Source organism: Cellvibrio sp. PSBB023, from assembly GCF_002007605.1.
In the GTDB taxonomy this organism is placed as follows: Bacteria; Pseudomonadota; Gammaproteobacteria; order Pseudomonadales; family Cellvibrionaceae; genus Cellvibrio.
The window spans coordinates 2,249,188-2,306,858 of sequence record NZ_CP019799.1; the positions used below are offsets into that span (position 1 = coordinate 2,249,188).

A 57,671-nucleotide genomic window follows, 5' to 3' on the forward strand; every position below is an offset into this window, starting at 1 on the left:
ACTGGAGCTGGCACAAGCCAAACAAAATGGCGAGCTCGCCAACGAATCCTTGGGGTTTGATGTGGAAGCGCTGACATTGCAACTTAAAAGCCAACAACTTTTGGTAGATGCCTTGCAACGGCGTGTACATGAATTAACGATTAAATCGCCTGTTGCAGGAATGGTTGGTAATGTTCAGGTCATTAACCGGCAGGCAGTGGCTGCAAATCAAGCGTTAATTACCGTTGTAGATTTGAGCGCTTTTGAAGTGGAAGCGGTAGTGCCAGAAGGATTTGCGGACGATATAGCACCACTGATGGATTCAGAAATTACCCTGGGTGGTTCCGCTTATCCGGGTGTAGTCACCGCCATATCACCCGAGGTTGTTAACGGTGGTGTTAGCGCTCGTATTCGCTTCGCAGATGTATTGCCTGAAAACCTTCGCCAGAGCCAGCGCTTAACCGCGAAAATCTTTTTGGAAAACAAGCCAAACACCTTGATTGTTAATCGCGGCTCCTTCTTTGATGGTTTTCGTGGGCATGTCTACAAACTGCAACACAATAAAGCGCTGCGTGTCCCCGTAGTACTCGGAAGCTCGAGCCTGAAACATATTGAAATTGTGGATGGCCTACAGGAAGGCGACAGCATTATTATTTCTGCACTCACCACTAACGCAACTGAAGAACAAATTCTAATAACAGATTAATTTCTGGAGACTACCAATGTTAAAAATGCAATCCGTAAAAAAAATATACCGAACCGACATGATTGAAACCCATGCGCTACGGGATTTTAATCTGGAAGTTAAGGAAGGGGAGTTTGTCGCAGTTACCGGCCCTTCGGGTTCTGGCAAAACAACCTTTCTCAACATCGCAGGCTTATTGGAAACCTTTGAAGAGGGACAATACCTGTTGGATGGAAACGATGTCAGCCGATTAAATGACAATATAAGATCAAAATTACGCAACGAAAAAATTGGATTCATATTCCAAGGCTTTAATCTTATTCCCGACCTTAATATTTTTGACAATATTGATGTTCCCTTACGTTATCGTGGATTTTCCGCCGCGGAACGGAAAAAGCGTATTACTAATGCGCTGGAAATGGTGGGACTCACCTCGCGTGCACGCCACCTGCCATCGCAATTATCGGGCGGCCAACAGCAGCGCATCGCTATTGCCCGCGCATTAGCTGGCGAGCCAAAATTTTTATTGGCGGATGAGCCAACAGGGAATCTCGACTCACTCATGGCACGACAAGTAATGGATATGCTAGAAGACATCAATAAAAATGGAATGACTATTGTGATGGTGACGCACGATCCGAATTTGGCACGGCGTGCGCATCGCAACATACAAATTGTGGATGGGAAAGTCACTGATTTTAAAATCTATGAATCCCATGTTAATCCAGATAGCGAAACTCGTTTAGCTGCTACAACGATTTAGCAGGGAGCCAACGAAGATGTGGAAATACTATTTACGATTATCGTTGCAAAGCCTGCGTAAAACACCAATCTTGTCGCTACTGATGGTACTTGCGATAGCAACGGGTATCGCCGCGAATCTCACTATTCTGACCATGCATTCAGTGGTATCGGGCAACCCCTTGGCGCATAAAAATGAACGACTTTTTGCAGTACAGCTTAATACCTGGAACCCTGAGCAAGAGTATTCCACTCATAACAACATACCTCCGCAATTGACCTACAAGGATGCCAAGGCAATTTATGACTCAGATATCGCGAACGAAGTGGTTGCCATGCGCAAAACCAACGTCATTATCAAGCGTCAAGAGTCCGCAGAAGCACCATCGGCTTACTATACACGCATGACCACACGCGATTTTTTTACTATGTTTGATGTGAGGTTTATTTACGGTGGCCCTTGGTCCAACGAAGTGGACAACAACCCGGAGCGCGTGGTGGTACTGAGTGAAGGTTTGAATAATAAGTTTTTTGATGGGGCCGATAGCTCAGGTCAAACGATTGAGTTGGATGGCGAACTATTCCGGGTGGTGGGAGTAGTTAGCGAAAAATGGCAATTGGTGCCCAACGTTTATGATTTAAACAATATGCCCTTTGAAGCTGCGCCAGATGTTTATATTCCATTTTTTCTGGTTACACAAAGGACATACCAAAACTGGGGCAACATCCAGGGCTGGTTTGATGAAAACGTCAAAACAAATGAAGACTTCTTACGTAGTGAAAAAATATGGATACAGACTTGGGTGAGCCTGAACTCGACAGAGAAATATCAAGAGTTCTCGCAATTTTTAGAGAACTACATAGCCACGCAAAAGGAGCAAGGTCGGTTCAAAAGGTTACCGGCCTACAAACTCAACACGCCCGAGGAATGGTTAAAAATTTACAAGGTGGTTTCAACTGATAATAAACAATTATTGATGTTGTCATTCGTATTTCTCATGATCTGCTTGGTAAATAGTACTGTATTAATGCTTGCAAAGTTTCTTCGTAAAGCTCCTGAAGCTGGCATTCGGCGTGCACTTGGGGCAAGCCGGAGCTCAATATTCTTTCAACACCTGATGGAAGCATTCGTGATTGGCGCTGCGGGTGCAATACTCGGTTTGCTCTTCTCACTAGCAGGGCTGGCCAGCGTGCGGGAACTCTATAGCAGCTATGAGAGCGTCGCTGTCTTTAATGGTATAACCGTACTGTCCGCCGTACTGCTCGCATTGGCTGCAACGCTGTTGAGTGGTTTCTTGCCTGCATGGCGTATTAGCCACGCAACGCCTGCCAAATATTTAAAAACCCAATAGCGCAATCAGGATGGTTTTATGTTAGATATAATTCCGATAATCAAAAGTTTGTGGCGTAACAAAACCGGCCCACTGCTTATCATTCTTCAACTTTCACTCACGGTTGCTGTTATCAGCAATGCACTCTTTATAGTTCATGACAGAATAGAAAAAATTGAAAGGCCTACAGGTATTGCTGAAGAGGAGATTTTCATAATCTGGGCAAGGCGAACTTCACCAGAGGGCGACATACAAGAAATCATCGACAAAGACATAGAGGTTATTCGCGCTACCCCCAGTGTTATCAATGCCACGTCGATATCGAGTATACCTTTATCCGGTTCAGGCACTTCATCGGCGTTACGCAAAAGCCTTGAGCTTGGAAATACGGACTTCAACTCCGCGATTTATGCAATAACCCAACATGGAATAGAAGCGCTGGGCATAACCCTTATTGAAGGGCGCAGCTTTAACGATAACGACGTTCAGTTCTTTACGCGCGAGAACCCGCCGGATCATAGTGTCACTATTATCACTCGTGACCTTGCTGAGAAAATATTTCCTGAAGAGTCTGCGATTGGAAAAACGATCTTTATGGGGAGTTTACCACTGACTGTAGTGGGGGTTGTTGAGCGAATGATGGCTCCTTGGCCCGAGTCCGAACTTGCGTATGATGCCGCCATGATTCCAGTTAATGTAAAAGAAGATTCAACTCATTATGTGGTGCGAGCATTGAAAGGTGATAGGGATGCAACAATGCATGCACTTGTTGAAAAACTACGCGCTATCGATAGCACACGCCTAATCGGTGAGGAAAGATCTATGGTGCAAATAAAGCGCAATTCCTACTCAGGTGATTATGCGATGATTAAAATTCTGTCTTTCGTTATATTCCTGCTAACCTTTGTGAATGCATTAGGTATTGTTGGCCTGACCACATTCTGGGTCAACCAACGTCGCAAGCAAATTGGTATACGGCGAGCGCTTGGTTCTACCAAAGCCGGTGTCATTCGCTATTTCATGATGGAAAATATCCTGCTCGTAATATTCGCGGCGGCTGTTGGCACGATCATCGCTTATGTCAACAGCAGCTACATGGTACGCACGCAAAGCGCGAGCCCTCTTCCCATAGAGTATGTGCTAATAACTGTAGTTTTTTTACTGCTGGTTACACTTCTGGCAGCCTATTCACCTGTTCGAAGGGCTGCGCAGATTTCGCCTGTTGAAGCAGTTTCAAACGTTTAATGTCTGTGAAATTTATGCTAAAAGAATCCACTCAAAAAGTGTTGATTGTTGATGACAACCCCGCTGTCGGAAAAGCGCTTCACTTGCTGCTTGAGGTGCATGGTATTGCTGCTGAAATTGCGCTGACACCACAAGCGGCAACCAAGCGCCTGGAAGAGGATGGCAGCATTGCTCTGGTGGTACAGGATATGAATTTCTCCGAAGACACCACCTCGGGCCAGGAAGGTAAAGCACTGTTCTACAAACTCAGACAGGTACGGCCCGACATCCCCATTATTTTAATTACCGCATGGACGCAACTCGAAATCGCCATTGAATTGGTTAAGAATGGCGCTGCAGATTATGTCGCCAAACCCTGGGATGACATTAAATTAGTGACGACCATTAAAAATTTATTAGAGCTGGAGGATTTACAACAGCAACAACGATTGCAAGCGCAAACTTTACTCGCAGAAAAAGCGCGCTTATTGGAAACAGCGAATCTTTGTGGGCTTATTTACCAAAGCGCATCGATGCATTCCTTAGTCAACCTTACGATAAAAATCGCTCGTTCGGATGTACCTGTTCTGATTACAGGCCCCAATGGTTCAGGCAAAGAGAAAGTAGCGAAAATTATTCAGGCAAATTCGCGCGTTAATACCGGGCCATTTGTGTGCGTGAATGTCGGTGCATTGCCACAAGAGTTAATTGAAGCCGAACTGTTTGGTGCTGAAGCAGGTGCTTATACCGGCATAAGCAAAAAGCGTATAGGTCGCTTCGAGGCAGCCGACGGTGGCACCCTATTTCTCGATGAATTGGGCAATCTGTCAGCGAGCGGCCAAGCAAAATTATTGCGAGTTTTACAATCAGGCGAGTTTGAGCGGTTGGGCTCAAGTGAAACCCGTCGTTGCAATGTGCGAGTGATCAGTGCTACCAACACCAACCTTGAACGCGCCATTAAAAGTGGTGAGTTTCGCGAAGACTTGTTTTATCGCCTGAATGTGTTTGAGTTAAAACTGCCTCCACTGGAAGAGCGCAAGGAAGATATATTACCGCTTATACACCATTTTCTTCGCGGAAAAGCGCAGTTGGAAGCTTCCATTTTACATACCTTGCAGTCTTACCCTTGGCCGGGAAATGTGCGCGAACTGGAGAATGCTTGCCAGCGCGCCCTTATATTAAATGAGGGAGGAAAACTTCAGCTCAAAGACTTTGGTTTACCTATAGATGAAACCATTATCCAGAGTTCCAAACCTCTTATCACAGAACCCTCGCGAGAAGTGATTGAGATGGTACTCAAACAAAACCAGGGTGTTGTTGCGCAAGCAGCACGGCAACTAGGATTTTCACGGCAAGCGCTCTACCGTCGATTGGAAAAATATAAGATTGAATACAACCAATAGAAAATTTTCCCTTGAAGGAAAGCTCTGCGCCATAGCTGCGCTATCGGTCACCCTTGGTCTGGTGATTCTGGTTTTATGCTCAATGTTAATTGATGAATTATTGGCAGCGCTGATTATTGCTTTACCCATCGCGCTAACAACCTCAATCTGGCTAGTACGAGCCCTGATAAAAAACCAACAGATCAAAATTGACGCCATCCAAAATGGCATGCTGAACTTAATGGATAACGACTTCAGCGTAAGCATTGCCAACAAAGGGAACGACGAACTGAGCGAAACTATCGCCATTTTTAACCAGCTATCTGAAAAATTGCGCAATGAACGTCAACACATTTATCAGCGTGAACTACTTTTGGATATGGTTATTCAAAACTCCAACATGGGTGTTGTACTTATCGATCAGGAAGATAAGATTATTTACTCAAATAGCTTTGCAAAGGACGTTCTCAATACGGGCAAACCGATTAATGGCTTGCACTTTCCCGATGCGATAGCAACAACCGGTCCCTCACTGAAAGAAGTCCTGTCCAATAGAAAAGACGGCTTGTTTAAAGTGAAGGATAATTCGGGCGATGAGCTTTATCACATCACTACCGGACGCTTTATTCTCAACGCTCGCAAACATGAGGTGCTGTTGATCAAGCGAATGACGCTTGAGCTTCATCGCCAGGAAGCGACGATATGGAAAAAGGTAATTCGTACTATTACTCATGAGCTCAATAACTCCTTAGCACCTATCTCTTCCATGGCACATTCTGGAAAGCTACTGGTTGAACAGGAGAAATACGATCCGCTCGGCATGGTTTTTGAAACCATCGCTGAACGCGCCCAGCATCTTAAACTCTTTATCGATGGTTATGCGCGCATTGCCAAATTACCAAAGCCTGAAAAAAAAATCGTTGCTTGGCAGGAGTTTATAACAAAGCTCTCCATCGCCCAGGCATTTTGTTTTGAGGGAGATATTCCAACCAGTCCAGGATATTTTGACCCAGTGCAGATCCAGCAAGTGATTACCAATTTGCTAAAAAATGCTCAGGAGTCCGGTTCAGCCACTGATCAAATATATTTGACCCTGGAGCAAAACAGCCAGTGCAGTGTGCTGCAAGTTTTGGATAGAGGCGCAGGCATGTCTACCAATACAATGGAAAATGCCTTGCTGCCTTTTTACACCACCAAACAATCGGGCAGCGGAATAGGCCTGTCCCTGTGCCGTGAAATAGTGGATGCCCACGGCGGTCATATTTCGTTGGAAAACCGGAGCGGCGGCGGGGTTTGTGTGAAAATCATACTGCCGAACACACCTGGACAGCACCACGACACCACCTCATATTAAAAAATAGAGAACTAATAATGCCTCACCAAAACAGCAGTCATTACAGCGCAATAAACTTTGATGTAAAGAACCTCATGCCCCGCAGACTACATCGCCTTTTCCTGTCCTTGGCTGTGCTGTTAACGGGGCTCAGTGTTTTAAGTGCCGCAGCGCAGGAGGAACCGCGAGTACGCGCGCGAGATTTAGGTGTCGCACCGGGCATCTTCAGTCCTGGCACTAACAACGCGATCACCGACGTCGCCGGTGTACGTGTCGGCCAAGTGACACTACGAAAAGGCGACAAGGTTCGCACCGGTGTCACGGCGATCCTGCCGCACCCTGGCAATGCCTATCGTTCACGGGTGCCCGCTGCGCTGCATGTAGGCAATGGCTTCGGCAAATTCATCGGCACCACCCAGATCAACGAGCTGGGCGAACTGGAGAGCCCGATTTTGTTGACCTGCACGCTGTGCGTGTGGAAGGCAGCAGATGCCATGGTTGAGTGGATGCTGGCGCAGCCGGATATGCAGGAAGTGCGCTCGCTGAATGTGGTCGTGGGCGAGACTAATGACGGCAGACTCAATGACATCCGCGCACGCCCGATTACCACTGCGGCAGTGCGCACTGCATTGGAAAATGCGAAGGGCGGGCCGGTTCAGGAAGGCAGTGTTGGTGCTGGCACCGGCACTACAGCATTCGGCTGGAAAGCAGGTATAGGTACATCGTCGCGCAAACTGCCCGAGAGTTTAGGTGGATTTACGGTGGGCGTGCTGGTGCAGGCCAACTTCGGCGGCGTGTTGCAGGTGGCAGGTGCGCCCGTGGGACGTGAGCTGGATCGCTATGCATTCCAAAACGCAGTCGCTGCGCGAGAGAACACCCGTGGATTAGCCGATGATCGCGGCGATGATCGCGGCGATGGCTCAATCATTATTGTGATTGCCACCGATGCCCCCTTATCGGATCGCAATCTGCAGCGCCTCGCCTCACGCGGCATGATGGGATTGGGGCGCACTGGCAGTTCTGCATCCAATGGCAGCGGCGATTACATACTCGCATTTTCGACTGCCGAGTCGGTGCGACGCCAGTTTGATGCGGCGCGGCTGCAAACTACCGAATTGGCGAACGAGCAGATGAGCGCTGTGTTCCAAGCCAGCGTGGATGCAGTGGAAGAGTCGATCTACAACGCCTTGTTTATGGCGACCACGGAAAGTGGCAATGGTCAAACGGTGGAGGCTATTCCACTGGATCAAGTGCGGAAGATTTTACGGGAGCATGGAGTAGAAGTACCGGCACCATAGGAAGCGCAGATGCTCCTATATCTGCAACACCGAAAATCAAAGGACAACATTCGATGTGGAAAATATTTACTCTTTTTTTAACACTGTTTTGTACTGCCTGTAGCAGTACAAAAGTCCATGTTTACACATCGGGAATTGATCAGCACACCCAACAACAACTGCTTCAATCGTTAAACACCGCAGGCTTCAAGGCCCATCAACAGACAACCCCAATGCAGCCTCTCAAAGAAGGGGCTTATATCATTTACACACCAGGCTCCCGTTCAACGCAGATCAACCGAGAGATTGAACAGATTTTAAAATCATTAAATTTACCGGCACCTGAATCACACCTGTTTAGTTTGGGCGAAGGAATTAGCGCGCACCGATATACCAAAGGAAATATCGGCCTTTATGTGATCGCAAATACAACACAACCAACAGATAGCTTAAAAAAATTACTGGAAGAAAGCAGTATCTTGGATTGGGAGCTTGGTTCGATCAGCTGCACCCAAAATTACATTCTGGACATAATGGGTGATGGTAAAATTTATATAAGCACTCTGGATGATGGAAAAGAAATCGCCTCACTCAACTGGAAAATCAAAAACAGACAGCTAGTGTTAACCAAATTATTTAAACACTATGTTTATGACATCTCTGAAGAAAAGAAAACCATAACGCCGACTCAACAATATCCAGAACCCTTCGGATGCAAATACCGCAGCAACTTTGACACCGTCATTCACGTTAAAAATAGCAGCGATTCTTAATGATTCATCAGGGTGTTGCCATGCGCACAAGAGCATGTAGGTTGGTGCTGAGCGCAGCGATGCCCAACATGACCATCTTGCTTAAGAGCGCCCACCCAAAATCCGCGATGGCAAAAACAAGAGCGCGCGCAAAAAGGCAAACACCGCATCAAAGGCGATACCGAGAATCCGGAACGGGATTGAGATCAGCCAGACAATTGGCCACAACACCAAGGCGAGCAGCGCCAAGGGCCAGCAGATCACCCATAACAATAACCAGCAGATAAACGTCAACATACCCAATCCCCCTGTTGTATACACTGCTTTAGCTTAGATGCAGATTACCGCAAACTGGATTCAACATTGTTTTGAAGCGGGAGTTTTATTTACCAGGTGATTGGGATAGAGTCGTCAAAAACCATTAAAAAGTGACCTTCCCACCTTCACTCCCCCGGGTACCCTATGAAATATAGCCATCTTCCACTCTTCGTAGTTGCACTAAGCCTCATCGCCTGTAGCAGCCAACCCAAACCGCCGGAAAACAGTGCCGATGCAGAATTGGCAGATACGTTGGAGTCTGTGTTTGGTGAGCGCAAACAACCGAATATGGCGATGGTGGAAAAACACCCCTTGGGTACACCAGAAAACCCGGTGCGGGTGGCAATGCCGATTGGGCAGCGCGATTACCTGGCCCGGTTGGTGTGCGATAACGGCGAACAGGTCTCTGCATTTGCGCGCAGTGGCAGCGCAGGCATTGGCCCCTACGGTTCGATGATAGATGCCTACACCGTGATTTGTGACACCTACCAAGGTGCGGTTGAACACACAGTCTTTTTGGATATGTACCACGCCGACTACGAGGAAACGCGCCCGGCGCAGGGATTTAAAGCGCTGCTGCCACACAAAAAATAAATAACTGCATCACGCCTGTTTTTTAGCAAGCAAAGAGAAATCGATATGGATATAGCTGTTACACAAGACGACAGTCACTCAACGCGCTACAACGAATTATTTAACCTCTATCAACACAGTTTATTTCGTGATTTATGGGCACAAGCCACCCAATGGTGGGGCGATGGGCCTTGGCCCAGTGCGGCATTGGAATTATTGCGGGCACGCACCCTGAGCCAATTGGGAAATGATCGTCACTGTAATGCACTCTTGTGGCGGCTCTGGCGCAAGCACCCGCAATTACCCGGGCTGGCACCATTCATAGCCTCACTTTATTTGCGATCGCGCGGGCCATTGGTGGCATTGCGTATGCTGCCGCTCATTGAAGACCGCGCCCAACCCAACGACAAAGATCGCGCCGATATGCGCGGCGAAAAAGCCGAAATACTGGCACGCTTTCGCGATTTTTCAGCGGCCGACGAATACCTGGGTGACATTGAAAAAAATGGTGATGACTGGCAATTATTATCTGTTGCTGAAGTGAAATACTTGCAGGACGATTACACCGCCGCACTGGCCGTGATTGATAAAGTGTTGGCGCGCACGCCTCACTATCGCGCTGCACTCTTGTTCAAAGCGAATGTACTGCAATTGCAACAAGACCTCACCCAGGCAATTGCAATACTTGCCGACTTTTGGCCCACCACCCAATCATTTTGGGCAGGGCGATTGCTCTGCAGTTTATATATTGAAAGCCAGCAATATGCACAGGCCCATGAATGTCTGATCCGGCTGAAAACCTTGCCCGTTTTTTCCAGCAAAGATGCCGATCGTACATTGCGCGCACTACAAGCGGATTTACTCTGCGCAGAACAGCGCTATGAAGAAGCCCTCGATTACATTGAACAAAAACATTTTTTTGGCAAATCCATTGTCGATGCCATAACTCGCACCACTGACAGCCGCACACGCAAAGTCGTTAATGTGCCCTTTGTGCGGCAGGCCAATATGACATGCGCACCCGCCAGCATTACTGCAGTGGCGGCCTACTGGGGTGTTAGTGTTGCGCAGGCGGACGTGGTGGAAGCCATTTGCTATGGCGGCACCCAATCTGTGGATGAGCGCCGCTGGGCGGAAGAAAATGGCTGGTATGCGCACGAATTCCAACTGACGTTCAGTGCTGCAAAATCCCTGCTGGATCACGATATTCCGATTTTATTGGCAACCGTTGAACCCGGCAGTGCGCATTTGCAAATTCTGGTGGGTTATGACGATGCCATGGGCACTTATTTGTTGCGCGACCCTTACTATCGTCGCTTACAAGAAATGCTGATTGAATCCAGCCACGACTACTATGCCGCTTCCGGCCCCCGTGCGATGGTGATGGTGCCTATGCACTATCGCGATACCATTCTTGCATTGGATCTTCCTTTTGGCGCACTTTACGATTGTCTCTACCAACTTAATCGCGCGCTGGATACCAACCAGCGCGAGCAGGCCGTTGCACAATTAACCAAAGCCCAAGGTCTGGACCCTGATCATCGCATGACTATTGCCTGCGAACGCGCACTGGCATTTTATGATGGCGACGATGCGCGCATTTTAGCGGCTACCGAAAAATTACTCGCGCTCTACCCCAAGGATGTAAACCTGCAACTGAGCAAAGCCAACAGTTTGAATACCCTGGGTTCCAGCAAACAAATGCTCGAGTATCTGGAGTCTATTGCTGCGCAACCCAACAGCCACTTTTTGGTTAAAAGTCGCCTCGCCGATTATTTGCGGCAGGATCATCGGCAACAACAGCGTGTGGCAAAACTGTATAAAGAATTGCTCAATATCAGCCCCACCAATACAGAGAACCTTTACGCCTATGCCGGTGTCCTCTGGGATAACAGTCGCTATCAAGAAAGTTATCAACTCTATCGTTTTGCCACTTGCCTTGAAGATAAAAATGAACAATACGCAGAAAGTTTTTTTAAAGCCGCGCGCTACCATAAGGATACAGAAAAGGGCCTGACTTTTTTGCGCGACCGTTTCCAGCGCTTTGGTAAAAAATCTTCCGGCCCGGCAGTTTCCCTGTTTAACGCGCTGGACAGTTTGGAGCGCACTCACGAAGGATTTCTTGTTCTGGATGAGGCCATTGAAAAACGCCCCGACGATGGTTGGCTCATAGTATTTACCGCACGCAAATTATTATTCCAACAACAACTGCAGCGCGCCATGGCATTAGCAGAGCGCGCCAAGCCACTGGTAAGTGAAGTTCGCTACAACGAGTTGGCCGCTGAAATTTTTGAATACAATTTACAGCCGGACCAGGCAATTATCTGCTTTGAAAAAATCCTGCAACTGGAACCGCTCAATTACAAAGCCAACCAAAGCATGATGCGCCTGTTCATCGAAGCCAACGAGCGCAGCAAGGCCGATGAATTTATCGCACAGCAACTCACGCGCTACCCGGATAACGCCATGCTGCTGGAACTGTCCATCGATTGGATCGACAAGGGCGATTATCAGGCGCAGGCTGATGCCTACCGGCAATTTATCCAGCATCACCCTACCAATGCCTGGGGCTATCGCGGCCTTGCTGATGCACTATGTAACCTGGATTTATACGATGAAGCACTGGCTGCCGCTGAAGAGGCCATTGCCGTCGCCAGCAACAGCAGCGCCAGCCATTACTATCACGGCAAGGTATTGTTGGCGAAACAACAATACGCCGCAGCGCGCCACAGTTTTCGCAAAGCTATCACCCTATCCTGCGATTACACCTACGCCTATGATCCGCTGCTGCAATGCGGATTCAACCACGCAACCCAGCAAGAGGATTTGCGTTTTATTTATGAACAATTAATGGCGCAAGTCAGCTATGGCGATGGCCTGCTGGCATACCAGCGAATTGCCGGAACGCTGCTGGCGAACGACGAAATTTTGCGCTTTCTCGAACACGCGTTGGAGGTACGGCCAGATTTATGGCACGCCTGGGTTGCCTTAACCATGGCCTATCGCAATGCAGGCCTCAATGAAAAAGCACTGCACACTATTGAGCAAGCCGCTGCACGTTTTCCATTATTGCCGCGCATTTTTCAGGAATTGGCCGAAAGCCATCGCCTGCTTAACCAACCGGACAAAGCGGAATTTTATTATCGCCACACCCTGGGGTTGTCGCCCGGCTGGACAACACCGGCCAATAATTTGTGCGACCTACTGGAGCAGCAAGGGCGCTATGATGAAGCCATCGCCACCCAGCGCGCTGTTATTGCACGCAACCCGCTCGCATCATCGCCTTATGGTTACCTCGCCGATTTATTAATTCGCGAAGGCCGAAACGACGACGCCACCCAGGCACTTGAACGCGCGCTGGAAATAGATCCACATTATTTTTGGGCATGGCGGACGCTGCATCAGCTACAGGATAGCGATGATGGAAAACTCGCTGTTTGCAACCACCTGGCACGAGTGCGTCAAAAATTTCCCACCGATGAAAACCTGCTGCTGACGCACGTCAACATGCTAGATGACGACACGCAAGCCAGCGCGATTCTCTCGGCATTTTTAGAGAAAAATCCTTACCAGATTGAAGCCTGTATTGATTACATCCAACGCCAAACCCGGCTTGGCAACATAGCGCATGCACTGCAATTTACCAGTGAGCAGTATTGGAATAACCATCGCCCTATTGCGATACTCGCGGCGGAGGCCAACATTTATGCCGAACGACGCGAGCTGGCTACTGCGATTAAACACATGGAAAATGTGGTGCAGATCAATACCAATTTTTATGAAGGATGGCGCCGCCTTGCGCGCTGGTACAGTGAAACACAAGCAACTGCCAACGCACAAACAGCGATTGATCACTGCATTCGGATCTACCCCAACGATCCCTCTGTACTCTGTTACGCGGCAGAATGTTTACAGGCAATCGATGGCGATAATCAGCGCATCAGCGAGCTGTTGCAGCGCGCCTTTGAATTAAATCCGGTCAACCAATACAACGGCTTGACCTATATTGATTATATTTTCGAGCGAGGAGAAATTGATCGCGCTGCCGAGGCACTGGCGTTATTGCAACGACACAAAAGCGATATCTATACACAATATCGCGCGTTTCAAATTCATCTGGCTCGCGAGGAATTTACGGCGGCACTGGAGGTATTCCGCACTATCTTGCAAGACAAAAACAACAGCCTCTGGTTTACGCAAAACGCCTGGGAACAACTCAACAAAGCCAAACAACAGGATGCAGCTGCGACCATTATCCGTGAACTGCGCGATGCCAATACACTCAATGGCCACTATGCAGGACGCTGTCTGGCAGAGCATGAGTTGCAACAAGGGGGAATCAAAAAATTTGAGCAAGTACTTCTCAAAAAATCGCTCACCAGTGATTTTGACAAGCGCTATATGGAAGGCTACCTCCACAAACTCATCGACAATAAAGATAAGTTGCCGTGGAAAATTATTGAACAGTGCGAACCGATTATTGCGGGCGATTTAAAAAACTGGGGGCTAGTCGGCTACTTGCATGTTACCCAAGGCCGCTGGATGGAGGCGATTAATTGGTTCAAACGGGGCCCGCTGCTCGCCCAGGCCGAAGCTTGGATGCTCTATTTTTACTCGCTGGCACTGCGCGAAACCGGTCAGTGGAACAACGCCGTGTCCATGATGCGCGAAGCATTCCAGCGCGAGCCGGATAATTACCGCGAGGACATAGTCATCTGGCATGCGTTGGATCAACTGCTGGAACAGCGCCCGGCACCGGTGGGAGAATTGGAATCTATCCGCACTGAAAATCTGGCGGGCCTCAGCATTTATCCATTCCATTTGGCAAATTTATTAATCAAAGCAGAGGCACGGCCTTTTGAAGAGACAAGCGCAGCGTTGGAAACAGATTATCGCGCTTGCAAAACCGCCTTCCGTCAGGTCAATTCATTCGCCTGGAAACAGGCACGAAAACTAACACGACGCCATCTGGCCAATAGCTTGCAACAACAAGGGCTAAAGCGCTGGCTGTGGCTGGTGAAAATTGCGCAAAAGTGTTGATCCATCCAGGGTTATACTGATTGTGGCGAATACCAAATAACTGCGACTATTTATCCTCAAGGAGGCAAGCATGAACACCCGATTCCTACTGTATATAACCATAGGCTTAATGAGCTTAACGGGCTGCGCACATAAAAATACCAGCACGGCAGAGTTGGTTAACACCTATTGGAAACTGGTTGAGATCAAAGGCACAGCTGTCGCGGTTAGCGATAATCAGCGCGAACCACACATGGTGCTAAATGCCGAACAGCGCGTTGCCGGTTCTGATGGCTGTAATCGCTTGATGGGCGGCTATCAATTGTCGGGAGATAGTCTGCAATTTACCCAAATGGCCAGCACCCGCATGGCTTGCCTGCAGGGTGCGAGTCAAGCGGATTTAATTGGCGTTACCCTGCCGCAAACCGCCCGCTATGCAATTCAAGGTGAGCAATTGGAATTGCGCGATGCCAGTGGTGCAATCATCGCGCGCTTTAAGGCCGTCGCACTGCCTTAAAGCGTAGCAGTGTCACTCGGCACTGGCGGCAGCACCTTGTTGTCGAAACTCGGTGGGCGTGACGCCTACCATGCGCTTAAAGAAGCGATGGAATGCCGACGGACTATTGAAGCCGGATTTATAAATAATTTCCAACACGGTTTCATTTTTGAAGTCGGGCGATAACAGCAAACGCTTGGCTTCTTCCACGCGATAGCGGTTAATAAATTCAAAAAAGTTGGATTGGTAATGCATTTTTAAAATCGCGGAAATATCTCGCGGTTTCAGGCCAATCTGCTCCGCAAAACGCTCCAGATTGATATTGCTTTCGAGGTAGAGCTTATCCTCGTTCATGGCTTTTTCAATCACTGCCACCTTGTGATCCATTTTTGCCGGTTGTACCGGTTTGGCAATCGGCATGGCATTGACACTGAGCAACTGGCGAGTGTTGACCAAGCCAAATACAAAGAGTGCATTGACCAGAATCACTGTCAGGTAATTATCAATAATCCCTAAACTGTCACTCACCGCCGCACTCACCTGCCCTTCAAGCACATAAGCGAGCAGCGACCACAACCAGTGGATGCAAAATCCGGCCAACACGGCATCTGCCAGTTTTAATTCGGACATGGAGATATCCGAATAAAGCGCTTTTAAATTTTCACGCAACTTATATTCCGCGATAACACAAGCAACGATGTAACCCAGCGGCGAAATTTTTACCAGTGCCCACACAAAAGCGACCGCCGTATTTTCTGCCCCCACCAGCAAAGTGCTCGGCCACCACTCAAGACTGTCGATATCAAACAATACCAACAAACAGGCCGCCACCAAGGCAGGCACCAGATGCACCAGGTTACGCCAGCGCAACAGGGTTATTTGCTGCGAGAGGGAGCGCAAATAAAAATACAACACCGGCCCCTGCAACAATAAACACACCGCCAGAATGGAAACCATTAACGGTGATTGATTAATCGCGGCGCCTTTTAAATCGCCATTCCATACGATGAGTGTGGTGGTGAGCACCAGTGCGATCAGGATAAAAAATCCAGAGAGAATGCGACGCGGTTGGATATGTTTGGCCGGCAACAAATTCAGCAGTGCGGCCAGCAAACAGCACTCCACGGCGGTGAGCACTAACACCAGATCATGGATATTCAGAAAGTTGGTTTTCATTAGACCTTTCTCATTGAAATCGCACGCACACCAAAGCATGCCTGCGTATACAGCACCTCAAGAGCGATAGCGTAAACGCGGTCAGGGTATTATTTGAACACGCAGTGTTTGGCGTAATCCTTGGCTTCATTCATCGTCAACTCACCTTTTGGCTTGGTTTCGATGGATTTACACCAATCAGGGCTACCCACTTCAGGTGCGCAGGCCGACAGGATAGAGGCGGTGGCAAGAATAAACAGCAACTTAACAATTCTTGTGTGGATGGTCATGAGCGTTCCCCGGTTGATGTTATTAACGCCACCACTGGGTGGATGGCATCTATTATGCGTGGTGAGCGCGGCAAGAATAACAGAGGCAGAACCCAATAAAAAACGCCCACTGAGAAAAGTGGGCGTTTTTAACAGGAAATGAAAACCCGCTAGTTGCTAGTCAAACAACACACCTTACGGCAGGGCATCAAGGTGGTTACCGACCGGGATAGAGAAAATGCGACCATCTTTCACATCCCAGTTAATGGACCAGGTCATAACCCCACGGAAATCACCATAGGCTGTCAGCGGCATATTGGTACCGCAGTTAGTGCGCTTCACCAGGCAATCCACCGCGCGGTTAATATCCGCCGTAGTCGCCTGACCCGAACTTGCTGCACGAGGGCCGGAAGGCAAGCCCAGTGCGACCTGATCCGGGCGCAAGCCCGCAAACTGACCGGCCGTGCCATTTGCCAGCGGGAAACCTTCAATCAACATACGTGCCGAGGCGACCATCATGTCCACCGTACCGGCCTGGTAAGGCTGCGGCGCATAGGGTGTTGCCAGTCCGCCATTGTTGTAGAGCTGCACATGTAGCAAATCCAGCTCGTTGCGCAATTGGTCGATCATCGGCAAATAAGCCCCCCAAATACCGCTATAAGCCACATAACCGCCTTGAACATATGGGTGCTCTGGCGCCATAGAAACATATAGGTCGGGGAACATAGCGTGCAGTTGTTTGATAGCCGACACCATATTGCTGATTACCGGCGCACCGTGCATCACCCCAGCACCGCTTTCCAGGTCGATATCAACACCGTCAAAACCGTACTCATTGATAATCGCTGCCGTGCTGTTAACAAAGTTGGCCAGGTTGGTGGAATTGTTCAGTGTCACCGTCCCTTTTTCACCGCCATAAGACAACACAATGTTTTTACCCTGTGCACGCTTGGCGGCAACGTCGGCAATAAACTGTGCCTTGTTCAAGGCCGGATCAAGGCGGAATTCCACGTTGCCATTGCCTGCATCATCCACAAAGGCGATCACAATCACATCCCAGGCTGGGTCGACATCTGCCACGCGAATCAAACCGCTGCCATTATCGAAGTTATGCCAGTAGCCCACTAACGCGTGTTTGGGCAAAGGCGCGGCATCACCCGCTGCGCGAGCACCCGTAGGTACACTGGATGAAGTGCTGCTCACCGAGCTGGACGAACGGGAACTGGACGATGGCGCAACAGAGGAACGGCTAGACACGCTGGGCGCACTGCTGGATACCGCGCCGCAGGAGCGCACCAACTCCCACGCCATTTGCCAATGGGCACCCGAGCCAGGGGCATAGGCCCAGGCCGCACTGGAACCACACCAGCCCGCTACCGTGCAGCGATATTCACTGCCCAGGTTCTGCACCAGTTGTCCGGCACCGTAGGCCGTACCTGCTACATAGTAGGAGGAGGCACAATTACCGGTTGCGACCGATGAACTGGAAAGCGTGACCTGGCTGGATGACACAGAACTGGGCGCGCTGCTGCGGCTTGATGAGGATACAGTGATGCTGGACGAGCTGGCGCCATTACAGGCTCCCAACAAGGCCCACTCTTGCCACTGACCGGAATAGTTTGCGGGATTTTTCCCCTGCGACCACCAGTTAGCCTGATAGGTATTGCCCGCCTCTTTTACCTGCGCACCACCGCCATAGGCAGCACTGCTGTTCCAGGCGGGTAAATTTGAACAATCTACCGCCAGCGATGGGGCAGACAACAAACTCGCACTTAACGCCGCGAGCCCAAGTATTGAATATTTCATATAGCCTCTCTGTACTTATCATTGTTAAAAAAGGTTGTATTGACGATGCTTGCGGTTATACAAAAGCCATTTTTCAGGCAAAAGAAAGCCCTAGGAAATTGCATGCAATTTCTTTTTAGCGATGTAATCAGTTATTTTTTCGGCGCGCCCGTAGATCAAACAGCCAGTGCATTTTCCTCACGCACTGCATCCTGCTTTAGGAACAACGCCCTTCCCGGTGACAAACGATGACACGATCCTTCAATAGAAAATCTGTGCCCCATACCGGGCACTTTATTTTGTTTTTATAGAGGAAGATGCCAGCAACAGGCGCTGACACCCGAATGACAACGTTGCCATGTATATCACCGCCCATCGCGGCTGGCAAATAAAAAAGCGGAAAAAGCAAAAGGCCACACAAAATTTTCCCTTGTTAGAAGAAAAGTTCATGTGGCCAATCAAAAAAAGCGGGTTATAGATGATTGCGGAATAACTGCCGAGATAACTAGGCCTTGCGTTGACGCACTGCCTCAAATAAACAAATCCCCGTAGCAACTGACACGTTCAAACTGCTCACAGTGCCTGCCATGGGAATATTCATCAGGTGATCACAACTGTCCTGGGTGAGGCGACGTAAACCATCACCTTCCGCGCCCATTAAAATCCCAATTGGGCCAGTGAGATTGGATTGGTAAAGCGAATGCTCAGCATCACCGGCTGCACCAAACAGCCAGATGCCCTTGTCCTGCAATTTTTTCAAGGTGCGCGCCAGGTTGGTAACCGGCACAAACGGCAATACTTCTGCTGCGCCACAAGCCACCTTACGGGCAATCGGCGTAAGCCCCGCCGATTTATCTTTCGGCGCAATCACCGCATGCACACCCGCCGCTTCCGCCGAACGCATGCAGGCCCCCAGATTATGCGGGTCAGTCACACCATCCAGAATCAGTAAAAAAGCCGGTTCGTTGAGGTTGTCGAGTAAATTGAATAGCCAGGTTTCATCGTAGGTTTCGCCCGGTGTACACACCGCCACAACACCTTGATGGTTTTCATCGCTGACCAAGTCATCCAACTTGTTGCGATTCACCACCTGACAGTGAATACCATTGCTCTGTGCGGCATTCACAATTTTTTGCAGTTTTTGATCGTTGCGCCCCTGCACCATATAAATTTCAATCACGCGCTGGGGCGCACTTTTGAGCAGCGCCTGCACCGCGTGCAGGCCAAAGATAAATTCACGTTTCAAAACACGTACCTTAAAAAATAATCGTTCACTGCCCTGCACTCGCCGTTGGGTTAGCGCTCGGAAACGCGCGTTTCACGCTCGCGCAAAATCCGGTCTTTCACCACATACAGCTCGCGCGTCAGGCTTTCGTCAGACACAAAATGTTCGCTTTGCAGCCAGCAATCACTTCGTTGCCTTAGGCTTAGCCACCGACGTTTTAGCAGCTGGCGCCGCAGCCCGAGTGACAGTCTTGCCTTTTGTCGCTCTTGACGGCGACGGTTGAACTGTTGCTGGCGCTGCCTTGCTTGCAGCTTTCGCATTTTTACGGCCATGGCTCACCTCACTTGCAGTTTTGCTGGCGCTGGTTGCTGTTTTTTTAGCGGATGTTGCTTTGGGTGCGGGTGCTTTTACTGCCGTAGCTTTTTTCGCACCCGCTTTCTTAGGCGCTGCAGCAACACTGCCCTTCGCCCCACGAGGAGCATCCACTGTTTTGGTTTTTGCAGCGGTTGCTTTAGCTGCTACGGTTTTAGTGGCAGGCGTATTGGTTGCTGCCAGTTTGGTCGCTGACTTTTTCGCACTCGCTTTTTTCTCGGGCGCTGCGGCATTGGTTTTCTTGCCAGCCGCTTTCGTGCCCGCTGTTTTTGTACCCGTTGTTTTTTTGGTACTGGTTTTATTCACCGCAGCGGTTTTATCCACGGCAGCAGTTTTAGTAGCAGGCTTGGCTGCTTTTTTTGCCGCGACTTTGGCATCGCGCTTGGCTACCTTGGGTTTAACCTGGGATTTGGGGCGACGAATCGCCGCTTCGGATTCCAATTCAAAATCGATCTTGCGGTTATCCAGATCAACGCGCACAACACGCACAACCAAACCATCACCCAAACCAAATACTTTGCGTGTGCGTTCGCCAACCAGTCGTTGTTGTGCTGGCTCAAAACGATAATAGTCATGGGGCAGCGAGGTAATATGAATCAGGCCTTCCACATACAATTCATTCAATTCGACAAAGAGACCAAAACTGGTCACGGCACTCACATGGCCGTCGTAAATAGCGCCGACCTGATCGCGCAGGTATTCACACTTCAGCCAACTCACCACATCGCGCGTCGCTTCATCAGCACGACGTTCGGTGCGTGAACATTGCTCACCAAACACCAGCATTTCTGCCGCAGTGTAGGGATAAATAAATTTACGCGGAATAGGCTTGGCGGTTTCAACACGGCGCACATGGGTAGTGGGCTCTGTGCTGCGAATCACCGAGCGAATGGCGCGATGCACCAGCAAATCCGGGTAGCGGCGAATCGGCGAAGTAAAGTGGGTATAGGCTTCGTAACCCAAACCAAAGTGGCCGTGGTTTTCTACCTGATACATCGCCTGGCGCAGACTGCGCAGCATCACCGTTTGAATCAAATGGCCATCGCTGCGGCCTTGAATCATTTGCAGCAATTGTTGGTAATCGCCCGGGGTTGGTTTATCACCACCCGCCAACCCCAAACCTAATTCAGACAAATAAGCACGCAGATTGGCGAGTTTAGTTTCCGTGGGGCCCTCATGAACCCGGAACAATCCAATCAAATTATGTTTTTCAATAAAGGTGGCCGCACACACATTGGCGCACAACATGCATTCTTCAATTAACTTATGGGCGTCGTTGCGCTTGATGGGGACAATGCGTTCGATCTTGCGCTCTTCATTAAATTGAATGCGCGTTTCCACTGTTTCAAAATCAATTGCGCCACGCTCATCGCGCGCTGCACGCAGGCATTCATACAACTTGTGCAACAATTCCAACTGGGGAACAACCGTCTTATATTCCTCACGCAACGCCGCGCGCGTATCGCCTTCGCCGGTGAGAATCTCGCCTACCTTGGTGTAGGTGAGGCGCGCATGGGAGTGCATCACACCTTCATAAAATTGATACCCGGTAATACGGCCAGCATTGCTGATATTCATCTCGCAAATCATGCACAAGCGATCAACATGGGGGTTAAGCGAGCACAGACCATTGGACAGCGCCTCCGGCAACATAGGCACGACATAATCGGGGAAATACACCGAGTTGCCGCGCGCGCGCGCTTCCACATCCAGTGCACTTTCCACTTGCACATAATGGGAGACATCCGCAATCGCCACGTACAAACGCCAGCCGCCTTTGCGCCGCTCACAGAGTACGGCATCGTCAAAGTCGCGGGCATCTTCACCGTCGATAGTTACAAACGGTAAGTGACGAACATCCACGCGATGCAACTTGTCCTTCTCTTCCACTTCATGGGACAAGCGCGCCGCTTCTGCAATCACGGCCTCGGGCCATACGCTGGGAATACCGTGCGCTTGAATCGCCAGTTCGATCTCCATGCCGGGCGCCATGTGATCGCCCAATACTTGAATCACACGCCCTGTTGGCAAGCGATTTTTATCCGGCTGCTGGGTGATTTCAGCTACCACGATTTGACCGTGGGTGGCACCGCCGTAGGCGCCAAACGGAATCATGATGTCCTGGGTAATACGCGGGTTTTCCGGGCGCACAAACTGCACGCCCTCCTCATTAAAGAAGCGCCCTGCCAATTGGGTGGTATTGCGCGTGAGCACCTCAATAATCGCGCCCTCTTCTTTACCGCGATACTGCTCGCCCGACAGGCGTACCACCACCTCATCGCCATCAAATACTTTGCGCATTTGGCGATTGTGTAAATAAATGTCCTCACCGCCATCGGCAGGGATCACAAAGCCATAGCCATCGCGATGCCCCTGCACTCGCCCGCGTACCACATCAATCTTATCCAGACGCACATAGGCATCGCGGCGGTTGCTAATCAGTTGTCCGTCCCGCGCCATAGCAATCAAACGGCGGCGCAGCGCCTCTATCTGATCCTCGCCGGTCAGCTTGAGCATGGTGCACATCTGCTCATGGGTGACGGGCGCATCGGCCATATCCAACAACTCAAGAATGTACTCGCGGCTGGGAATGGGGTTTTCGTACTTCTCAGCTTCGCGCGCAGCAAAGGGATCTTTGAAGGGGGATTTACGTTTGCTCAAGTGGGCATCCTGTGATCAATAATTGGCGGATTTCTAACTATCCTGGCGGTCTGCCTGAATTATAGGGCAGCAATCATGACAAACCTACAAATAAAATGGATAAGAGCGTTGACAAGCGAAATCGGGATATTTATAGTGCGCGGCCTCAGCTAGCTGAGATTGCCCAGGTGGTGAAATTGGTAGACACGCCAGCTTCAGGTGTTGGTGGCTTAACGGCCGTGAAGGTTCAAGTCCTTTCCTGGGCACCACACAATAAAAACCCCCGCTATGAAAATAGCGGGGGTTTTTGCTTTTGGGGCCATTTACAAACCGCCTCGTCAAGAACGCAGAGCTGTATCTATTACCTTCCCGTTTGCCGACTCATCAATCAAAACTCCTATAGTCGCCTATATGCCTTCACAAAATCCGCATATACATACCGGAAGACTTGGGCAATTCTGCCTATACAAATTGGCGTATTAACAACAATACAAAAATACTATTTTCAAACCTATTGTTACTGTCCCTACAGATGTTTTCGATAAACCTGCCTGGAGTCGTATTTCGATAAAATCATTTACAACAGTTAGAGTTTCATAGCTTATTAATTTCCCCTTCTGCACTTTATCCTTCATGTTAGTCTACTTTACAACCCATAACCCGCTACAGGTGCACAGGCTATGCCCGATAAAGGCAACAGTATTCGCGAGGCATTTTTCAAAGCTGTTTTTAGCTTTTTGGGCTATATCGCCCATTGTGATGGGCCGATTAACCGGGAGGAGGTGAATCGCTTGAAGGTGCATATGAAAAAAATGCACTTAACGGAGGCGGAGCAACGTAATGCGTTGCTATTGTTTAAAGCGGGCACAGCGCCTGAGTTTAATGCCAGCCAGGCACTGCAGGAATTCCGTGCAGCGACTACCCCCAAGCTGATACAGATTTTACTCATGCATTTACTCACCATGGCGCGAGCAGATGGGTATTTGATGGAGAAGGAGCTACATGCGTTGCTGTGGATCGCGCGGGAGGTTGGTTATAACAGTGTGGCATTCAACCATTTATTAAAAATAATTTATGAACAGGATCAGTTATCGCTGAGCCGAACCCCACCTAATCCCTTGCAGGCGAGCCCGTCACAACCCAAACCATCGCCAGCGCATTTTTCACAAGGTAATGGTTACAGTACAGGGACGAAAGAACAGGAAAACACACAACCAAATGCAGCAACAAATCAGGATCTGCAAAAAGCTTACGCCATTTTAGGTGTGAATGCCGGTATGACTGAGGATGAGATGCGGAAAACCTATAAAAAATTAGCCAGCCAACTTCATCCCGATAAATTAATGGCTCAGGGCTTGCCCCAAGAGCAATTGGATGAAGCCACTGAGCGCTTTAAAAATATCCAGGCAGCTTATGCCTTTATTAAAAAATATCGTTCAATTTATACGGTCAACCAAGCACCGGTATAATTTGATTTTTTATCAACAAGAATAGCCATTTCGTTAAGGATAAAATATCAAGCAATAGCTTCAGCAATGACCTTGGCAATACGTAAATCGCGCAAGTATTGCGTTGCAGAGTGAGGGTCACTGTAGCCGTTCTCAATATCCGGATAATTTTCAATGCCGGGACCAAAAGTGCTGGCGGTTAACTCTGGTCGCAATGCGACAAAATCTTCCGGATCGGCACCATTTACCCACCGCAAAACGTTTTCCGGTTTAACCCTTGGTTTGGCAAAACCTTTACGCACACTATCAATACCCAGTGGCGAACCTAAAGTAACAAACAGCGGGGACTGGCGTGGCCGGTTATTTTTAGCAAATTCACGCAATAGAGAATAGGCCACTATTGTGCCCAGTGAATGAGAAACAATAATTACCGGTTCGTCATCTTCAAACAACGGGCGAACCAGTTTGTTGACTTCATCATGTATATTTTGATTGCGAATATAAGCATGGGCTTGACCAAGTACGCGTAACGCCAGTGTTCCATGCAACGGCGAGACAGTTTCAATAACGCGAGCAATTGCTTTTAGCCACTTTTTATGTGGCCCCGCCCCTTGAGGCACAACCACTTCCGCAACTTCGGCTTCAATTTGTGCTTCTGTTGCCCCCATGCGTAAGGCCATTTCTTTCAAAGCAATAAGGGCAAAATCTTCAAAATCATCGGAGGTCTCCTCCACTCCCAATGCAATCGCTTGATCTTTCACTTTAGCCGAACTGAGTTTTTCCAAGGTGTCACCATAAAATGCAGCCTCTATACGTGAAAGCTTGCTTAATGGATTCAAACCTTGTTTGGTATAAACATCATTCAAGCTGGCAAGCCATTCTGTTTTAATTTTATCCGCACTTTTGCCTTGTTGATTGATGCCGTGAATAAGAATCATGCGCATGATTTTTTCCTTTTCAAGTCGTTGTCAGTAATGAGGATTGATCACTTTGTTGGGCAGAAATGTTGGTGAGATCGCACAACGCTTCGCGCCCTTCAGATCGAATACAAGTAAATATTCCAGGAGCAAGATATTCCATTACTGCAAGGGCTTGCTCACGCCACAACACACCGCTTACATCATAATGTGCAGTCGCTATTGCGCCCCATGCCTGTCGCATCCAGGGCACATGACCGGCAATAGGGTGTTTGGTGAATGCAGGCGTTGCATGGTGCGTAAAACTGCTTGCCTCTTCATCAGGCGTGCGAGGTTTGCGCTCGGGCACCGCTGGTATGTCTGCATATAAACGGCCATCAGATTCTGTAATGGTGCCGCCGCCGTAAAGAATGATGTCAAGTGGAACTGGCTGTTGATGTTCAGCATAAAATGCAGCCATTGACCTCAGGCTCTCAACATCCCTGATGGCATCATAGAATTGTGCAGCAATGCATCCCAAGGTAATTATTTTATGTTTTTCGTGACGCAACATGGTTGCAGCGCGGATTATTTCTTCCTGCCCCAATAATCCGGTATGCACTCCAGCCAAGAGCTCAATCGCAGTGCTATCTTCATAGGCGTCACCACCCAGTGCTCGGTGAAACAAACTGAGTGAGCCATCAGTAAAAATATGCAGAGCGGCCACAAATCCTTTGACCAGAGTAACAGGGACTATACGGCCATCCATTAAGGTAACAAGCGCACTACTCCATGCCAGACTGGAGTCAGACAGCAAATCGACACGAAACCAATTTGAATCTTCAGCTACGCGCGAAACAACGCCATATGAAACATCTACTCTAGTCACCTCTGTACCACTGACACAAATACCACAATCAGTTTCAAAGTGATTGCGCACAACCGCGCTGCTCACTTCGTTGACGAAGGCATCTCGTTCAAGCGACTTCGCCGTTTTGGGATCTTCAATATCAACCGCTAACATTTCTACGGACGGAGGCACAGTAAATAATGGTGTTTTTATCAGGTTTACTTTGGTATTACCCAGGTGAGGCACTTGCGCACTATTTATGTCAAGATTATTAGCACCTGAATTTTTCAATGCGCGTTTCCGCGCAGTCCTACCTGATTTTTCTTGGCCAGCGGGAGAAGTTGGTAATGTAAAATACGTTCTGTCTGTATAAAACCCGGGCCTCGGCCTGGGTTTCATTTGCACACCATATTTACTCGCTTCCAACGCCACACTGGCATCCAGATGCCGGGCAAGCGCTTGACTGGTAACTACTTTATTGCCACCAATCACTTCAATATAGCTTTCGTTAATTCCACCTTCCAACGCATCCAATATCACTTCCGTAAACAGGCAAAAACTTTTGTTATTATCTGTCGCTTTGATCATGAACGCCTGCTTTCCAACATCGACAGCAAAAAATTGATCCAGCTCATAAGTTCGCTGATCTTCATCTGGTTTATCCAGTATGGAGCTACCGATAAGATCTATGAATTTGGAAGAGAATTCCTGACAAGCATCACCGATAATAGAGACCTGCAGCGGCCCATAATATTCCAGCATACGCTGAAGTGATGACACCTTGATGGCTTCGGTTGAACGTTTATTCCAGTTGGTCAGTATCCAGTACTGATCACCAATTGCCAGTGCAGCGCCATGGCCTGAAAAGAAAATAACTAATCGCTTAAGCTCTGTTTGGTTGGTAATAGTATCTATTGCCGATGCAATTTTATCGCGCAACAAGTCAATAGTGATTTCAGGAAAGATGGCATCATGAAGCAATAGCGTCGTGTATCCCTGAGCTTCCGCCCAAGCAGCCATTCGCTCCGATGCGGTGATGGCGCCTGGAAGCTCATCCAGCCCACCTTTTGGCTTTGAAACACCAATAGCAATAAACAGGCGGTCACTTCCTTCTGGCATATGCAGCCCCTATTTTTAATAGCACAACACACAATAGCTCATTAAATCACAAGTAAAAAATGTTTAATAAATCCGGAAAAAATAAACCAGCAATCCTTTTGTCACCCAAATCATCAAAAGCCCCAAAATTACCCTTAACATTTTAGAATGCAATTTCTAAAAACACCATTACACGTCATTACAATCAACTTATTTATAAAATAATTTGCTTTTTGCAAACCTCTGGTATTTATTAGATGTTAAATAGTTAACCCCTATAGACTCAACAAAAGGTTAATAGTTAAGCATAAAAATTAACATTTACGTCGATAGAAGTAATAACCGTTAAAGCCTCCATCCAATTTTTTTTACCGCTCGTTCAAACAATCGACAATTCAATTGCACAAGGACAAACCATGAGTGAAAACCCAGCCAATCCATTTGAGAGCATTTCACAGCCCGATCGTGAAAGAGAAGAAATACAAGAAAGCACAAACCTAATGAAATGCCTGCTCGATAAACGTTATGTTGCTGAAAACAAAAAAATACTGCGCGGCGTACACCCTAAATCCCATGGCTGCGTAAGCGCCACATTCAAGATAAATGACGACATAGCCATGGCGTATCAGGTCGGTTTGTTTTCAACGCCCGGCAAGGAACATAAGGCCGTTATTCGCTTTTCAAATGCAGCAGCCTTAGTTGCACCGGATATGGTTAACAATGAAAATGCAAGTCGAGGAATGGCTATAAAAGTATATGCGGTGGATGGCAATGTATTACAGGATGATAGCGGTGAAAAAAATCAGGATTTCCTAATGATTAATACGCCATCATTTGCTTTTGTTAATACTGAGGACTATTTAAAACTCAATCAAATCCTATTGAAAAACAATGATAATCCAGACGAGTTTTTTGCTCCTCTGGCGATCAACCCTGCAACATGTCCCCATGGCGTACTTGCCGCTTTTAAAGTTATACAAGAGATAAAATCCCGCCCTGTCGCCAACCCTGTAGAGGTCCAGTATTTCGGAGCAGCGCCTTTTTTGTTTGGGCCAGATCGCGCGATGAAATTTTCTGCAAGACCAAAGGGTTCGCTAAAGCAACAGCAGCCGCCACAAAACCCATCAGCTGACTACCTCAAAGAAGCATTGCAGCAACGGCTTGCCGAACCGGAACCCATTGTTTTTGATTTTATGATTCAGGTACGCCATAACGATGGAAGCGACTTGGGGATTGAAGATGCCACCACAGTATGGGATGAAAACCAATTTCCGTTCATCCCTGTGGCGACCATTACTATTCCAACGCCGCAACTTGATATCTACAGTCAGGAAAATGAAAACCACTGTGAAAACCTGGTATTTACTCCATGGCATTCCCTAACCGATCACCAGCCTTTGGGTAGCATTAATCGTTTGCGTAAAGATGTATATAACCTATCCGCCACACATCGGAAAGGTAGCTAACAGCATAAACAAACACCGTGTTTAACATAAAGTTCAAGATGGAATTTTTTATGAACAATATCCCTTTTAAAAAAAATACCCTTATCTCTTCTTTTGTAGCTGCATCCCTGGTTTTTTCCCTGGGCGGCTGCGGAGGAAAAAATAACGACAGTGAAAAAATACCGGAACTACCACCGAAAAAAATATCGGTTGTAAATTTTGATCAAGGCTGGAGCAAGGATGAAGCGCTGGATTTCTACAACACCTCACAGGGCTCACAACTAATTCCCTACGCCTGGTTTTTAGCATTGGAACAGGCGGATAGCGAAACATTATTTCGCGATACAAAACACATCGAAAAATTAGGCTATATCCCCCAGGAGCCACTGGCAGGGCGCAATCCTGATGGATTACCCATCGGGTTTGTCAAAGATGACGTACAGGAAGCATTTTTAGCCGCAGCAATGAGTGCTGAACGCTTGGGTGCACTACAAAATAACCAGCAAAATAGATACAACGAATGGCTGGGACTAACCTGCTCTGCATGCCATACCGCTGAAATCAATTATGGCGAATACAAACTCCGCATTGATGGTGGGCCAGCATTGGCGGATATGCCTCTGTTTCTGGACAGTATGAAAAAAGCGATAGATGCAACGATTAATGACAATGCGAAACTGGTTCGGTTTTCTAAAAAGGTATTAAGTGAGGGTGGCTTTAACGACGTTGAAAAAGAAGCACTAAAAGCGCAGTTAATCACATTCAATGGCTGGCTTGATAGCTACATCAGCGTGAATTATGGCGGCTTGCATACACCTTATGGTTATGGCCGGCTAGATGCTTTTGGAGCTATATTAAATCGTGTTACTACTAGCCTCTTGGAAATACCTGGCAATCAGGCGCCAGCGAATGCCCCTGTTAGTTATCCATTTTTATGGAACACCTCGCAACTGGATTGGGTGCAATGGAATGGTTCAGCCAATAACCATATTGGTCGTAATGTTGGCGAAGTAACGGGTGTGTTTGCTCACACCATACTTAAAACAGACAACGAAAAAGAACGCTTTTATTCTTCGGCCAAAATTATCAATCTGGACCAACTGGAACAATTAATGGCGCGCCTTGACTCGCCTAAATGGGGCGCACCACTACCCGCAATAGATGAAAAGAAAGCGGCAGCCGGTGCCGTTCTCTACGCTAACAATTGCCTTGGCTGCCATGGAATTCGCGATGGCAATGGCCAATTCCCAATGACAGAAAAAAATGCGGTGGGCAAACAGTTTATCCAGACCCATATGATTGGATTACAAACAATAGGCACCGATCCATTGATGGCAATGAATTTTGTTAATCCCGCCCTGAATGTAGATCCCGGTCCACTGCGCCCTTATCTTGATACTGAAATGCAAAAGGCTCCAAAAGTACCTCGCGCCAGTGTATTGAGTGCCGCCGTGCAAAAAATTATTGAAAAGCAGCTCGCCGAATTTAGGCCGCCATTGGATCAAGGCCAACTGCTGGAACTGACGGGTTATCACCTGCCCAACGAAACGCCACCTAACCTAATTGCCTATAAAGCCAGACCGTTAAATGGTATTTGGGCAACAGCGCCTTATTTGCACAACGGTTCTGTCGCCAACTTATACCAAATGCTGCTACCGGATACTCAACGTGCGACTTCATTTTATGTGAGTAACGCTGCATTTGATCCTAAACAGGTAGGTTTTGAATCTATACAAAGTGGCAATTACTTTTTATTCAACACCCTTGATGATAAAGGCGCCCCCATAGCAGGCAATAGCAACAAAGGACATTCCGGCAATAGCTTCACTAAAACACTCGATAAAGATGGGCAGTGGCGCGACTTTACTGATGATGAGCGCTATCAATTGATTGAATATTTAAAATCACTGTAAATATTTTAAGGATATTTTTACTGCAAAAATGGTGGACAAAAAAATGTCCACCATTTTTTTACGAGGATGAAATATGAAAACGCTACATTACGTCTTATTGCTATCTGCTGCTTTACTGTACAACAACAAGGCAATGAGCAACCCCGTTAAAGCGGAAGACTGGAGTTCCATTCAAGCTGCACGCCAACAACAATTAGCGCACTACCTCAACGACAATCAGGTTGCCTATAACTGGTTCGCCGACTTTTCATTGGGCATCAATGATGGTGTTCCCTTTATTATTCTCAAGCTCTTGCCCAAAGTTGCTCCAGAGTACTGGGGTAGTGATGAAAATTTTCTTGAGGTTATTGGTTTATTCAAAGATCAGCGCATACCGGGTTACCCTATTGCACGCGGCATAGGCTGGAGTGGTCTGGGCAGGGAGGGCACGGACAATGCCGTTGATTATGCCTCCTTTACTTGTGGAGCTTGTCATATTGGTCGCGTAAGGACAGACAAAGGAATCCAATATCTGGACGGTGGTGTTAATGCGCACTTTAACCTTCCCCAATATCGGGTAAGGGCACAAAAAACCCTTGAAAAGATGATTAGTGGCGCAACCACAGAGAAAGAACAAATAGACCTTGCAACCAAGGCATTTATTACTGCGCTCGATAAAGTGTATGCGCAGGATAAGCATTATTTTTATCAAAACTACCGGCTTGGCGATAAGGTATTTGATGCAAATTATGAAAAAAAGCAAATTGAGTTGTTCAAACAAAATGCGCAGGCATTAGTAACGAAGTTTATCATTCGTACAAACCTTGAATATAAAGCATTTGGTGTGCTGGTAGATAAAAATTACCATGGCTTTGAACAACAAATGCTAAAAGGTTTTGGCGGCATGGCGGATGCAACCGGGATTAGTACATCTTTTGCTTATGTCGTTGACCGCGATATTTATCATACGAAAGTTAACCTGGACAGCCTTCCGCCTTCACAGGGAATTACTGATTTTATGGTCGTGTGGGAACAAGGCAAACGCAAAGTGCGCTGGTCACCCGATCACACACAATTAATAGAGGGTGGTGGCCAATGGAATGGCAATATACCTATATCCATGTTCCGAAACCTTGCGGCTGAATTAACCATGGGGTTTGGAGCCGAAACTGATTTGCGCGTAGGTGCATTTGCTGAACGGCTGCTGGAGAACTTGCCCGCCCCTGTGTACCCGTTTTCGGTAGATATGCACAAAGCAAATAAAGGCCGCGCCCTGTTCGAGCAACATTGTGCGGCGTGCCACAGGCCACATAATGGTGAGGTGTATCAAATAGGCACTGACAGTGGTCGCGCCCACGTAGCCAATGACACTATCACCGCTGCGGGCAGAAAAAGTTTTACCAGTATTTGTACACCGACAACCAGTGTTAATTTACCCGGTTATGGCACAGTTAAACCTTGCGCTGAATTTGAAGGTGTGTCATTGGTCGGCAAGGAGCAATTTGCAATGATGGACCCCAAATTACACGATGGCTACAACGCATTGCCCCTTGATGGCATTTGGGCACAGGCACCTTACTTACATAATGGTTCGGTACCAACCATCTATCATCTACTGGTACCAAGTGAACGCCCTGCCGTTTATATGAAAAGCCGCCTTGATTATGACCAGACCTTGCTGGGATTTTCATGGCAATTATCAACAGACAAGAATAAGAAAGAAGAAGGATATAAGTTTGACACTCAGGCTATACCGGCCTTTTCAAATAAAGGGCATGATAAAGATATCATTAGCAAACAATCACATTACAAACTGGATTGGAGTGATGACAAAGAAGGCGCAATGGCGATTATTGAATACATGAAAACATTGTGAATAGGTACTGAAAAAATCGCTCATGTTCACTGTCAGCTCAACCCTGAGCTGACAGTGCCTAACGAACAACCGCTAAAAATAGCCTTCTCCCTAAGCATTACTCCTCGTGAAATATTTTCCGCGTTGACTGGCGGATTTTTTTTTGCCAGTCGTCCAAAGGTCAGCCGCCATGACTCATACCCTTAAGCGCGGCGTGAGCCATGGCTTTGAATCCCTACAGAATAATACGGAGCGCGCGCACCAATGCGAATAATGACTCGGATAATACTATTGTTAGCCATAGCAGGTTTGAATGCTTGCAGTGCTGAGCACAAGGCGCTTGATAAAGAAACCCAATCGTATGACGCTCTGGTCGGCGGAGACTCCGCCAACGCCTTTGCTACAGTTCAAGCCGCACTGGATGCCGCTCCCAGCGATGAAAAAGCGCGCTATCGCATTTTGATCAAGGCGGGGCGCTATAACGAGAAACTGAACATTACTCGCGGCAACCTGGAGATACGCGGCGAAGGCGCGGCGAATACGCTGATTTATTTTGATGCTTATGCCGGGAACTCACGGGGTTATCGCGCGGACGGCTGGGGCACACCCGGTTCGGCGACGGTGTCGATTGATACGGTGGATGTGCATATTGCCGACCTGACGATCGAAAATACCTATGATTTTTTAGCCAATGATATTAAAGCAGCGGATGATCCCACCAAGGCGGGAGACAGTCAGGCGGTTGCGCTGTTGTTGGATACGCGCAGTGACAAAATCAGCTTGAGCCGCGTTACCTTGAACGGTTATCAGGATACCTTGTTTGTACACGGCAATCGCGCCTATTTTTATGAGAGCACTATTAGCGGCAATGTGGATTTTATTTTTGGCCAGGGCAACGCGGTGTTTGATCGCTCAACGATTGTAAGCCGCCCGCGCAACAGCACCTTTGCCGAAGGTGAAATTCACAGTTTTATCACTGCGCCTTCCACCAATATCGCCCGCGAATACGGCCTGACTTTTTTGGATTGCAAACTGACACGCGAAGAAGGTGTACCTGACCAGAGTATTACCCTGGGGCGTCCATGGCACCCTACGACCACCTTTCCCGATGGTCGCTACGCCGACCCGGACGCTATAGGTAAGGCAGTGTTTATTCGCACCTTTATGGACAGTCACATCAATACGCAGGGCTGGTCGAGCATGCCGGGCACAGCGCCCGATGGCACCAAGAGCCGGATATTTACGCCGGAAGAATCGCGCTTCTTTGAATACAACAGCACTGGCCCTGGCGCTGCGATTAATGCACAACGCCCGCAGCTGACCGATGCTCAAGTCGCCGACTATGCACTGGAAACAATATTCGCAGGGTGGCAGCCACCACGCTAATGGTGAATGGCGGGTTTGGCGCCCGCCCGTTATATTTCACCCATGCCCGTACATTGGAATGAGTCACGCTATGAACTTGATCACCCGGATTTTTACTCTGCTGATGATAGGCGGCCTTAGCGCCTGCTCATCGCTGTCACCACAACCCCATGAAAATACTTACACGGTGGAAAACCGTTACGCACAGGATGTAAAAAGCTTCCCGTCTATTCAGGGGATTGCCAGCACGGCAGTGCCTGCCGAAGTGATTGAGCATAAGAACATCACCTACGTTCGCTACGGCACCCGTGAACTGCAACTGGATTTGTACCTGCCAAAAACACTGGCAGACAACCCCAACAGCAGCCCTGTACCAGGCGTAATTCTGGTGCACTGCGGCGGCTGGCGCTCCGGCTTTCGCACTCACTTGACCCCCATGGCGATTGAATTGGCCAAGGCGGGTTATGTGGCCGCTACCATCACCTACCGATTGGCACCGGAGGCGCAATATCCGGCCGCAGTCTATGACGTGAAAGCGGCGATTCGCTGGCTGCGCAGCCATGCAGCTGACTATGGCGTAGACCCCACACGCATTGCGGTGGGCGGCTCATCGGCAGGCGGTCAAATTGCCAGCCTGACCGGCATGACCAATGGACTGCTGCGTTTTGATCCACAAGCCAAACACAGCACCGTCTCAAGCGATGCGCAGTTGATCCTGAATATTGATGGCTTGTCTGATTTCACCTCTGCCGAAGCGCGCAAACACGAAGATCCGCCCGGTAAGGGCGTTTCTTCCGCAGGCTCCTGGTTTGGCGGTAATTACGCCGAAAAACGCGATTTATGGCACGACGCATCGCCCACTTATTATGTGGGAGAAAGCAGCCCGCCCATTTTGTTCCTGAACAGCACCCAGGAGCGTTTTCACGTAGGGCGCGATGAAATGATCGGCAAGATGAATGTGTATGGCATTCCCTCCAAAGTCGTTACCCTGCCCGACACGCCCCATACCTTCTGGCTCTATGAGCCCTGGATCAAACCTGCCGCCGCCGTTGTAGTTGCCTTTTTGGACGAGCAATTCAAACGCTAAGCTCGGTTTCCTGCCGCTGCGCTGCCTGATGGCTGGCAGCGGCAAGCTCACCGCCATCCTCTCAGCCCGTCCATTACCCTCTGCGATACCCTCTTCCTATCACCCTGCGACATGATTTCCTCCCTTAAAAGTCTGACGGCAGGTTCACTGTCGGTGCTATTCTTTTCAGGCGACTGGCGGATTTTCTTGCGCCAGTCGTCAAGGTACAAAACCCCTTGACTCAAGCCGCCGGGGGGTCTTGGACACAATAATAGGCGCAAAAATAACTATGACGAATAAAGAGAACCTGGAGAGCGTTTACCTGTCGATCCGAAACGGGTTGATGCGGGCTGTTTCACGCTTGGTGCCCCCGAAAGAAATCGAGGACATTGTGCAGGAAACCTATGTGCGCATCTGCGCGGTGAAAACCGAGCAGATCCTGCACCCGCGCTCGTTTTTGTATCGCACCGCCCGGAATCTCGCGCTTGATCACCTCAAGCGCGCCGAAACTCGCTCCAACGTGAGCATGGAGGACGAGAGCCTGAACCTGGACAACCTTGTGGACGATTTTGATCAAGTCTATAACCAGGTGTCGGCCACCCAGGAGTTTGAACACTTTTGCGAAGCGGTACGTCATTTGCCGCTGCAATGTCGCAAAGCCTTTGTACTGAAAAAAGTTTATGGCTATTCACAAAAAGAGATTGCCGAGAATTTGAACATCAGTGAAAACACGGTTGAAAAGCATATCGCCATGGGCTTGAGCCGCTGTCGCCAGTTTATGCAGCAGGCTCCAGCCAGTACCAACGAAGGTCCGGGCTCCAGCAAGCACCGGGAGATAAAGTGATGAGCAATATTTATCAATTCCAGACGGAAAGCCAAATCTACGACGACGCCAGCCTGTGGATTGCGCGACTGGATCGCGGCTTGTCGGATGAAGAAACGGAAGCACTGCGTCACTGGTTGTCGCTCAGCCCCAAACACAAAGATTGTCTGCTGGAAATGGCGCACCTGTGGGATCGCATGGATAGTTTGTCAGTGCTTTCCGAACTGTTTGACCCACCAGTTGCGCAAGCGCCTGTGCGCCGCACCTTTGGTCGCACCGGTTGGGCCGTTGCCGCCTCGGTATTACTCGTGGTGCTTGCCGTGAAATTGCTGGTGCCAGCCACCCTGGTGCAAGCCCCTACTCCGGCACCCTCGCCGCTGCAAGCCAGCAGCGGAACCTCCAACACACTTTATGAAACCGGCATTGGTGCGCACTCCACCGTAAACCTGCCCGACGGCACACGCATGCTGCTTAACACCAACACCCAGGTGTCGGTCACTTACAGCGAGCACCAGCGTTTATTGATCCTTAAGAAAGGTGAACTGCTGGTAGAAGTGGCGCATGACAAACAGCGCCCTTTACGCGTACAAGTTGGCGACAAAGTAGTAGAAGCTGTAGGTACTGCGTTTAACGTCTACCTGAAAGATGAAGCTAACTTTGATGTGATAGTCACCGAAGGGCGCGTGAAAGTAAAAGCACTCGCCGATATGGCAGACTCATCCATCGAATCGCCAACGAAAGCCGATAGGGTGCAAGAATTCCAGGAATTGGGTCGCGGAGAAAAGCTGAGTGTGCGCGAGAGCCAGGCTGTTGCAGTGGAAACCATTGGCGCAACCGTTATTCACGATCGCCTTTCCTGGCGCGATGGCAACCTGGTATTTCGCGGCGAGACATTACAGGACGCCTTGGATCAATTGAGCCGTTACACACCGGAGAATTTTAAAGTAGTAGACCCGCGCATTAGCGACGTGCGCATTGCCGGTTTGTATAAAGCCGGCGATGTAGATGGTTTGCTGTTGGCATTGAAAGAAAATTTCAACATCGCCAGCATGCGTTCAACCGACGGAGTGATTGAACTTTCATTACAACAGTAATGTGTTATTAATCCATTAATCAAAATTTATTTGATCGGTATGGAGGAAAAAAAAAGCTAAATCGTCTTTTGTATAGCGGCACACAACCGCGTTGGAGAAGTTGAATTGAACAAGGTTTCTTTTGCACTGATTGCATCCTTAACTGCATGTGCTTATCACGCACACGCAGAGCGCAGTGAACTTGCACAATTGATTCCATTCAACATCTCCGAAAATAGAGCTGACATTGCTCTCACGGAATTTGCGCAACAATCCAACCTGACCATTATCGTTCCCTACGATAAGGTCGTTTCAGTGACAACGCGCGAACTTGTGGGAACTTATTCGGTAATAGATGCAGCAATCACCCTGCTAGAAGGGTCGGGGCTGCACTTATCCGTCAACAACAATGGCCAGCTCTTTATACGAACTGATAACGATTTAGAGGGGAAGCATTCCATGCTGCACAAAAATAAATTATCAACCGCCGTTGTACTCGCCATATCTTCACTCGCCACTGCACATTCATTAGCGCAAGACTCTCAAGCCAAAGACATTGAAGAGCTGGTTGTTACCGGCTATCGCGGCTCGTTAATGAAAAGCATGGATGAAAAACGCAATGCTGTGAATGGTAAAGAATCCATCATGGCAGAAGATATCGGTAAATTTCCCGATTTGAATATTGCCGAATCCATTCAACGTATTCCCGGTGTAGCCATCTCCCGCGAAGGCGGCGAAGGGCGCAACATCACCCTGCGCGGTTTCAGCCCATCCTTTACCCGCACCACGCTCAACGGCATGGAAGTTCCTGCCGGTAGTGATGGTTTGGACTCAGGTGGTGTCACCATTAACGCCAGCCGCGCGTTCGATTTCCACGTATTTGCTTCTGAATTATTTAATCGCGTTGATATCCAAAAAACCACCACGGCTTCCATGGAAGAAGGTGGTATTGCCGGTACTGTCGATTTATATTCTGCCAAGCCTTTTGATTTTGACGGTTTTAAATTTGCAACCTCACTGCAAAATGGCTACAACGATCTGAGCGAAAAAAATGACCCGCGCCTCGCCTTTATGGTGAGCGATACTTTTGCCGATGATAAATTTGGTGCATTACTCTCTGTTGCCTACTCTGAACGCACCGTGCGTCAGGAAGGATTTGGCACTGTGCGCTGGACAACACCGGTTGCCACCAACAATATTTACCCGACCACTGCTACACCCGTAGTGAATGGTGATATTGCAGAAGACAATTGTGCATTGAATGGCAGTGCAGTCGCGCCGATTAACTGCTTGTGGGCACCGCGCTTACCGCGCGCTGATTATTTTGGTAATGATCAGGAGCGTTTGGGTGTAACCACCTCGTTGCAATATCGTCCAACTGATAATGCTGAAATCACACTGGATATATTGCACTCCGAGCTGTCAAACAACCGTGTTAACTACAACTCCATGGAGTGGTTTTTAACTCACAATGAAATTACACCGCTGGAAATTACCGTAGCACCCGATGGCAAACGCATCCTCGCGGGCACCTATGATGATGTGGAATCCTGGATTGAAAGCCGCGATCAAACCTCTGATTCAACCTTCGATCAATTCGTTCTCTCTGGTGAATTTACCCTTAGCGATGCATTAACCCTGAACGCCATGGTCGGTAAAGCTACCAACGAAGCTGACCGCGAAGAAGTGCGTTTCTATTATATTTCTGACTCGCACCAATACTCGTTTGATTTCTCCGACAACCTGGATATTCCCGAAGTATCCTGGGGTGAAGGCTACGATTATTATGATCCGGAAAATTATCAAGTTACTACCGCTAACAATCGCTCCAACTATGTCAAAAAAGACAACCTGACATCCAAGATCGATTTAACCTTTACCCAGGATCGCTACTCTATCGAAACCGGTATTGCCTACAACGATCGCAAAGTGGAATCGCGTGAAGGCAATGGTAATTATCCGGCTGCATTTTCTGCTGTGGGTTACACCAAAGACTTGCCCGTTTCCAATTTTGGCAAAGGGCTGGATGGCAATCTGGTTCCCTTCCTCGTTGCTGACTTTGATGCAATTTACCGTGACAATCGCATCGCCAAAGATTACACCGATAACCCTGCAGCAGCCTGGATAGTCGGCGAAGAAACACTCGCTGCCTTTATCGAACTGAACAGCAATGTGGATGTTGGCAGCATGCTGCTGAAAACCAACTTTGGTGTGCGTGCAGTAAATACCGATGTAACTTCACAAGCCTGGATTAATGGCAGCCCGGTTGAAGTGAAACGCGACTATAAAAACTTCTTGCCATCGATGAATTTCTCATTGGATGTCACAGAAGATGTAGTGACTCGCCTCTCCTACGGCAAAACCATGACACGTCCGGATTTGGGTTCATTGAATATCGCTGGGCCTAACTTTGGTTATACCACACGCACCGTGAGCAACCTTGGTAACCCTGGTTTGAATCCGTTTGAATCAAACGATATCGACCTGAGTGCCGAGTGGTATTTTGCTGAGGAAGCACTGCTCGCGGTGAATTATTTTTACAAAAATGTCACCACCTCACTGAAGACTGACATTGTTGAAAAACTGATTGATCCGGAATATCACGCCGCCATTCTGGCCGACCCGCAATACGATGAAGCCTACAATGCCGACCCGCGTACCGTGCCTTACACCCACTATATTCCAGTGAACGACAACGAAGGGTTTGATGTAAAAGGTTATGAACTGATTTATCAACAAACCCTGAGTTTCTTGCCGGGCTTTTTATCTAACCTGGGTGTAGTGACCAACTTCACTCACGTTTCCGCCGGTGACATGACAGGTTTGTCGGAAAACTCTTACAACATGACCGTGTTTTACGAGCAAGACAATTATGGCCTGCGCGTATCCGCCAACAACCGCGATGATTATTTGCTCAGTATTCCCGGTGGTAATGGCCATGTTGCAGAAATGAAATACGGCCCAACGCACATCGACTTTTCATCCTTCTATAACGTGAGTGACAACCTGACATTAACCTTTGAAGTGATCAACCTGACCGATGAAGTGGAACGTATTTACGGTACAGGCGATGGCACCATGGATTTAACCCGTGAGATCAACCACACCGGTAGACAACTTTTTGTAGGGGTTCGTTACTCCCTCTAAAAACGTTAGGCAAAGGACTGCCGACGTGAACGACCGTTTCAGGTTCTGAAACACTTATGCTGTTTTCCCATCAATACCATTGAGGCTTATCGTTATAGCCGGGAGGTCGCCAGACCTCCTTTTTTTTGCGCCAAAAACAACTACACTGGATCTTAGGGATGAATCCTGATTGATCTGTTACCATAGGCGTCACAATAAAATAGCAGTCAATGCAGAACCCTATGCACATGAGCCATAGCGTCGTACAGCAACTGCACAATGGCATCGGCAAGTTACAACAATAAATTTCTTTGCCTTAACAATAAGTGAGCCAATGTTTACGTTTTCCTGGATATGTCGTTGGTGATGGCAACCATATGGTTACCGACATCTTGAACAAACTGAGGTTTTATCTGGCGGTAGTCAGTCAGGCTGCACTGCTGCTTTTCGCCAGCGCGACGCAGGCGACCACCGTGCATTTGGCGCCCGGTCTGGAAATTACCTTGCCCAGTTCACTGGCACTGGATGTAATCCCCCCGCAAGACCAGATCAGTAGCCCCGTCATTGCCGGTGTCATCAGCGGCGAACCGGGTTATTTTATCGCCGCCAACAAAGTAAAAACCTGGGAGAAAAACAGCGTTTTATGGAAGCGCCTTGAGAGCGAAATCCGCAAGCGCAGCACCGACGGAGAATTTACCCTGAACCAGCGCGGGCATTTTGTTACCCGCACTAACGACAAGGTCTGGTTCCACGTTTACCACTACACAACAGCCGAACAATCCCACCAACAAGTGTATTTCCTGTTAAAAGACCAACGCACCACTTATTGGATCACCCTGACGATGGTTGAGGGTGTTGATATCAATCTAACCATCCCCATCGCCAAAGCACTGATACGTCGCGCACGGGTTATCTGATGTGCCCACATAATTCACTGGGCTTTTCATCACAGTGATGCTATTCGTTTGTTTGTAGAACACAACCCCAACCATCGTACTGCAGGTCATATAGCGCAGCGAGACACGTCATTAAGCCGGACACAGAGCAGAGAATATTCTGTGTTGTGGGCATATTGATGACAACCTTTATGCGATGATTATTTTCAACGTCTTCATAGGTTGCTTTACCGTAATTATTATCATTGATAAAGCCAGCAGCCAACTCGCCTTTCTCCCTGGTTTTTGCATAGAGAGTAAAATCAACCGCTCTAAACTCGGAAAAGTTATCTCCCTTCTCATCATTACTTATTAATAACTGTGTATCTTGGTATGAAGTATCAAGCAACGCGGCTATCACTTTACTCATGGATTCTCCCTGATTACATAATGTTAGGTTTGCAAATCATAAACTGCGATTGTTCTTAGCACTATATATTGGTTTTTATCGCCATCGTTCATTAGCTTCTTATAGCTTATGTAAACGCAAAAAAAAGCGGCTACCGAAGTAGCCGCCAAAGAAAGGGCATTACATAGGTTTCAAGTGGAGCTTAGAGCTTCCAGGTGAAGTCGATCAGATAACTACGACCGTAATCGTCGAAACGCTTCAGGTTCACAGATTCGTTGTTTTGCGTTAAACGCAGCGGTTCGTTGGTCAGATTGAAGACCTGGAAGCGTACGTTGTAGTTTTCGTTAATTTCATAGGCGAGACTGAAGCCAACACCCAATTCAGCATCCAGTGTAGTCAGGTCATAGCTATCCCAAGTGAATGCACTGGTGTACGCCGAGTGGTATTTCCAACCCAAACGCGCATCGATCCCGTAGTTGCTATACCACAAGTCCAAGGTTGCCGTGTCTCTTGCCAAACCGGCCATAGGCAGCGGGTTGTCTGACGGGGCAAACTCTTCGATATTGGATTCTGCAAAGGCGTAGTTGGAGTAAATACCAAAACCTTCAACCGGCAGGAATTCAAATGGCATTTGGAAGGTAACTTCCAAACCGCGCACATAACCACCATTGCCATTTACCGGACCATAAATATCAAAGTCGACACCATTCTCGTTTTGGAAAGTGCCAACTACGGCGTTACCGATATAGTTGTCGATATCTTTGTAGTACAGGCTCAGTGCCGCAAGAGATTCTGGTGCAAAGTACCACTCGTAAGACACATCGACTTGATCAGAGGTGAATGGATCCAGCAACGGGTTACCGGCACCACCTGATGAACCATTATCAATGGCACTGATGTATTGGCCTGCACGCAACTCATCCAAAGGCGGACGGGAAATTGCCTGAGCTATACCAATACGCAACTTGCGCGTATCGTCCAAATCCAGATTCAGGTTAGCGCTGGGCAAGGCTTTGGAATAGTCATTTTCAATGTATTGACCATCCAGTGAGTAACTCTTGGTATTAATTTCAACCTGGCGTACACCAATGTTGGCGTTGTAGTCCAAGCTGCCGATTTGGCCTTCAAAATCCAATTTCACATATGCCGCATCGTTACGCTCATCCACCTTCCAATAGCGCTCTTCATCGACATCTGCGGTGTTGTAGGCAATGCCGCCATAAATAATGTCTGCGGTTTGTGCGTAGGACGGTGCATTCAGGAAAGGAATAGTGTCAAACGCGCCAAGCGTGTAAGAGCTGAGGAAACCTTCCGGGAATACGACAGCCGTGCCGTTATCTACACTGCGCTCCATGGTGAAATCAGTCCAGATCACTTCTTTTTCACGGTCTGCAGTGCGTGCACCAAAACTTACAGCGCGCAGATGGCCAGCATCCAAGTCACGCTTGATATCAAACTGCGCACTCTTCAGGTCATCTTCCAGAGTTGAGCCTTCGTTAACATTGCCAATCCAGTTGTAGGATGCTTTTTCTGGGGTTAACAAGGGCGAGCCTGCAGGTGCCGTAATAGATGGCGTACCGCGTGTATCAAAACTCCAGGTCTCAGCGTATTGATCCAGATAGATCGCATTCCAGTAATTTTTTCGCTCAGCTGTTGATGATGAGAGGTCCACATCAATCTGCCAGTTATCAAACCCGGTGTGGCTGAATTTCAAGCCTTGGGTAATGCCGCTGTTTTCCTGATTGTAGGCAGAGATAACATGACGCATGGTGCCTTCCCAACCATTAAAGGTACCAGCTACCACACGATTACCCTGCATCACCAGATTGGTCATTGGATTATCGACAACGCCATCGCCATTTGCATCACCCAAGCCCCAGCTTTCGCCCCGGGGTGGAGTGCCAATGTCTTGTGCCCAGGTTTGGTTTTGCTGCTCATCCATCGCAAATTTGGTGTAGAGCACATCGTATTTCACGTTGAGTGCATCAGTCGCCTGCCACTCAAAAGTAGTCATCACACCGTCGCGATCGGTATCCAGTTTTTTCACTTCACCGGCTATACCCCATGGGGTGGTGCCAATGGTGCCCTTGCCATCCAGATCCAAGGCATCGTTGCTGTAACCCCAACCTTGCATAGAGCCGTAGGCATTCTTTTGGGTTTGGGTAGAGGCGCCAATGGCAACCGCAAAGGTATCGCTGAACTGATGCACAAAAGCACCGCTTATGCGATTACCCAGTGGATCATAGCCGGGAATATCTTCCGCGCTTTCATTGTGTTGCAAACCCACACGTACAGTGGCGGTTGGACCAGTGTGCGACAGGGGAGAAATTGTTTTCAGGTTGATAGTGCCAGCAATGCCGCCCTCGACCAAATCCGCAGATTGGGTTTTATAGACTTCCGCGGCTGATACCAACTCAGAGGGATATTGCTCGTAGCGAATGGCGCGGCCAGGTTCAGGGCTGGCAACTTCGCGGCCATTCACTGTGCCCAACACCATGCGCGGGCCAAGGCCGCGAATAGCCGCCTGGCTTTCATTGCCGCGGTCGCGGGAACCGTTAATACCGGGCAGGCGCACCAGTGCCTCGGCAATGGTCACCGCTGGTGTCGCGTTGATATCGTCCATGGCCAAGGCTTCCATTACCTTGGTGCTTTGTTGCTTAACGGCAATCGCCTTCTCCAGCGAGGCGCGCATACCGGTAACAACAACCTCTTCCAAGCCGTCAGCAGTCTGGGCCTGTACGCCGCTGATACCGCCAAGTAAGCCCAAGGCGAGCAGCAGGCTGGCTTTGGAGATATGGGTTTCGGGAATTCTGTATTTCATTGCTAAAGCCTCGTGTTCGTCTCGTAGTTTTATTATTAAATATGAATCATATATCATATTTATACGTCAATATGATCGAAACAGTAGCGGGTGTCAAGGGTGAAACTGGCGTGAAAATGGTGCTTTGGAGAAAAAATCGGCAATAAGGATGCGCGATAAGGGTGCAACTGAAAAGGGAAAACAATGTTCGCTATTGGTGGCGATAAGGCCTAGGCTTAAAGGGCGGTACTCGCACCCACCAACAGGAGAGACCATCATGAGCAAAGGTCAGGATAAACGGAAAGAGAGCAAAAAACCCGCAACTAAAACGGCGAAAGAGAAGCAACAAGCCAAGAAGGTGAAGCAAGCCGAGCAGGCGCACAGAGAGTTTTAACTGCGGTTGTCGTATGAATCAGGGGCGCGTTTTATCGCGCCCTGTTTGTTTTCCCCGCCATAAGCCAACAGGCATTGGCTTATTTATCCTTCCAGAAGGCAAAACCGGGATAGTGGCGCCCAAACTGCCAGGCCACAATTTGCGACAACAAGGTAGTTGCCTTGCGACCGCACAAAAACCGCATCGCAGCACTGCGCGGGAAATGCCCCCGATCAACCGCCACTCCTTGATCGTCAACCGGACACCACTGCCGTTTCAACAATTGGCGCTGTTGCTCCAATTGCCGTCGCAATGCATTGCGCTGCGCATCCATCCCCGAGAGCGGCAAAGTATTTTCCTGCAGCGCCTGAACATCTGGATTATTCATAATTGACTCCGGATCAACGCAATATCCGCGGCGATTTCTGCACGCGTAGCAGCAAATGCCGTTGCACCTAATGCCGCCAGGTGTTTACAGCGGAGATAACACAACACAACGCCAGCGCTGTAAAAAAACAATACGCCCACAATGCTATGCAACCGGTAGTCTGTAGACCACCCCAGGGTGATCACCAGCAACCCGGCACAAAAAAGGCAGCAGGATAAAAACACCAACCCCAGCACACTGGCGATCAGTAATTGCTGTAAGCGATTTTTTTCCTGCTGCCATTCAATACCTGCGAGGCGCCCATGCAGTTCCAACTGCATAAGCACTATTGCCGCCGACGCGCGCAAACGCTGGATAATTTCCAAATAATTTCTCCCGTCCGACGCTAAGGCCTTACTAATTAATGACGACGCGCCAGCAAATAACCAAGCAACAAACCAACAGCAGCACTGGCACCAATGGCACTCCATGGTTGCTCATGCACATAGGCATTGGTGTGCTCTGCCGTTTTGCGTGCACGGTTAATCACAGATTCACCTATTTCAGTGGCTGACTCTTTAGCGGCCGCAATACGTTCATTTAATTTGGCTTTGGCTTTTTGCAAATCATCGCCGGTGAGTGTGGTGGTGGCTTTGAGCAAGTCTTCTATATCGGCTACAAAGTTATGGAACTCGCGTGCAATGCCGGAAGTGGCGTCTGCCTTGCCATCTTGAGCAGTTTGCCCATCAACAGCACGACTGTTTGAAAAAGAAATGCCTGAAGTAGGTGGATTTTGCATAAATAATTCCTGATAGAAAGAAAAGTAAGTGGTCGCTCCAGTCACTGATGAGTAAATCAGTGGTTGTTCGAACGAAGCACCACACTAGCCCTCCCCCTCCCGGAAGTCTGTTCGCTAACGCACTGATACTTTTTTACCCCAATGCTACTTTGCTCAACAGAGTGATGATCCCTACACACTCCGGTTTAAACACGGCAACACCATAAATGTCCCGCTAGGGATTTTGGAGCAACACAATGAACAACCCTATTCGTAAATCATTTTCTTCATTCGCAATCCTATTTGCAGCCATGGCGATAAGCAGTTCGCTCAGCGCGGCAACACCGCAACAGGAAATCACTAACGCCCGACAAGAAAGTCAAATTTGGACAACCTATGCCCTGAGCCCTTATTTGCGCGCTAACGACATTAAAGTCTCGGTGGTTGATGGCAAAGCAACACTCACCGGCACTGTAGAAGAAGACGTGAATAAAGACCTGGCGACAGCAATTGCAAAAGGCGTCAAGGGTATTAAAGACGTGGACAACAAAATTGAAGTGCGCGCGGATTACAAACCGACAAACAGTGAACGCAACTACGGCGATCAAATGGATGACCTGGCAATTTCCAGCACCATTAAATCCAAATTGCTGTGGAGCAAATACACCAACAGCCAATCTGTGACCGTGGACACGCTCAACGGCAAAGTGACCTTGAAAGGTAATGCCGATACCGAAGAAGCAAAAAACCTCGCAGGCCGTTTGGCCAAAAGTACCCATGGTGTGCGCGCTGTGGATAACAAGTTGGTAGTCAATAAAACGCCCGGCCTCACCGGCATGGCAAAAGCATCAACCAAAGAAATGGGTGAAGCCATTTCCGACAGTTGGATTACCACCAAAGTGAAATCCACCCTGCTGTATTCAAGCAATGTAAACGGCTCGGATATTGAAGTCACCACCAATGCAGGTGTAGTGACCTTGAGCGGCAAGCTGGATACAGGTGTCGAGCGGGCACTGGCTATTGAATTGGCTGAAAACGTGCGCGGCGTAAAAAGCGTACAAGCAAAAACACTCACAAATTAATCCCCCGAACAATCGCATGTTGTGATCTACAACATGCTTTCTCAATCAATAGGTAAGCTTATGACAACGTTTATACACAGCCAAAACCTGATGCGCCGGATCAAACCCGGCACCTCACTGATCACTTTATTAGCAGGCCTTTTATTGTTAACAGCCTGTGCTTCCACCCCACCACCGACCAAAGAAATCAGTGAAGCGGAACGCTCCATGGTAGATGCCGAACAAGCTCGTGTTGCCCAACATGCGTTGCCGGAATTGCAAGAAGCACGCAGCAAATTAGCGGAAGCGCGTATTGCTATACAAAATGAAGAGATGGATCGAGCCAAACGTTTAGCACTGGAAGCCAGTGCTGATATCAAACTCGCATCCGCCAAAGCGGAATTGGCAAAAGCAGAAGCGGTGAATACCGATATGCAAAAAAATATTCACGTCCTTAAAGAAGAAATGCAACGCACTAGCGGAGAACAACAATGAAACAATTACGCCACTCACTCCCTCGATTCTCACTGGGTCTACCCGGTAGCATTGCATTACTGGCCAGCGCATTAGTGTTGGCAGGCTGCGCAAGTGCACCACAAAGCCCGAGCGGTGCAGTCGCTGCCCGTGAACGCTTGATGCAATTACAAAATGACCCTGATTTGGCAAGCCGCGTGTCGGTTTCTATTCGCGCTGCCGATGCAGCGGTGACTACGGCCGAGCAACCCATCAAAGATAAAGTCTTATCCGATCACCGGGTATTTATTGCAACCCGTGAAGTGGATGTTGCCTGGGCTCAAGCACGCACACGTCAACTGGAAGACCAACGCGCGGGCTTAACCGAAAAACGTGACAGCGAACGCTTGGATTCACGCACTCGCGAAGCAGATCGTGCAAATGATGCTGCCGCAATGGCGCGCGAAGACAGCGAAGCATTGCGCCGTGAAATTGCCGAACTCAATGCAAAAACGACTGAGCGCGGTTTGGTAGTCACGCTGGGTGATATGTTGTTTGAAACAGGCAAGGCGCAATTAAAAGGCAATGCATTTGCAAACCTGGGCAAGCTATCCAATTTTATGAATTCCTACCCGGAACGCACCCTGGTGATTGAAGGCCATACCGACAGTGTGGGCAGCGAATCCAGCAATATGTCGCTCTCGCAACGCCGCGCCGATGCAGTACGCACCTATCTATTAGAGCAAGGTGTTGCCGCAAACCGCTTGAGTGCTATTGGTAAAGGCGAAGGCTATCCCGTAGCGGGTAATGACTCCAATTCCGGCCGCGCACTGAATCGCCGCGTAGAAGTCATTATCACTAACCCACTGGCTAGCGCCCAATAATTCAGTTGAGAAAAACCTATGAGCTTGGGAACCATTTTATTAATTATTATTGTGCTGATGCTGGTTGGCGCCATCCCCAGTTGGCCACACAGCCGCGCCTGGGGCTATGGCCCGAGTGGCGGCTTGGGGCTGGTATTGTTAATTGTCTTAGTGCTGGTGTTGATGGGACGCTTGTAAATAGTGAGCACCAAAACCCAATAACGATTAACCCAATCTGATTAATTTTGGCTGGGTTAATCTTGATTAGACATGTTAGCAACCCTTGTGCAGCTATTGAATAATAGCTGCACAACTTGGTTCTGGGGCAGCAAAAATCAGGTACCCCGCCGCAGTCACAATATTCCACCACGATTACTATGTAGAGCTAACCATGTTTAAACAAAGTTTATTTAACCGCTACCCGCGCACTATTCTGGTATTGACCTTGATTCTATTGATGTCGGTCATCAGCCTTGGCTTGGTGGTGTTGGGTAAGGTTTATGTGCTGCAATAATATCCATCATAAAAAAAGACGACCAGTAAAATACTGATCGCCCTGTTTGTGTAACCGTCACGCGTTATTGCTTGATGCGCAATTGATCATTAATACGATCAACACCGTCTACAGCACGGGTAACTTTTACCACTTGGTCATGTTCCGCACGGGTTTCAATTTCACCGGTTAAGCGAACAACACCATTGGTTACCAGTACCGTAATATCATAGTCTCCCAGCGACTCTTCAGCGGTAATGGCATCATCTACCTTGGCCGCTAATTGCAAGTCAAATGCTTCCTGGGAAGCACCGATACTGGACTGACTGGAATCGGCAATTGACTGTTGCGAATCAACGACCCCCTGCGATTTTTCACAGCCACTAAAACTCACCACTAATATGGTGCCTAGCAGCCCTGCAAAGACATAGGATTGGAGTGGGGATTTCATAATATAAACCTCGTTGTAACGCCTTCAGAATTGAAGACCTTAGCAAATAGTTTAACCACGCCTTACACATTTAATTCGCTATGGTTAAACCATTCATAAAGCAACTATTCATAAAACAGCTATTCAAAGTTGCGCTGTGTTTGCTCATAGGATTTGGTGCGATAGTAGCTGTGGATGTCATTAGACCAGCGATTGTCAGCCATGTCTGGCCAATTATCCTTATCAAAACCCGGTGCGTCTTTCAGTCGCTCTTTGTCGATATCCAATATAAAACGCTTGTTTTCAGTATCCAGTTTTAATGCGCCCCAGGGCACCGCAAATAACTTTTCTCCCATACCTAAAAATGAGCCGAACGATAAAACGGCATAACAAACTTTGCCGCTATTCATGTCCAGCATAATTTCTTTAATATCACCAATATCTTCATGCTGGCAGTTGTAAACATCATTGCCGACTAATGTATCCGCTCCCATCAAGCTGGGGCCGGGGCCATTGCCATTAGCGTTTTTATACATTCCATAAGTATCGCGACTTTCGTAGTTCATGATGAGATCCTTTTAAAAATGGGAATAAATTCCCAGGGTAATACACACAGAAAAAATAAAATCCAGATGGTTGAATAGCTTCTGTGCGATGAATACCAATGGTCTACCTATTCGATTTTAGCGTCTGTACGCTAACGCCCTATGCTGGCTTAATTAATCACTAACTCACTGACTGTGGCGGTGGGAAAATCTTCCAACCAATCTGCAAGCTCATCGGCATGGGCTTCTTCCATGGCCAGTATTTCCTTGAGCATGCGGCTGGTGGTGGGGTCATCCTCTTTCAGATAATGAATAAAATCGCGATAGCTATCGATAGCAATACGTTCAGCAATTAAGTTTTCGCGGATCATATCTACTAGCGATATCACTGCCGTGTATTCAACATGGCTGCGATTATTTAACCCATCGGGTGAAAAATCAGGTTCGCCCCCTAACTGCACGATACGCGATGCCAGCATATCCACATGCAGGAGTTCTTCACTGGCGTGAATTAAAAATTCCTGCGCTATGCCTTTGGCGTGAATACCGCGCGCCATAAAATAGTTGGCGCGGTAACGTAATACGCACACCAACTCCGTCGCCAGCGATTCATTCAAATAATAGATAACCTCCGCCACATTGGCGGAATAACCGGGTGTAAGTGCTCCCTGTTCCAAATTAATGATGGCTTGATCACGTAGATGTTCCGACTCATTGTTGCTGTGAATAGTTTTCATAATACCTCCGCTAATGAGCGACCAGAGTGCAAGTTGCCACTCAGCCTGTCAGTGCGGAAACGTACATAAATTTGCACAAATAGCCTCACACACAATCTGTCTGTGCCCTAACGAACGGACGCGCCGCCCACTGATGAACACACTGCATCAACACTGCAGAGCACCGGTGTGTGACCCTTTTTGTGCTGCGGAACCCATAAATGACATGTCCCCTGGAAACACCTGCCAATAACACCCATGCATTAAGTGGCAATCGTTTGATTGACGGGTTATCGGCCACATTACGCGCGCAATTGCTCAGCCATTGCAAAACGGTTGAACTCACTTTTGGCGATACACTCTGCGAGCCACAAGAAATTATTCGCTATGCTTATTTTCCCCTTACGGGTTTTATTTCACTCTTGACGCTGTTGGACAATCACCAGCCACTGGAAATGTGTTTAATTGGTAATGAAGGGATGATGGGGTCAAGCCTTGCATTGGGTATTGCGTCCGCGCCCATGCGCGCACTGGTACAAGGTTCTGGCCGCGCCTTACGTATTAATGCTGTGCAATTGCACATTGAATTGCGTGCATCGGCTGAATTGCGCGCTCAGTTGCATCGCTATGTGTATGTAGTGCTGGAACAATTAGCCAAGACAGCAGCCTGTATTCATTTTCATGAAGTTGCGCAACGACTCGCGCGCTGGCTACTCATGACACATGATCGCACCCATAGCGATACGCTCCATCTCACCCAGGAGTTTCTTGCCGATATGCTGGGTGTGAGGCGCAGCAGTATTACTGTAGCTGCAGGAGTGTTGCAAAATGACCATTTAATTCACTACAGCCGTGGTGAAATTATTATTTTAGATCGGCTTGGTCTGGAACAGGTTGCCTGTGAATGCTATCAGGCACTTAAACGGGATTATGAGTTGGTTTTTGCCTGAGGCCGCTGGGGGTTAGCCGCCTCCAGAGTGCTATCGGGTAAATCAACTGCGTTGCTGTAAAACATGAAATTGTTTCGCCCGCGCAGTTTGGCGCGATACATTGCTGTATCAGCGTGTTGAAATAATGCATTCACATCTGTTCCATCATTGGGATAAAGACTGATGCCGATACTGAGTGTCACATTGATCGGCTGTTCATTCACCAGTTGCTCAACTGCAAATGTGGAAATCATTTTTTCTGCTACCTGTGCAGCGTCCTGGCTGTGTTCAATTTCGGTGAGCAGCACCACAAATTCATCGCCACCTTGCCGACAAACCGTATCGGTACTGCGCACTACGGCTTCCAGGCGCCGCGCAATAATTTGTAGCAACCGGTCGCCCACCGCGTGGCCACGACTATCATTAATGTGTTTAAAATTATCGATATCGATAAACAGCAACCCGATTTTTTTCTGCTTGCGTTTAGCCAAGCCCAGAGCGCGCGTCAGTCGCTCGGCTAACAGGGTGCGATTGGCAAGCCCGGTCAATACATCGTGCTGGGCCATGTGCATCATTTTTTTGGCCATGGCACGGGCGTCGCTCACATCGTGAAATACAATTACCGCACCACTGATCTCACTGTGGCGATCGCGAATGGGAGCGATAGAATCTTCGATGGGAATTTCACTGCCGTCGCGTCGCACCAGCAAACAATTGGTGGGTAGCTTCACCGTTTTATTGGCCTTTAATGCACGCCGCACCGGATTGGGTGGCGCTTGGCGACTATACTCATCTATCACGGTAAAAACCTCTTCCAATGGCAACCCCATTGCTTCTTTTATTGGCCACCCGGTCATGGTTTCGGCAACACGATTGAGGTAATTAATGTTGCCCGTGAGGTTGGTGGTAAGCACCGCATCGCCTATGGAGTTTAAGGTCACCTGCGCGCGTTCGCGCTGGTCAAACAATTCATCTTCAGAAACACGCAAAATAATTTCAATGGCTTTGCGATCACTGATATCTTCAACTGTTTGTATATAACCCTGCGGATTTTTTGTGTCACCACTGTCGATCATGGCGGCATTGAGGCGTGTCCATACAATGCTATTGTCACTGCGTAAAAAACGCACTTCCATTAAAAAAGGTTGATGGTTTTTTACGGCGACTACCCATTCATTGATAGCAGCAGTACGATCATCCGGGTGGATAGCGGCCGTCCAATTAGTCCCCAGGGTTTGCTCCAAAGTCAGGCCCGAAATACGGTGATACGCGGTATTGGTGTAAATACAATCGCCCTGTACATCGGACACAAAAATACCCAATGGCGATGCATCGCTCATCGCGCGAAAGCGTTTATTGCTTTCACTCAATGCCAGGCGTGATACCTTGCGCTCCACAATATAATTCAACGCGCGCGGCAACCAATGTGCATCTATATGGCCTTTGGCAACATAATCCTGTGCGCCGCGTTTCAGGGTTTCGTGCATCAAGGCTTCATCGGCGCCAGAACTCAGCACCAAAATCAGGGCGGTGGGAACCTCGGCCAGAATTTTATCAAAAGCATCAAGGCCGGCACTGTCCGGCAGGGCCAGATCCAGCAAAATAATGTCGGCAGTATTATTGGTTAAATAATCCAGTGCCGCCGCCAGCGATGTCACCCACACCACCCGAAACAAACCAGCCTCATTCACCAAGGCATCTTGTATCTGCGTAGCGTCAATAGGATCATTTTCAATTAGTAATAATGTTGTCGGCGACATAGTCATGAACGGGCATACTCCAGCAGGAACAGGAAATGTCGTTCAAGGCTACCGTCACCTAATACCGCCGTCAGTGCGGTGACGTACAGAGAGGTTGGCGATAGAGGAAGGATTAGGGAATATGTTAACTGCTATTTTTTTTTTCATTTAGGGTTTCTGGAATAAAACCTTCAGCAGACAAGGCTCTGATGACACCACGCATTAAGTAGTTATTACTGAAACCGAAAGTATATTGACGAGCACCATCGCTTACAGGTTGTAGCATTTTCCGCTCAACTAACTTTTTAATTTGATACGTACGCTGAGTCGCAGTCAAATGTGGCATTGCTTCTGCCAAATCACCCGCTTTTGCAATGCCCATTTTGGCCGCTATGTGCAATATGCTTTCCTCTTGCGCGGTAATAAGCGCGCGTTGTTTTGCATAAGCCAATGCAGGTGTGAGAATTTTGTTACGCAAATAAGCAAAATCAGTTAGCTGATCAACCTTTTTCAGCTCATCTAAAATACCCGTTAATACATAGGTACACCAAGCCTCTTGCCCCTCTGGTGAACCTGAATCAGCACGAGCAAGCATGGAATAATACTTATCCCTATCATTGCAAAATACAGCAGTCGGATTCAGCACACGCCCACCAGCTTGCACATTAAAACCATACTTAATCAGCAAGGCATAAGTAAGCAGTCGCACCACGCGGCCATTACCATTACCGAAGGGGTGAATCCAACCGAAACGATGATGAGCCAGAGCCACTTTAATCAGGTCATATTTAGGTGCATGCGGCTCATTTATAAATGCCACTAATTCCTGCATATAGGATGGTACTTGTACTGCATCTGGTGGCATATGCTCTGACTGTGATATGCGCACAGAGCCCGCGCGGTAGACACCAGGGGTACGATCACCTTCTCGCTCCAAGTTATCTACCGTCATGGCATGTAACTGGCGAATAAAGTGTTCAGTTAAATTGGTGTCTTTTTCGATGGATTCCTCTACAAATGCCATCGCCAGCTCAATGTTTTCCATTTCACGTAAATGATCCGAGTGCTCATTGGCACCGTCCAGCTTACTTTCAACATAATCGGCTAGGGTCGTGTGGTTGCCCTCAATACGGGCAGAACCCAAACTCTCCAGCATATGAAAGATGCGCTTAAGCTGTAAAAACAAAAGGGCGGGTGTAGAGCCGCGCAACTGTAAACGGCGCAAATGCTCAAGTTCCATTGATACGTCAACCAATGGAGACTCAAACGCTAGGTTGGGCAACTTTAAGTCATGGTGATTAAATATAGGCATAGCATTAATTATCTGTAATGGTGTTACCGCGACATCTGCAATCTACTCAAAAAAGATTAATAGAGTCAAACATTTAGAAGAAAGAAGATAAATTTTTATCTGTAAACAACCCTGTCAGCAAGTTGAATACACTCTTTCACCTATCTTCAAAAGTATCTACATAAAATAGAAACCCAACCACACTAATCTACACCGCAACACTAACTTTTACTGCCCGCTCCCGCCCATCATCCACCAAGGGAATTCCCGCACCTTGCAACACAATACCATCGAGCAAGATATTGCCTTCACCCCCATCACGTTGAATGACTTCAATACGATAAAGCGTATTGCCAAAGCGATAATCCACCGCGTAACCCGGCCAGTCTTTGGGAAGGCAGGGTTTGATATGCAGTTCGTTGCCTTGGCGAGTGATGCCGAGTAGCGATTCCACCATCAGGCGATACAACCAACCCGCCGAACCCGTGTACCAACTCCAGCCGCCGCGCCCGGTGTGGGGAGCGATGGCGTAGACGTCGGCAGCGACGACATAGGGTTCGGCTTTGTAGAGCGCGACTGCAGCAGCACTGTTCCCATGATTTACTGGATTGATGATGTTGAAGAGTTCCCAGGCGCGCTGACTATCACCCAGTTCGGCGAAGGCCATGGTCGCCCAGATGGCGGCGTGGGTGTATTGACCGCCATTTTCGCGCACGCCCGGTACATAACCTTTTATATAGCCGGGGTTCATGGCGGATTTATCGAAGGGCGGATCGAGCAGTTGGATAATGCCCTGATCGCGGCGCACCAAATGCTTGTCGAGCGAGGCCATGGCCTGGCGCGCGCGCATGGGATCGCCTGCGCCTGATAGTACCGACCAGCTTTGGGCGATGGAATCAATGCGACACTCATCGTTGATCGCTGAACCCAGCGCGACGCCGTCGTCGAACCAGGCGCGACGGAACCAGGCGCCGTCCCAGGCGTACTGGTCGATATTCTGTTGCAGCAGCTTGGCTTCATGCAGGCAGCGATCGGCAAAGACCAGGTCGTGGCGTTGATGCGCGATTTTGGCGAAGGCAAGCAGCACTTTGTAGAGCATAAAACCGAGCCAGACGCTCTCGCCTTTGCCGTGGATGCCTACCAGATTCATGCCGTCATTCCAATCGCCCGAACCCATCAGCGGCAGGCCGCGCTCGCCAAAGCGTAGACCGTGTTCGATGGCGCGCTGGCAATGTTCATAGAGACTGGCGGTGTCGCTGCTCTGCCCCGGCAAGTCGTAATAGGATTCCTCGTCCTCATTGAGCAAACGCCCAGTGAGGTAGTGCAATTGTTCGTCGAGCACGCCGGTATCGCCAGTGGTTTGCACATAGTGGCAGGTAACCAGCGGCAACCAGAGATAATCGTCCGAACAGCGGGTGCGCACGCCGCGCCCTTGCGGTGGATGCCACCAATGTTGCACATCACCCTCGTGATATTGGCGCTGGGCGGCACGCAATAATTGCGCGCGCATCATGCCCGGTTGGCTGTGGGCGAGCGCCATGGTGTCTTGCAATTGATCGCGATAACCGTAGGCGCCGCCGGATTGATAGTAACCGCTGCGCGCCCAGAGGCGACAAGCGAGGGTTTGGTAGAGCAGCCAGCCGTTGGCGAGCACGTTGAAGGCGGGATCAGGCGTTTTGACTTGCACAGCGCCGAGGGTGCGCGTCCAGTATTCATGCACCTTGGCGAGGGCGGCGCGCGCCGATCCCAGATGGCGCATACGCTGCGCCAGCGCACGTGCCTGCTCAATATCCTGCCCGGCGCCGAGACGGAAAATAATCTCGCGCGACTCACCTTCATCCAACTCAAACGGGACTTGAATGGCGCCACAAGGGTCAAGCCCCGCGCCCAAACGACCAGAGAGACGCGTGCGGGTGAGTGCATCCGGATTGCCGAGCGAGCCATTGCGGCCGAGGAATTCGGTGCGGTCGCCGGTGAGGGTACGGGCGTTATCGTCCACATCAAAAAAGCAGGCGCGCCCGCCAAATTCGCTGTTGTAGGCATTGCGCGCGAAAAGTGCGCCGCTGGCAGAATCAATTTCGGTGACGGTATGCAAGGCGGATTTGGTGCGCAAATCGCCCAGCACCCACTCCACATATCCCGTTGCCGATAAGCGCCGCCTGCGCGCAGATAGATTGGTGACCTTGAGCACCGAGAATTTGACCGACTCTTCCAGATCCACATAGACCCAGAGCTGCGAGCAGACACTATCGTCCGTGTGTTCAAACACGCTGTAACCAAACCCATGGCGCGTGACATAAGGCGCCTGACCGGGTTTCGGCAAGGGCGTGGGCGACCAGACATGGCCAGTGTCTTCATCGCGCAGGTAAAAGGCTTCGCCGCCAGCACTGCCGACCGGGTCGTCACACCAAGGCGTTAAGCGGAATTCGTGGGCGTTTTCACTCCAGGTGTAGGCCAGGCCACTCTCGGAAATCACTGTGCCGAAACCCGGGTTGGCGATGACGTTGACCCAAGGCAAAGGCGTCATTTGCGCCCGCGTCGTGGTGATGATGTATTCGCGGCCATCAGGCGTAAAACCGCCCAGAGGGTTGGTGAGAATCAGGTCGGCGCGCGGTGCGATTCTCAGGGGCAGATTGGCCTCAGGTGTGCGTTTGCGGTTAGGCATAAGGCGCGCGACCTTCTTCTCGGCCAGCCCGTGCCAGCTGACTTGCTCCGCCAGACTGCCTTTGTTGCCGTCGATAATCGCCCGTGCCACAGACTGCAGCAGAATACGGTCTTCATGGGAAATCTGCTCACCCGAGCGCACAAAAATCCCACCGGGGCGATCAATCGCATGGCTTTCGCTGCCGGTGGCGATCAACCCCATAATCTGGTCTTGCAACCGCTGGCGATAGCCTATGTGGTCTTCATTCCAGATCACCAGATCGACCGACAAGCCTTTCAGGCGCCAATAGGCGTGGCATTGGATCAACTGCCGCGCCAGTTCGATGTGCTCACTGGTGGCAACTTTAAGCAGCACAATCGGCAGGTCGCCGGAGATGGCGTAACCCCACAAACCGGACTGGCCGCGCCGGTTCTGGATCAACACACTCGCTTCGGCGCGCAGGGCGGAATGGGCGTAGAGCACACTGCTGGCCAGGCGGCGATAAATCTGCGCATCGGCCTCACTCGCATTAATCTGCCGCAGGGTGACGCCGCTGTGAGTAGCAGCAAGGTCAAATACCCGATCAGCCAAATGACGATCCTGATAGCGGCTTACCAATGCCATACAGGCGTCGCGGGTGTCGGCGGTGCCGCTCACCAGATCGAGCGTCGCCACCTGCCCCGCTTCGAGCGTTATGCGGCAGCGGATGGCGACAATCGGGTCGAGCACCGAGCCTTGGCTACCCGAAAGCTCGCCGCCGTCAGTAACAGCTTGCGGTGCCATCAAGGTACGGCCACGGCCGGTGAAGCGCAGGCGATCAGTTTCATAGGAAAGCTGATCCACCGGACTGCCATTAGTGGATAACAAATGGAACATCCAGGGCGTGTGCTCACCCACCGAACGCGGGCGGCGGGTGCACAGTAACGCCCGTCGCTCAGGGAGGATTTCCGTCTGCACAAACAAATTGCCAAAGGCGGTTTGGGTCGCATCGGCCGCCGGTAACGCCAGCACCACTTCGGCATAGCTGGTGAGTTCCAGCGTGCGGGTGCGCGACGAGCGATTGGTGATGCGCAGACGGCGCAGCTCTATGTCGTCCTCAGGGGAGACGACCAACTCGGTATAGGTCTCGATGTCGTGGTCGCGGCGGCGGAATTCGGCGCGACCTTCGGAGAACATCGCCTCGTAATTATCAGCGCGCTTGAGCGTGGGTTGATGGCTTGCCGACCAGAAATCATTGGTCGTCGCATCACGCAAGTAGACAAACATGCCCCAGTTGTCGCGCGTTGCATCTTCGCGCCAGCGGGTGACCGCCAGATCTTTCCAGCGGCTGTAGCCGCCACCCGCGTTGGTGATCATCACCTGATAGCGACCGTTGGATAGCAGTTGCACTTCCGGCGTGGGTGTATCGGCTT

The 57,671-nt window shown here is 49.0% G+C and carries 46 protein-coding genes and 1 tRNA gene (2 of these 47 only partly in view); 28 read left to right on the forward strand and 19 right to left on the reverse strand.

The annotated features are described in order from the left end of the window. The 8 genes from B0D95_RS09960 to B0D95_RS09995 form a co-directional block, all read left to right on the forward strand. On the forward strand, positions 1 to 685 hold the 3' portion of the coding sequence (locus B0D95_RS09960; protein WP_078043765.1) for an efflux RND transporter periplasmic adaptor subunit. It extends 593 nt beyond the left edge of the window; the window shows 685 of its 1,278 coding nt (coding positions 594-1,278); its start codon lies beyond the left edge, outside the window; its stop codon occupies positions 683 to 685. Positions 686 to 701: 16 nt separating this feature from the next. Next, the gene (locus B0D95_RS09965) at positions 702 to 1,427 is read left to right on the forward strand and encodes an ABC transporter ATP-binding protein (protein WP_078043766.1); all 726 of its coding nucleotides are present in this window, start codon (positions 702 to 704) and stop codon (positions 1,425 to 1,427) included. A 16-nt stretch (positions 1,428 to 1,443) separates the two neighbouring features. Further along, positions 1,444 to 2,757 carry an ABC transporter permease gene (locus tag B0D95_RS09970; protein WP_078043767.1) on the forward strand — a complete coding sequence of 438 codons (1,314 nt, stop codon included), beginning with the start codon at positions 1,444 to 1,446 and terminating at the stop codon, positions 2,755 to 2,757. A gap of 18 nt (positions 2,758 to 2,775) precedes the next feature. After that, positions 2,776 to 3,981, forward strand: coding sequence for an ABC transporter permease (locus B0D95_RS09975; protein WP_078043768.1), 1,206 nt, complete (start codon positions 2,776 to 2,778; stop codon positions 3,979 to 3,981). Positions 3,982 to 3,995: 14 nt separating this feature from the next. After that, positions 3,996 to 5,363 (forward strand): sigma-54 dependent transcriptional regulator, encoded by a 1,368-nt coding sequence (locus B0D95_RS09980; RefSeq protein ID WP_078045698.1) that lies wholly within the window; start codon positions 3,996 to 3,998, stop codon positions 5,361 to 5,363. Next, positions 5,347 to 6,696: a PAS domain-containing sensor histidine kinase gene (locus B0D95_RS09985; RefSeq protein WP_149867892.1), complete on the forward strand. Its 1,350-nt coding sequence runs from the start codon at positions 5,347 to 5,349 to the stop codon at positions 6,694 to 6,696. Before B0D95_RS09980 ends, B0D95_RS09985 begins: the two co-directional genes overlap by 17 nt. A 74-nt stretch (positions 6,697 to 6,770) precedes the next feature. After that, complete coding sequence (locus B0D95_RS09990) at positions 6,771 to 7,973, forward strand: P1 family peptidase (RefSeq protein WP_246841769.1); 1,203 nt, start codon at positions 6,771 to 6,773, stop codon at positions 7,971 to 7,973. A gap of 53 nt (positions 7,974 to 8,026) precedes the next feature. Further along, positions 8,027 to 8,725, forward strand: coding sequence for a hypothetical protein (locus B0D95_RS09995; RefSeq protein WP_078043770.1), 699 nt, complete (start codon positions 8,027 to 8,029; stop codon positions 8,723 to 8,725). A gap of 81 nt (positions 8,726 to 8,806) precedes the next feature. On the opposite strand, the gene B0D95_RS10000 is transcribed toward B0D95_RS09995, so the two are convergent. Beyond that, the gene (locus B0D95_RS10000) at positions 8,807 to 9,001 is read right to left on the reverse strand and encodes a hypothetical protein (protein WP_078043771.1); all 195 of its coding nucleotides are present in this window, start codon (positions 8,999 to 9,001) and stop codon (positions 8,807 to 8,809) included. 165 nt (positions 9,002 to 9,166) lie between these two features. Between B0D95_RS10000 and B0D95_RS10005 the strand changes: the two genes are divergently transcribed. The 3 genes from B0D95_RS10005 (at position 9,167) to B0D95_RS10015 (ending at position 15,131) form a co-directional block, all read left to right on the forward strand. Further along, positions 9,167 to 9,616, forward strand: coding sequence for a hypothetical protein (locus tag B0D95_RS10005; protein ID WP_078043772.1), 450 nt, complete (start codon positions 9,167 to 9,169; stop codon positions 9,614 to 9,616). 45 nt (positions 9,617 to 9,661) lie between these two features. Further along, complete coding sequence (locus B0D95_RS10010; protein ID WP_078043773.1) at positions 9,662 to 14,635, forward strand: tetratricopeptide repeat protein; 4,974 nt, start codon at positions 9,662 to 9,664, stop codon at positions 14,633 to 14,635. A gap of 70 nt (positions 14,636 to 14,705) precedes the next feature. Further along, positions 14,706 to 15,131: an META domain-containing protein gene (locus B0D95_RS10015; RefSeq protein ID WP_078043774.1), complete on the forward strand. Its 426-nt coding sequence runs from the start codon at positions 14,706 to 14,708 to the stop codon at positions 15,129 to 15,131. 12 nt (positions 15,132 to 15,143) lie between these two features. Here B0D95_RS10015 and B0D95_RS10020 read toward each other — a convergent pair whose 3' ends face one another. The 5 genes from B0D95_RS10020 to rnr all read right to left on the reverse strand — a co-directional run bounded on the left by B0D95_RS10020 (position 15,144) and on the right by rnr (position 22,577). Next, positions 15,144 to 16,286 carry an AraC family transcriptional regulator gene (locus B0D95_RS10020; protein ID WP_078043775.1) on the reverse strand — a complete coding sequence of 381 codons (1,143 nt, stop codon included), beginning with the start codon at positions 16,284 to 16,286 and terminating at the stop codon, positions 15,144 to 15,146. Between the two features lie 89 nt (positions 16,287 to 16,375). Continuing rightward, positions 16,376 to 16,555, reverse strand: coding sequence for a DUF3012 domain-containing protein (locus B0D95_RS10025; RefSeq protein ID WP_078043776.1), 180 nt, complete (start codon positions 16,553 to 16,555; stop codon positions 16,376 to 16,378). Positions 16,556 to 16,729: 174 nt separating this feature from the next. Continuing rightward, on the reverse strand, positions 16,730 to 18,340 hold the full coding sequence (locus tag B0D95_RS10030; RefSeq protein ID WP_078043777.1) for a chitinase: 1,611 nt from the start codon (positions 18,338 to 18,340) through the stop codon (positions 16,730 to 16,732). Between the two features lie 484 nt (positions 18,341 to 18,824). After that, complete coding sequence (gene rlmB, locus B0D95_RS10035) at positions 18,825 to 19,565, reverse strand: 23S rRNA (guanosine(2251)-2'-O)-methyltransferase RlmB (RefSeq protein ID WP_078043778.1); 741 nt, start codon at positions 19,563 to 19,565, stop codon at positions 18,825 to 18,827. Positions 19,566 to 19,727: 162 nt separating this feature from the next. Continuing rightward, on the reverse strand, positions 19,728 to 22,577 hold the full coding sequence (gene rnr / locus B0D95_RS10040; protein ID WP_078043779.1) for a ribonuclease R: 2,850 nt from the start codon (positions 22,575 to 22,577) through the stop codon (positions 19,728 to 19,730). A gap of 161 nt (positions 22,578 to 22,738) precedes the next feature. Here rnr and B0D95_RS10045 point away from each other — a divergent pair. Both B0D95_RS10045 and djlA read left to right on the forward strand, forming a co-directional pair. Beyond that, a tRNA-Leu gene (locus B0D95_RS10045) sits at positions 22,739 to 22,825 on the forward strand. A 411-nt stretch (positions 22,826 to 23,236) separates the two neighbouring features. Continuing rightward, a complete protein-coding gene (gene djlA / locus B0D95_RS10050; RefSeq protein ID WP_078043780.1) occupies positions 23,237 to 24,025 on the forward strand; it encodes a co-chaperone DjlA in 789 nt (262 codons plus the stop codon). Positions 24,026 to 24,072: 47 nt separating this feature from the next. Here djlA and B0D95_RS10055 read toward each other — a convergent pair whose 3' ends face one another. Beyond that, positions 24,073 to 24,870: a hypothetical protein gene (locus B0D95_RS10055; protein ID WP_149867893.1), complete on the reverse strand. Its 798-nt coding sequence runs from the start codon at positions 24,868 to 24,870 to the stop codon at positions 24,073 to 24,075. 91 nt (positions 24,871 to 24,961) lie between these two features. Continuing rightward, positions 24,962 to 26,869, reverse strand: coding sequence for a hypothetical protein (locus tag B0D95_RS10060; protein WP_078043782.1), 1,908 nt, complete (start codon positions 26,867 to 26,869; stop codon positions 24,962 to 24,964). A gap of 395 nt (positions 26,870 to 27,264) precedes the next feature. Here B0D95_RS10060 and B0D95_RS10065 point away from each other — a divergent pair, with 395 nt between their 5' ends. The 9 genes from B0D95_RS10065 to B0D95_RS10105 all read left to right on the forward strand — a co-directional run bounded on the left by B0D95_RS10065 (position 27,265) and on the right by B0D95_RS10105 (position 40,410). Next, the gene (locus tag B0D95_RS10065; protein WP_078043783.1) at positions 27,265 to 28,314 is read left to right on the forward strand and encodes a catalase family protein; all 1,050 of its coding nucleotides are present in this window, start codon (positions 27,265 to 27,267) and stop codon (positions 28,312 to 28,314) included. A 50-nt stretch (positions 28,315 to 28,364) separates the two neighbouring features. Continuing rightward, entirely contained in the window at positions 28,365 to 30,206 is a 1,842-nt protein-coding gene (locus B0D95_RS10070; RefSeq protein ID WP_078043784.1) for a cytochrome c, read from the forward strand. A 73-nt stretch (positions 30,207 to 30,279) separates the two neighbouring features. After that, a complete protein-coding gene (locus tag B0D95_RS10075; RefSeq protein WP_078043785.1) occupies positions 30,280 to 32,061 on the forward strand; it encodes a cytochrome C in 1,782 nt (593 codons plus the stop codon). A 252-nt stretch (positions 32,062 to 32,313) separates the two neighbouring features. Further along, positions 32,314 to 33,426 carry a pectinesterase family protein gene (locus B0D95_RS10080; protein ID WP_168172432.1) on the forward strand — a complete coding sequence of 371 codons (1,113 nt, stop codon included), beginning with the start codon at positions 32,314 to 32,316 and terminating at the stop codon, positions 33,424 to 33,426. Between the two features lie 70 nt (positions 33,427 to 33,496). Next, on the forward strand, positions 33,497 to 34,492 hold the full coding sequence (locus tag B0D95_RS10085) for an alpha/beta hydrolase (RefSeq protein WP_078043787.1): 996 nt from the start codon (positions 33,497 to 33,499) through the stop codon (positions 34,490 to 34,492). 268 nt (positions 34,493 to 34,760) lie between these two features. Beyond that, positions 34,761 to 35,315, forward strand: a complete 555-nt coding sequence (locus tag B0D95_RS10090; RefSeq protein ID WP_078043788.1) for an RNA polymerase sigma factor — start codon at positions 34,761 to 34,763, stop codon at positions 35,313 to 35,315. Beyond that, entirely contained in the window at positions 35,315 to 36,388 is a 1,074-nt protein-coding gene (locus B0D95_RS10095; protein WP_078043789.1) for a FecR family protein, read from the forward strand. Before B0D95_RS10090 ends, B0D95_RS10095 begins: the two co-directional genes overlap by 1 nt. A 105-nt stretch (positions 36,389 to 36,493) precedes the next feature. Next, on the forward strand, positions 36,494 to 39,514 hold the full coding sequence (locus tag B0D95_RS10100) for a TonB-dependent receptor (protein WP_210403704.1): 3,021 nt from the start codon (positions 36,494 to 36,496) through the stop codon (positions 39,512 to 39,514). Positions 39,515 to 39,870: 356 nt separating this feature from the next. After that, complete coding sequence (locus B0D95_RS10105) at positions 39,871 to 40,410, forward strand: hypothetical protein (protein ID WP_078043790.1); 540 nt, start codon at positions 39,871 to 39,873, stop codon at positions 40,408 to 40,410. A 40-nt stretch (positions 40,411 to 40,450) separates the two neighbouring features. On the opposite strand, the gene B0D95_RS10110 is transcribed toward B0D95_RS10105, so the two are convergent. From B0D95_RS10110 to B0D95_RS10130, 5 genes are all read right to left on the reverse strand, one after another. Beyond that, entirely contained in the window at positions 40,451 to 40,798 is a 348-nt protein-coding gene (locus tag B0D95_RS10110; protein WP_078043791.1) for a ribonuclease E inhibitor RraB, read from the reverse strand. Between the two features lie 181 nt (positions 40,799 to 40,979). After that, the gene (locus B0D95_RS10115; protein ID WP_078043792.1) at positions 40,980 to 43,598 is read right to left on the reverse strand and encodes a TonB-dependent receptor; all 2,619 of its coding nucleotides are present in this window, start codon (positions 43,596 to 43,598) and stop codon (positions 40,980 to 40,982) included. A gap of 452 nt (positions 43,599 to 44,050) precedes the next feature. Then, on the reverse strand, positions 44,051 to 44,338 hold the full coding sequence (locus B0D95_RS10120; RefSeq protein WP_078043793.1) for a hypothetical protein: 288 nt from the start codon (positions 44,336 to 44,338) through the stop codon (positions 44,051 to 44,053). Continuing rightward, a complete protein-coding gene (locus B0D95_RS10125; RefSeq protein ID WP_168172433.1) occupies positions 44,335 to 44,703 on the reverse strand; it encodes a phage holin family protein in 369 nt (122 codons plus the stop codon). Before B0D95_RS10125 ends, B0D95_RS10120 begins: the two co-directional genes overlap by 4 nt. A gap of 35 nt (positions 44,704 to 44,738) precedes the next feature. Next, positions 44,739 to 45,116 (reverse strand): YqjD family protein, encoded by a 378-nt coding sequence (locus B0D95_RS10130; RefSeq protein WP_078043795.1) that lies wholly within the window; start codon positions 45,114 to 45,116, stop codon positions 44,739 to 44,741. Between the two features lie 236 nt (positions 45,117 to 45,352). Between B0D95_RS10130 and B0D95_RS10135 the strand changes: the two genes are divergently transcribed. The 5 genes from B0D95_RS10135 to B0D95_RS20990 all read left to right on the forward strand — a co-directional run bounded on the left by B0D95_RS10135 (position 45,353) and on the right by B0D95_RS20990 (position 47,986). Next, positions 45,353 to 46,177 (forward strand): BON domain-containing protein, encoded by an 825-nt coding sequence (locus tag B0D95_RS10135; protein ID WP_078043796.1) that lies wholly within the window; start codon positions 45,353 to 45,355, stop codon positions 46,175 to 46,177. A gap of 60 nt (positions 46,178 to 46,237) precedes the next feature. Continuing rightward, positions 46,238 to 46,651 carry a DUF4398 domain-containing protein gene (locus B0D95_RS10140; RefSeq protein WP_078043797.1) on the forward strand — a complete coding sequence of 138 codons (414 nt, stop codon included), beginning with the start codon at positions 46,238 to 46,240 and terminating at the stop codon, positions 46,649 to 46,651. After that, on the forward strand, positions 46,648 to 47,493 hold the full coding sequence (locus B0D95_RS10145) for an OmpA family protein (RefSeq protein ID WP_078043798.1): 846 nt from the start codon (positions 46,648 to 46,650) through the stop codon (positions 47,491 to 47,493). Before B0D95_RS10140 ends, B0D95_RS10145 begins: the two co-directional genes overlap by 4 nt. Before the next feature lie 18 nt (positions 47,494 to 47,511). After that, a complete protein-coding gene (locus B0D95_RS10150; protein ID WP_078043799.1) occupies positions 47,512 to 47,670 on the forward strand; it encodes a DUF3309 family protein in 159 nt (52 codons plus the stop codon). A gap of 193 nt (positions 47,671 to 47,863) precedes the next feature. Then, a complete protein-coding gene (locus B0D95_RS20990) occupies positions 47,864 to 47,986 on the forward strand; it encodes a hypothetical protein (protein ID WP_256386870.1) in 123 nt (40 codons plus the stop codon). A 64-nt stretch (positions 47,987 to 48,050) separates the two neighbouring features. On the opposite strand, the gene B0D95_RS10155 is transcribed toward B0D95_RS20990, so the two are convergent. The 3 genes from B0D95_RS10155 to B0D95_RS10165 all read right to left on the reverse strand — a co-directional run bounded on the left by B0D95_RS10155 (position 48,051) and on the right by B0D95_RS10165 (position 49,677). Beyond that, positions 48,051 to 48,416: a BON domain-containing protein gene (locus B0D95_RS10155; RefSeq protein WP_078043800.1), complete on the reverse strand. Its 366-nt coding sequence runs from the start codon at positions 48,414 to 48,416 to the stop codon at positions 48,051 to 48,053. 119 nt (positions 48,417 to 48,535) lie between these two features. After that, a complete protein-coding gene (locus tag B0D95_RS10160; protein WP_078043801.1) occupies positions 48,536 to 48,961 on the reverse strand; it encodes a PRC-barrel domain-containing protein in 426 nt (141 codons plus the stop codon). A gap of 149 nt (positions 48,962 to 49,110) precedes the next feature. Continuing rightward, entirely contained in the window at positions 49,111 to 49,677 is a 567-nt protein-coding gene (locus B0D95_RS10165) for a bacterioferritin (RefSeq protein WP_149867894.1), read from the reverse strand. 200 nt (positions 49,678 to 49,877) lie between these two features. Between B0D95_RS10165 and B0D95_RS10170 the strand changes: the two genes are divergently transcribed. Further along, entirely contained in the window at positions 49,878 to 50,606 is a 729-nt protein-coding gene (locus tag B0D95_RS10170) for a Crp/Fnr family transcriptional regulator (RefSeq protein WP_078043803.1), read from the forward strand. Here the strand turns inward: B0D95_RS10170 and B0D95_RS10175 are convergent. The 3 genes from B0D95_RS10175 to B0D95_RS10185 all read right to left on the reverse strand — a co-directional run. Continuing rightward, positions 50,585 to 52,351: a GGDEF domain-containing response regulator gene (locus tag B0D95_RS10175; protein WP_078043804.1), complete on the reverse strand. Its 1,767-nt coding sequence runs from the start codon at positions 52,349 to 52,351 to the stop codon at positions 50,585 to 50,587. The genes B0D95_RS10170 and B0D95_RS10175 overlap by 22 nt on opposite strands. Positions 52,352 to 52,469: 118 nt before the next feature. Continuing rightward, positions 52,470 to 53,564, reverse strand: a complete 1,095-nt coding sequence (locus B0D95_RS10180) for a Fic family protein (protein ID WP_246841770.1) — start codon at positions 53,562 to 53,564, stop codon at positions 52,470 to 52,472. A gap of 259 nt (positions 53,565 to 53,823) precedes the next feature. After that, positions 53,824 to 57,671, reverse strand: partial view of a GH36-type glycosyl hydrolase domain-containing protein gene (locus B0D95_RS10185; protein WP_078043806.1) — the final stretch only. 5,083 nt of this gene lie beyond the right edge of the window; the window shows 3,848 of its 8,931 coding nt (coding positions 5,084-8,931); its start codon lies beyond the right edge, outside the window — the gene reads right to left on this strand; it ends in the stop codon at positions 53,824 to 53,826.

Bases quoted from the DNA above. Each gene is read 5' to 3' on its own strand.
- B0D95_RS09965 (WP_078043766.1), top strand. From the start codon at position 702: ATGTTAAAAATGCAATCCGTAAAAAAAATATACCGAACCGACATGATT.
- B0D95_RS09970 (WP_078043767.1), top strand. From the start codon at position 1,444: ATGTGGAAATACTATTTACGATTATCGTTGCAAAGCCTGCGTAAAACA.
- B0D95_RS09975 (WP_078043768.1), top strand. From the start codon at position 2,776: ATGTTAGATATAATTCCGATAATCAAAAGTTTGTGGCGTAACAAAACC.
- B0D95_RS09980 (WP_078045698.1), top strand. From the start codon at position 3,996: ATGCTAAAAGAATCCACTCAAAAAGTGTTGATTGTTGATGACAACCCC.
- B0D95_RS09990 (WP_246841769.1), top strand. From the start codon at position 6,771: ATGCCCCGCAGACTACATCGCCTTTTCCTGTCCTTGGCTGTGCTGTTA.
- B0D95_RS09995 (WP_078043770.1), top strand. From the start codon at position 8,027: ATGTGGAAAATATTTACTCTTTTTTTAACACTGTTTTGTACTGCCTGT.
- B0D95_RS10000 (WP_078043771.1), bottom strand. From the start codon at position 9,001: ATGTTGACGTTTATCTGCTGGTTATTGTTATGGGTGATCTGCTGGCCC.
- B0D95_RS10005 (WP_078043772.1), top strand. From the start codon at position 9,167: ATGAAATATAGCCATCTTCCACTCTTCGTAGTTGCACTAAGCCTCATC.
- B0D95_RS10010 (WP_078043773.1), top strand. From the start codon at position 9,662: ATGGATATAGCTGTTACACAAGACGACAGTCACTCAACGCGCTACAAC.
- B0D95_RS10015 (WP_078043774.1), top strand. From the start codon at position 14,706: ATGAACACCCGATTCCTACTGTATATAACCATAGGCTTAATGAGCTTA.
- B0D95_RS10020 (WP_078043775.1), bottom strand. From the start codon at position 16,286: ATGAAAACCAACTTTCTGAATATCCATGATCTGGTGTTAGTGCTCACC.
- B0D95_RS10025 (WP_078043776.1), bottom strand. From the start codon at position 16,555: ATGACCATCCACACAAGAATTGTTAAGTTGCTGTTTATTCTTGCCACC.
- B0D95_RS10030 (WP_078043777.1), bottom strand. From the start codon at position 18,340: ATGAAATATTCAATACTTGGGCTCGCGGCGTTAAGTGCGAGTTTGTTG.
- djlA (WP_078043780.1), top strand. From the start codon at position 23,237: ATGCCCGATAAAGGCAACAGTATTCGCGAGGCATTTTTCAAAGCTGTT.
- B0D95_RS10060 (WP_078043782.1), bottom strand. From the start codon at position 26,869: ATGCCAGAAGGAAGTGACCGCCTGTTTATTGCTATTGGTGTTTCAAAG.
- B0D95_RS10065 (WP_078043783.1), top strand. From the start codon at position 27,265: ATGAGTGAAAACCCAGCCAATCCATTTGAGAGCATTTCACAGCCCGAT.
- B0D95_RS10070 (WP_078043784.1), top strand. From the start codon at position 28,365: ATGAACAATATCCCTTTTAAAAAAAATACCCTTATCTCTTCTTTTGTA.
- B0D95_RS10075 (WP_078043785.1), top strand. From the start codon at position 30,280: ATGAAAACGCTACATTACGTCTTATTGCTATCTGCTGCTTTACTGTAC.
- B0D95_RS10080 (WP_168172432.1), top strand. From the start codon at position 32,314: ATGACTCGGATAATACTATTGTTAGCCATAGCAGGTTTGAATGCTTGC.
- B0D95_RS10085 (WP_078043787.1), top strand. From the start codon at position 33,497: ATGAACTTGATCACCCGGATTTTTACTCTGCTGATGATAGGCGGCCTT.
- B0D95_RS10090 (WP_078043788.1), top strand. From the start codon at position 34,761: ATGACGAATAAAGAGAACCTGGAGAGCGTTTACCTGTCGATCCGAAAC.
- B0D95_RS10095 (WP_078043789.1), top strand. From the start codon at position 35,315: ATGAGCAATATTTATCAATTCCAGACGGAAAGCCAAATCTACGACGAC.
- B0D95_RS10105 (WP_078043790.1), top strand. From the start codon at position 39,871: ATGGTTACCGACATCTTGAACAAACTGAGGTTTTATCTGGCGGTAGTC.
- B0D95_RS10110 (WP_078043791.1), bottom strand. From the start codon at position 40,798: ATGAGTAAAGTGATAGCCGCGTTGCTTGATACTTCATACCAAGATACA.
- B0D95_RS10115 (WP_078043792.1), bottom strand. From the start codon at position 43,598: ATGAAATACAGAATTCCCGAAACCCATATCTCCAAAGCCAGCCTGCTG.
- B0D95_RS10120 (WP_078043793.1), bottom strand. From the start codon at position 44,338: ATGAATAATCCAGATGTTCAGGCGCTGCAGGAAAATACTTTGCCGCTC.
- B0D95_RS10130 (WP_078043795.1), bottom strand. From the start codon at position 45,116: ATGCAAAATCCACCTACTTCAGGCATTTCTTTTTCAAACAGTCGTGCT.
- B0D95_RS10135 (WP_078043796.1), top strand. From the start codon at position 45,353: ATGAACAACCCTATTCGTAAATCATTTTCTTCATTCGCAATCCTATTT.
- B0D95_RS10140 (WP_078043797.1), top strand. From the start codon at position 46,238: ATGACAACGTTTATACACAGCCAAAACCTGATGCGCCGGATCAAACCC.
- B0D95_RS10145 (WP_078043798.1), top strand. From the start codon at position 46,648: ATGAAACAATTACGCCACTCACTCCCTCGATTCTCACTGGGTCTACCC.
- B0D95_RS10150 (WP_078043799.1), top strand. From the start codon at position 47,512: ATGAGCTTGGGAACCATTTTATTAATTATTATTGTGCTGATGCTGGTT.
- B0D95_RS20990 (WP_256386870.1), top strand. From the start codon at position 47,864: ATGTTTAAACAAAGTTTATTTAACCGCTACCCGCGCACTATTCTGGTA.
- B0D95_RS10155 (WP_078043800.1), bottom strand. From the start codon at position 48,416: ATGAAATCCCCACTCCAATCCTATGTCTTTGCAGGGCTGCTAGGCACC.
- B0D95_RS10160 (WP_078043801.1), bottom strand. From the start codon at position 48,961: ATGAACTACGAAAGTCGCGATACTTATGGAATGTATAAAAACGCTAAT.
- B0D95_RS10165 (WP_149867894.1), bottom strand. From the start codon at position 49,677: ATGAAAACTATTCACAGCAACAATGAGTCGGAACATCTACGTGATCAA.
- B0D95_RS10170 (WP_078043803.1), top strand. From the start codon at position 49,878: ATGACATGTCCCCTGGAAACACCTGCCAATAACACCCATGCATTAAGT.
- B0D95_RS10175 (WP_078043804.1), bottom strand. From the start codon at position 52,351: ATGACTATGTCGCCGACAACATTATTACTAATTGAAAATGATCCTATT.
- B0D95_RS10180 (WP_246841770.1), bottom strand. From the start codon at position 53,564: ATGGAACTTGAGCATTTGCGCCGTTTACAGTTGCGCGGCTCTACACCC.